Annotated in this window: 56 protein-coding genes and 2 pseudogenes (1 of these 58 only partly in view); 20 read left to right on the top strand and 38 right to left on the bottom strand. The window is 67.2% G+C overall.

What is annotated here, in order from left to right; genetic code table 11:
- The 3 genes from dacB to efp form a co-directional block, all read right to left on the bottom strand.
- Window positions 1–204, bottom strand: partial view of a D-alanyl-D-alanine carboxypeptidase/D-alanyl-D-alanine-endopeptidase gene (dacB, locus tag F627_RS0111595; protein ID WP_018879930.1) — the beginning only. Its footprint begins 1,206 nt before the window's first position; only the first 204 of its 1,410 coding nucleotides appear in the window; the start codon lies at window positions 202–204; its stop codon lies beyond the left edge, outside the window.
- A 156-nt stretch (window positions 205–360) separates the two neighbouring features.
- The gene (epmA, locus tag F627_RS0111590) at window positions 361–1,326 is read right to left on the bottom strand and encodes an EF-P lysine aminoacylase EpmA (protein WP_019584108.1); all 966 of its coding nucleotides are present in this window, start codon (window positions 1,324–1,326) and stop codon (window positions 361–363) included.
- 24 nt (window positions 1,327–1,350) lie between these two features.
- Complete coding sequence (gene efp, locus F627_RS0111585; protein ID WP_026279163.1) at window positions 1,351–1,914, bottom strand: elongation factor P; 564 nt, start codon at window positions 1,912–1,914, stop codon at window positions 1,351–1,353.
- A 77-nt stretch (window positions 1,915–1,991) separates the two neighbouring features.
- Here efp and epmB point away from each other — a divergent pair, with 77 nt between their 5' ends.
- The 3 genes from epmB (at window position 1,992) to F627_RS0111570 (ending at window position 7,116) form a co-directional block, all read left to right on the top strand.
- Entirely contained in the window at window positions 1,992–3,020 is a 1,029-nt protein-coding gene (epmB, locus tag F627_RS0111580) for an EF-P beta-lysylation protein EpmB (RefSeq protein ID WP_018865763.1), read from the top strand.
- A 134-nt stretch (window positions 3,021–3,154) separates the two neighbouring features.
- Window positions 3,155–5,047, top strand: coding sequence for a hypothetical protein (locus F627_RS0111575; protein WP_019584107.1), 1,893 nt, complete (start codon window positions 3,155–3,157; stop codon window positions 5,045–5,047).
- A complete protein-coding gene (locus F627_RS0111570) occupies window positions 5,044–7,116 on the top strand; it encodes an EAL domain-containing protein (protein ID WP_019584106.1) in 2,073 nt (690 codons plus the stop codon). The genes F627_RS0111575 and F627_RS0111570 overlap by 4 nt, the downstream gene beginning before the upstream one ends.
- Window positions 7,117–7,608: 492 nt before the next feature.
- Here F627_RS0111570 and dnaJ read toward each other — a convergent pair whose 3' ends face one another.
- The 4 genes from dnaJ to hrcA form a co-directional block, all read right to left on the bottom strand.
- A complete protein-coding gene (dnaJ, locus tag F627_RS0111565) occupies window positions 7,609–8,757 on the bottom strand; it encodes a molecular chaperone DnaJ (RefSeq protein WP_018876097.1) in 1,149 nt (382 codons plus the stop codon).
- A 121-nt stretch (window positions 8,758–8,878) separates the two neighbouring features.
- Window positions 8,879–10,810: a molecular chaperone DnaK gene (gene dnaK / locus F627_RS0111560; protein WP_018865767.1), complete on the bottom strand. Its 1,932-nt coding sequence runs from the start codon at window positions 10,808–10,810 to the stop codon at window positions 8,879–8,881.
- A gap of 137 nt (window positions 10,811–10,947) precedes the next feature.
- Window positions 10,948–11,532: a nucleotide exchange factor GrpE gene (gene grpE, locus F627_RS0111555; RefSeq protein WP_018865768.1), complete on the bottom strand. Its 585-nt coding sequence runs from the start codon at window positions 11,530–11,532 to the stop codon at window positions 10,948–10,950.
- A 120-nt stretch (window positions 11,533–11,652) separates the two neighbouring features.
- Window positions 11,653–12,711, bottom strand: a complete 1,059-nt coding sequence (hrcA, locus tag F627_RS0111550; protein ID WP_019584105.1) for a heat-inducible transcriptional repressor HrcA — start codon at window positions 12,709–12,711, stop codon at window positions 11,653–11,655.
- Window positions 12,712–13,111: 400 nt separating this feature from the next.
- Here hrcA and F627_RS0111545 point away from each other — a divergent pair, with 400 nt between their 5' ends.
- Window positions 13,112–13,990, top strand: a complete 879-nt coding sequence (locus F627_RS0111545) for an NAD(+) kinase (RefSeq protein ID WP_018865770.1) — start codon at window positions 13,112–13,114, stop codon at window positions 13,988–13,990.
- A 7-nt stretch (window positions 13,991–13,997) separates the two neighbouring features.
- Window positions 13,998–15,659, top strand: coding sequence for a DNA repair protein RecN (gene recN, locus F627_RS0111540; protein WP_019584104.1), 1,662 nt, complete (start codon window positions 13,998–14,000; stop codon window positions 15,657–15,659).
- A gap of 98 nt (window positions 15,660–15,757) precedes the next feature.
- On the opposite strand, the gene F627_RS0111535 is transcribed toward recN, so the two are convergent.
- The 4 genes and pseudogenes from F627_RS0111535 to F627_RS16590 all read right to left on the bottom strand — a co-directional run.
- The gene (locus tag F627_RS0111535; RefSeq protein WP_019584103.1) at window positions 15,758–16,240 is read right to left on the bottom strand and encodes a gamma-glutamylcyclotransferase; all 483 of its coding nucleotides are present in this window, start codon (window positions 16,238–16,240) and stop codon (window positions 15,758–15,760) included.
- An 8-nt stretch (window positions 16,241–16,248) separates the two neighbouring features.
- Window positions 16,249–16,761: a YcgN family cysteine cluster protein gene (locus F627_RS0111530; RefSeq protein WP_018865773.1), complete on the bottom strand. Its 513-nt coding sequence runs from the start codon at window positions 16,759–16,761 to the stop codon at window positions 16,249–16,251.
- Window positions 16,754–17,455, bottom strand: coding sequence for a hypothetical protein (locus F627_RS0111525; RefSeq protein ID WP_019584102.1), 702 nt, complete (start codon window positions 17,453–17,455; stop codon window positions 16,754–16,756). Before F627_RS0111525 ends, F627_RS0111530 begins: the two co-directional genes overlap by 8 nt.
- Before the next feature lie 120 nt (window positions 17,456–17,575).
- Window positions 17,576–17,818: pseudogene (locus F627_RS16590) on the bottom strand (DnaJ domain-containing protein); the annotation flags it as partial.
- A 156-nt stretch (window positions 17,819–17,974) separates the two neighbouring features.
- Between F627_RS16590 and F627_RS0111520 the strand changes: the two are divergent.
- The 3 genes from F627_RS0111520 (at window position 17,975) to F627_RS0111510 (ending at window position 19,902) form a co-directional block, all read left to right on the top strand.
- Window positions 17,975–19,105 carry a hypothetical protein gene (locus F627_RS0111520; RefSeq protein WP_019584101.1) on the top strand — a complete coding sequence of 377 codons (1,131 nt, stop codon included), beginning with the start codon at window positions 17,975–17,977 and terminating at the stop codon, window positions 19,103–19,105.
- A gap of 90 nt (window positions 19,106–19,195) precedes the next feature.
- Window positions 19,196–19,411, top strand: a complete 216-nt coding sequence (locus F627_RS0111515) for a hypothetical protein (RefSeq protein ID WP_018865776.1) — start codon at window positions 19,196–19,198, stop codon at window positions 19,409–19,411.
- Between the two features lie 53 nt (window positions 19,412–19,464).
- Window positions 19,465–19,902, top strand: coding sequence for a hypothetical protein (locus F627_RS0111510; RefSeq protein WP_018865777.1), 438 nt, complete (start codon window positions 19,465–19,467; stop codon window positions 19,900–19,902).
- 249 nt (window positions 19,903–20,151) lie between these two features.
- Here F627_RS0111510 and F627_RS0111505 read toward each other — a convergent pair whose 3' ends face one another.
- The gene (locus F627_RS0111505; RefSeq protein ID WP_019584100.1) at window positions 20,152–20,829 is read right to left on the bottom strand and encodes a tetratricopeptide repeat protein; all 678 of its coding nucleotides are present in this window, start codon (window positions 20,827–20,829) and stop codon (window positions 20,152–20,154) included.
- Between the two features lie 206 nt (window positions 20,830–21,035).
- On the opposite strand from F627_RS0111505, the gene F627_RS0111500 reads away from it, so the two are divergent.
- Window positions 21,036–21,290 carry a hypothetical protein gene (locus tag F627_RS0111500; protein ID WP_018881219.1) on the top strand — a complete coding sequence of 85 codons (255 nt, stop codon included), beginning with the start codon at window positions 21,036–21,038 and terminating at the stop codon, window positions 21,288–21,290.
- Between the two features lie 96 nt (window positions 21,291–21,386).
- Here F627_RS0111500 and F627_RS0111495 read toward each other — a convergent pair whose 3' ends face one another.
- The 18 genes from F627_RS0111495 to ffh form a co-directional block, all read right to left on the bottom strand.
- Window positions 21,387–21,575, bottom strand: a complete 189-nt coding sequence (locus tag F627_RS0111495) for a hypothetical protein (protein ID WP_018876089.1) — start codon at window positions 21,573–21,575, stop codon at window positions 21,387–21,389.
- A gap of 229 nt (window positions 21,576–21,804) precedes the next feature.
- Window positions 21,805–23,943 (bottom strand): TonB-dependent receptor domain-containing protein, encoded by a 2,139-nt coding sequence (locus F627_RS0111490; RefSeq protein WP_019584099.1) that lies wholly within the window; start codon window positions 23,941–23,943, stop codon window positions 21,805–21,807.
- A gap of 233 nt (window positions 23,944–24,176) precedes the next feature.
- Window positions 24,177–24,350, bottom strand: a complete 174-nt coding sequence (gene hemP, locus F627_RS16585; protein WP_018865782.1) for a hemin uptake protein HemP — start codon at window positions 24,348–24,350, stop codon at window positions 24,177–24,179.
- Window positions 24,347–24,763 carry a biopolymer transporter ExbD gene (locus F627_RS0111480; protein WP_018865783.1) on the bottom strand — a complete coding sequence of 139 codons (417 nt, stop codon included), beginning with the start codon at window positions 24,761–24,763 and terminating at the stop codon, window positions 24,347–24,349. The genes hemP and F627_RS0111480 overlap by 4 nt, the downstream gene beginning before the upstream one ends.
- Window positions 24,764–24,766: 3 nt before the next feature.
- Entirely contained in the window at window positions 24,767–25,516 is a 750-nt protein-coding gene (locus F627_RS0111475; protein WP_018865784.1) for a MotA/TolQ/ExbB proton channel family protein, read from the bottom strand.
- A 42-nt stretch (window positions 25,517–25,558) separates the two neighbouring features.
- Window positions 25,559–26,491 (bottom strand): energy transducer TonB, encoded by a 933-nt coding sequence (locus F627_RS16580; RefSeq protein WP_231370153.1) that lies wholly within the window; start codon window positions 26,489–26,491, stop codon window positions 25,559–25,561.
- A gap of 272 nt (window positions 26,492–26,763) precedes the next feature.
- Window positions 26,764–27,246 (bottom strand): peptidylprolyl isomerase, encoded by a 483-nt coding sequence (locus F627_RS0111460; protein ID WP_018865786.1) that lies wholly within the window; start codon window positions 27,244–27,246, stop codon window positions 26,764–26,766.
- A 105-nt stretch (window positions 27,247–27,351) separates the two neighbouring features.
- Window positions 27,352–29,262 carry a molecular chaperone HtpG gene (gene htpG / locus F627_RS0111455; RefSeq protein WP_019584096.1) on the bottom strand — a complete coding sequence of 637 codons (1,911 nt, stop codon included), beginning with the start codon at window positions 29,260–29,262 and terminating at the stop codon, window positions 27,352–27,354.
- Window positions 29,259–30,167, bottom strand: a complete 909-nt coding sequence (locus F627_RS0111450) for a 23S rRNA (adenine(2030)-N(6))-methyltransferase RlmJ (RefSeq protein WP_019584095.1) — start codon at window positions 30,165–30,167, stop codon at window positions 29,259–29,261. Before F627_RS0111450 ends, htpG begins: the two co-directional genes overlap by 4 nt.
- Before the next feature lie 90 nt (window positions 30,168–30,257).
- Window positions 30,258–30,944 carry a sulfur oxidation c-type cytochrome SoxX gene (soxX, locus tag F627_RS0111445; protein WP_018876084.1) on the bottom strand — a complete coding sequence of 229 codons (687 nt, stop codon included), beginning with the start codon at window positions 30,942–30,944 and terminating at the stop codon, window positions 30,258–30,260.
- A 231-nt stretch (window positions 30,945–31,175) separates the two neighbouring features.
- Window positions 31,176–31,865 carry a sulfur oxidation c-type cytochrome SoxX gene (soxX, locus tag F627_RS0111440; RefSeq protein WP_018879954.1) on the bottom strand — a complete coding sequence of 230 codons (690 nt, stop codon included), beginning with the start codon at window positions 31,863–31,865 and terminating at the stop codon, window positions 31,176–31,178.
- Between the two features lie 28 nt (window positions 31,866–31,893).
- Complete coding sequence (soxA, locus tag F627_RS0111435) at window positions 31,894–32,703, bottom strand: sulfur oxidation c-type cytochrome SoxA (protein WP_018876082.1); 810 nt, start codon at window positions 32,701–32,703, stop codon at window positions 31,894–31,896.
- A gap of 418 nt (window positions 32,704–33,121) precedes the next feature.
- Window positions 33,122–33,688, bottom strand: a complete 567-nt coding sequence (locus F627_RS0111430) for a methylated-DNA--[protein]-cysteine S-methyltransferase (protein ID WP_019584094.1) — start codon at window positions 33,686–33,688, stop codon at window positions 33,122–33,124.
- A 23-nt stretch (window positions 33,689–33,711) separates the two neighbouring features.
- Window positions 33,712–34,068, bottom strand: coding sequence for a 50S ribosomal protein L19 (rplS, locus tag F627_RS0111425; protein WP_018877312.1), 357 nt, complete (start codon window positions 34,066–34,068; stop codon window positions 33,712–33,714).
- Between the two features lie 9 nt (window positions 34,069–34,077).
- A complete protein-coding gene (gene trmD / locus F627_RS0111420; protein ID WP_018876080.1) occupies window positions 34,078–34,845 on the bottom strand; it encodes a tRNA (guanosine(37)-N1)-methyltransferase TrmD in 768 nt (255 codons plus the stop codon).
- 9 nt (window positions 34,846–34,854) lie between these two features.
- Window positions 34,855–35,364: a ribosome maturation factor RimM gene (gene rimM / locus F627_RS0111415; RefSeq protein WP_018881226.1), complete on the bottom strand. Its 510-nt coding sequence runs from the start codon at window positions 35,362–35,364 to the stop codon at window positions 34,855–34,857.
- 38 nt (window positions 35,365–35,402) lie between these two features.
- Entirely contained in the window at window positions 35,403–35,663 is a 261-nt protein-coding gene (gene rpsP / locus F627_RS0111410) for a 30S ribosomal protein S16 (protein WP_018865796.1), read from the bottom strand.
- A 128-nt stretch (window positions 35,664–35,791) separates the two neighbouring features.
- Window positions 35,792–37,171, bottom strand: a complete 1,380-nt coding sequence (gene ffh / locus F627_RS0111405; RefSeq protein ID WP_019584093.1) for a signal recognition particle protein — start codon at window positions 37,169–37,171, stop codon at window positions 35,792–35,794.
- A gap of 163 nt (window positions 37,172–37,334) precedes the next feature.
- Between ffh and F627_RS0111400 the strand changes: the two genes are divergently transcribed.
- The 4 genes and pseudogenes from F627_RS0111400 to F627_RS17230 all read left to right on the top strand — a co-directional run bounded on the left by F627_RS0111400 (window position 37,335) and on the right by F627_RS17230 (window position 41,483).
- Window positions 37,335–38,135 (top strand): inner membrane protein YpjD, encoded by an 801-nt coding sequence (locus F627_RS0111400; protein ID WP_018881227.1) that lies wholly within the window; start codon window positions 37,335–37,337, stop codon window positions 38,133–38,135.
- Window positions 38,136–38,232: 97 nt separating this feature from the next.
- Window positions 38,233–39,519, top strand: a complete 1,287-nt coding sequence (locus tag F627_RS0111395) for an HlyC/CorC family transporter (RefSeq protein WP_018876078.1) — start codon at window positions 38,233–38,235, stop codon at window positions 39,517–39,519.
- Complete coding sequence (gene radA, locus F627_RS0111390) at window positions 39,519–40,865, top strand: DNA repair protein RadA (RefSeq protein ID WP_019584092.1); 1,347 nt, start codon at window positions 39,519–39,521, stop codon at window positions 40,863–40,865. The genes F627_RS0111395 and radA overlap by 1 nt, the downstream gene beginning before the upstream one ends.
- Before the next feature lie 410 nt (window positions 40,866–41,275).
- A pseudogene (locus F627_RS17230) lies at window positions 41,276–41,483 on the top strand (hypothetical protein).
- A 300-nt stretch (window positions 41,484–41,783) separates the two neighbouring features.
- Here the strand turns inward: F627_RS17230 and F627_RS0111385 are convergent.
- The 4 genes from F627_RS0111385 to F627_RS0111370 form a co-directional block, all read right to left on the bottom strand.
- Window positions 41,784–42,395, bottom strand: coding sequence for a DUF3501 family protein (locus F627_RS0111385; RefSeq protein WP_019584091.1), 612 nt, complete (start codon window positions 42,393–42,395; stop codon window positions 41,784–41,786).
- 47 nt (window positions 42,396–42,442) lie between these two features.
- Complete coding sequence (locus F627_RS0111380; RefSeq protein WP_018142071.1) at window positions 42,443–42,748, bottom strand: encapsulin-associated ferritin-like protein; 306 nt, start codon at window positions 42,746–42,748, stop codon at window positions 42,443–42,445.
- 62 nt (window positions 42,749–42,810) lie between these two features.
- Complete coding sequence (locus tag F627_RS0111375; protein ID WP_019584090.1) at window positions 42,811–44,163, bottom strand: heterodisulfide reductase-related iron-sulfur binding cluster; 1,353 nt, start codon at window positions 44,161–44,163, stop codon at window positions 42,811–42,813.
- Window positions 44,164–44,316: 153 nt separating this feature from the next.
- Complete coding sequence (locus F627_RS0111370; protein WP_017940769.1) at window positions 44,317–44,736, bottom strand: rubrerythrin family protein; 420 nt, start codon at window positions 44,734–44,736, stop codon at window positions 44,317–44,319.
- Between the two features lie 235 nt (window positions 44,737–44,971).
- Here F627_RS0111370 and F627_RS0111365 point away from each other — a divergent pair, with 235 nt between their 5' ends.
- The 4 genes from F627_RS0111365 to queD are packed head-to-tail and all read left to right on the top strand — an operon-like array spanning window position 44,972 to window position 48,522.
- Window positions 44,972–45,277 (top strand): exodeoxyribonuclease VII small subunit, encoded by a 306-nt coding sequence (locus F627_RS0111365; RefSeq protein ID WP_018876075.1) that lies wholly within the window; start codon window positions 44,972–44,974, stop codon window positions 45,275–45,277.
- Between the two features lie 10 nt (window positions 45,278–45,287).
- A complete protein-coding gene (gene ispA, locus F627_RS0111360; protein ID WP_019559054.1) occupies window positions 45,288–46,181 on the top strand; it encodes a (2E,6E)-farnesyl diphosphate synthase in 894 nt (297 codons plus the stop codon).
- A 14-nt stretch (window positions 46,182–46,195) separates the two neighbouring features.
- Window positions 46,196–48,097 (top strand): 1-deoxy-D-xylulose-5-phosphate synthase, encoded by a 1,902-nt coding sequence (gene dxs / locus F627_RS0111355; protein WP_019584089.1) that lies wholly within the window; start codon window positions 46,196–46,198, stop codon window positions 48,095–48,097.
- Window positions 48,098–48,138: 41 nt separating this feature from the next.
- Window positions 48,139–48,522, top strand: coding sequence for a 6-carboxytetrahydropterin synthase QueD (queD, locus tag F627_RS0111350; protein WP_018865805.1), 384 nt, complete (start codon window positions 48,139–48,141; stop codon window positions 48,520–48,522).
- A 322-nt stretch (window positions 48,523–48,844) separates the two neighbouring features.
- Here the strand turns inward: queD and F627_RS0111345 are convergent, their stop codons facing one another.
- Genes F627_RS0111345 through F627_RS0111335 form a run of 3 tightly spaced genes read right to left on the bottom strand, consistent with a single transcriptional unit; the run spans window position 48,845 to window position 51,384 of the window.
- On the bottom strand, window positions 48,845–50,263 hold the full coding sequence (locus F627_RS0111345) for a PhoH family protein (RefSeq protein ID WP_019584088.1): 1,419 nt from the start codon (window positions 50,261–50,263) through the stop codon (window positions 48,845–48,847).
- Window positions 50,264–50,295: 32 nt separating this feature from the next.
- Window positions 50,296–50,772 (bottom strand): peroxiredoxin, encoded by a 477-nt coding sequence (locus tag F627_RS0111340; protein ID WP_018876071.1) that lies wholly within the window; start codon window positions 50,770–50,772, stop codon window positions 50,296–50,298.
- Between the two features lie 57 nt (window positions 50,773–50,829).
- Window positions 50,830–51,384 carry a glycine cleavage system protein R gene (locus F627_RS0111335; RefSeq protein WP_018865808.1) on the bottom strand — a complete coding sequence of 185 codons (555 nt, stop codon included), beginning with the start codon at window positions 51,382–51,384 and terminating at the stop codon, window positions 50,830–50,832.
- A gap of 228 nt (window positions 51,385–51,612) precedes the next feature.
- Between F627_RS0111335 and dapA the strand changes: the two genes are divergently transcribed.
- Genes dapA through F627_RS0111320 form a run of 3 tightly spaced genes read left to right on the top strand, consistent with a single transcriptional unit; the run spans window position 51,613 to window position 54,458 of the window.
- Window positions 51,613–52,491: a 4-hydroxy-tetrahydrodipicolinate synthase gene (gene dapA, locus F627_RS0111330; protein WP_018877304.1), complete on the top strand. Its 879-nt coding sequence runs from the start codon at window positions 51,613–51,615 to the stop codon at window positions 52,489–52,491.
- Between the two features lie 8 nt (window positions 52,492–52,499).
- Window positions 52,500–53,666: an outer membrane protein assembly factor BamC gene (gene bamC, locus F627_RS0111325; RefSeq protein ID WP_019584087.1), complete on the top strand. Its 1,167-nt coding sequence runs from the start codon at window positions 52,500–52,502 to the stop codon at window positions 53,664–53,666.
- 21 nt (window positions 53,667–53,687) lie between these two features.
- Window positions 53,688–54,458, top strand: coding sequence for an MBL fold metallo-hydrolase (locus F627_RS0111320; protein ID WP_019584086.1), 771 nt, complete (start codon window positions 53,688–53,690; stop codon window positions 54,456–54,458).
- 251 nt (window positions 54,459–54,709) lie between these two features.
- Here the strand turns inward: F627_RS0111320 and F627_RS15745 are convergent.
- On the bottom strand, window positions 54,710–54,936 hold a 227-nt coding region (locus F627_RS15745), incomplete at its 5' end, for a transposase (protein WP_026279207.1).

The following is a 54,936-nucleotide window of genomic DNA, read 5'->3' as shown; positions in this document are numbered from 1 at the left end:
GGTGGCCAGTTTCATGGTCGACGCCGGGTTGTACGGCTGATCGGCGTTCAGGCGCGCGAGCACCGCCCCGTCCGACATCCGCTGGACCCAGAGACCGACATTTTCCGGCGGCAGGCGCTGACTTTCGATCGCCCGCTGCAGCGGCTGCGGGAGGTGTTCGAACTGTGCCTGCGCCGTCAGCGGCGCAAGCCAGAGTGACAGCATCAGACAGAGGGCAATGGCCCACCCGGAACGAACCGGAAGGGGGCCCGGGCGGCGCGCAAAAAGACGAGGGGGCATAGGGGTCCGACCATCCTGCAAACGTGCGGGGCAACAGTCCCTATAGTGTGCCGGCACCCCGGCCGGGACAAGCCCTTCGCGTCACGCTCTCGACCAGGGAAAATCGAGTACCTGATCGAGGCTGGAAACCCCCAGCAACCGCATCAGCAGCCGGTCCACGCCTAGGGCCACCCCGGCGCAGTCGGGCAGTCCGGCGTCCAGCGCCGCCTCCAGGTAGTCATCGGGGGGCGGCAGGGGCTGTCCGCGCGCACGCCGGATGGCGATGTCGCGTTCGCGGCGGCGGCGAAACAGCTCGGGATCGGTCAGTTCGTGATAGCCGTTGGCCAGCTCCAGGTCGCCCCAGTACAACTCGAAGCGCGCGGCGTACCCCGGGGATTCCGGACAGGGACGCGCCAGCACGGCCTGGCTCTCCGGATAGTCGACCACGACGGTCAGCCGGTCCGGCGGGAAGCCCGGGGCAATCACCAGGCTGATCAGCGCATCCAGCCAGCCATCCCGGTCAAGCTCGCCCGCCACCGCGAGCCCGCGGGCCGCCGCGGCCCGTTCCAGCTCCTTGGCCTCCGCGGCGGCCGGGTCCAGCCCGAGGGTCGACCGGAACAGCTCGGCATAGGGGATCACCACGCAGCCGCGGGGCGCGTGCCACTCGCGGGATTGCGCGGCCTGATCCGCGATCAGGGCAACCACCTCGCGCACCAGGTCCCGATGGTCCAGCCCGTGGCGATACCACTCCAGCAGGGTAAATTCCGGGTTGTGGCGCGGCCCGGACTCGCCGCCCCGGAAGACCCGGGCGATCTGGTAGATATCCGGGGCCCCATCCGCGAGCAGGCGCTTCATCGGGTACTCCGGAGAGGTCTGCAGGTAGCCCTGCTCGCCGCCGGGCGCGCGTGCCTCCCAGCTTTCCAGCATCGGATCCTGCGGGGCACCCCGGCCCAGGATCGGGGTCTCGACCTCGAGCACCCCGTGATCCGCGAAGAAGGCCCGCAGACCCGCCAGCAGACGGGCCCGCGCCGCGCGGGCCGGCGCCGCGCCCGGCCGCCAGTCACTCACCTCCGAACCCGGGGGCAGATGCGATCAGACGCGGGAGACGTATTCGCCGTTGCGGGTGTCGACCTTCACGGTCTCGCCTTCCTCGACGAACAGCGGGACCTTGACCACCGCACCGGTCTCCAGGGTCGCCGGCTTGGTACCGCCCTGAGCGGTATCGCCGCGCACGCCCGGATCGCACTGGGTAATCTTCAGCTCGGTGAAGGCCGGCGACACCACCGACAGCGGCTCGCCGTTCCACAGGGTCACGGTGCAGATATCCTGCTCCTTCAGCCACTGCCCGGAATCGCCCAGCGCGGCCTCGCTCACGGCATACTGCTCGAAGGTGTCCGGCACCATGAAGTGCCAGAACTCGCCATCGTTGTAGAGATACTGCATCTCGGTGTCCATCACGTCGGCCGCCTCCACCGACTCGCCGGACTTGAAGGTCTTCTCCAGCACCCGGCCCGTACGCAGATTGCGCAGCTTGACCCGGTTGAAGGCCTGGCCCTTGCCCGGCTTGACGAACTCGTTTTCCACGATGGCCTGCGGATCGCCGTCCAGCAGCAGCTTGAGACCGGCCTTGAATTCGTTGGTACTGTAGGTTGCCATTGCGTGCTGTTCCTCGATGATGCGTGGCGCGGGCATACCGCCCCGTCCGGAAACGATTCATGCCCACAAAGCCCGTCATGATAACGCGCGAGCCGCGCGGAACCCAGCCACCCGCGCCGCGTGCCACGCCGGCCTGGCAGCAGGCGCTGGCGCGTGCGGTCGCCGATCCCGAGGCCCTCGCCGCACGCCTCGGGTTGCCGCTCGACGACCTGCCGGGCATGCAGACCGGGCACCGACTGTTTCGCACCCGCATCCCGGAGAGCTACCTGGCGCGCGTGCGCCCGGGGGACCCGCGCGACCCGCTGCTGCTGCAGGCCCTCCCGGATGCCCGCGAGGCCCTGGAGGCCCCGGGCTTCGTCAGCGACCCGGTCGGCGATCACGACGCCCTGGCCGCACCCGGCGTGGTGCACAAGTACCACGGCCGCGTGCTGCTGCTGACCACCGGGGCCTGCGCCATCCACTGCCGGTACTGCTTTCGCCGCGAATTCGACTATTCCGAGCACAATCCGGCCCGGGATGACTGGGCGCCCGCGCTGGAGTACATCGCGGCGCATCCGGACATCCGCGAGGTCATCCTCAGCGGCGGCGATCCGCTGAGCCTCTCCGATACCCGCCTGGCCCGACTGGCCCAGCGGCTGGACGCCATCCCGCATCTGGAACGCCTGCGCATCCACTCGCGCCTGCCGGTCGTCCTGCCGGAGCGGGTCGACGACCGCCTGCTGGATTGGCTCGGTCAGGGGCGGCTGCAGCACATCCTGGTGCTGCACGCGAACCACCCGCGCGAATTCGCCGCCCCGGCCGACGCGGCACTCGTCCGCCTGCGCGCCGCCGGCGTTATGCTGCTCAACCAGGCGGTCCTGCTGGCCGGGATCAACGACGATGCCGAGACCCTGAGCGAACTGCAGGAGGCCGGCTTCCGCCTGGGCGTCCTGCCCTACTACCTGCACCAGCTCGACCGCACCCGCGGCACGGCCCATTTCGAGGTTTCGGATCGCCGCGCACAAGAACTCCACCGGGCCCTCCATGCGCGGCTGCCAGGCTACCTGGTTCCACGCCTGGCGCGCGAGATCCCGGGTGCATCCGGGAAGACCCTGCAAGCCCCGTAGGCCGGGCGTGAGCAAAGGCCGACGCCTCCCACACCAAAAACACGGTTTGCTGCTACAGTAGCGCCAGACCCGGGGCGTGAACGCGTTCTCCGGAGAGTCCCACGCAACCGGCCCAGCGACCACTGGACACGCCCATGCTGCACGCCCTGCCCGAGCTGCCCGCCCAACCGGCCGGCCCTGCCAGCTTCCCGCACCGGACGCCGCAGGCTCTGCGGGCCTGGTGCGCGGAACTGCCCGGCAGCGAGCCCGAGCTCGGCATGCAGCAACTCGGCAAGGCCCTCGAAGGGCTCAACCAGATCGCGCTGCGGCCCGGGGTTCGCGCCAGCCTGGTGCGCATACTGGAAGACCACCTCCTGCCCCTGTTCCCCGTGCTGGAGCGCCTGCTGCGCCAGCGCCCCCTGCCACTGGGGCGCCGCAGCCGCGATCGTGCCGAGGTCCTCGGCAGCGCCCTGCGCGCTCTGCTCAGGGCCGAACTGCTGGTGGTCCGGGAGCGCATCGACGCCGACGACACCCGGCACGCGGAACGCCTGACCGCGCCCCTGCAGGCCGCCGTCGCGCTGCTGGGCGCGCTCGCCGTGCACCACTGGCGGCTGTATCAGAACCTGCCCTCCGGTCACTGGCAGCAACTCTACGACCTGCTGCGCCTGGCACGGGCCCAGCACATCGCCGACCACGGCCCCGCCACCGACCAGCGCTTCGGGCCGCTGCATACGGATCGTATCGAGGCCATGAGCGCGCGCCTCATGGTGCTGGGGAGCACCGATCCGAACGCCCTGAAGATGGGCGAGATGGACCTGCTGGTTCGCTGGATCAACGGGATCGAGCTGACCTGTACCACCGCTCCCGACCCGGACCCGCATCCCGACCTGCCGGTGCTGCGCTGCGAGCTCGAGCGCGACCATGCGCCGGGACTGGTCCTGCGCGACCAGCCCGCCGGCGACCTGGCCTGCTTCGTGGAGCTGGGCCCGGCCCTGGCCGCACTGCGCGACGCCCCGGAAAACCTCGAGCCGGCACAGACCGGCAATGCGCAACCCCTGGCCGAGCACCTGCTGCGCCTGTGGTCGCACCTGCCGACCCGGCGGCACAGTCGCGAGCGCGCAGGCGACCTGCAGCAGGTCTGCGTCATGGGACTGGAACGCATCCATGACTTTCTGCTGGCGGAGATGGAGCGTCGCCGTGACGCCAGCGCCCGGGAACTCGACACGGACGAGAACGGCGAGGCCGGCCTGAAGTCCGTGCAGCAGCGTGATCGCGGCGTCAGCGTCTTCGAGATGTCGCCCGCGGCACTGAGGGGGTCGGATCTCGCGCTGGTCGACAGCCCGCCCGCCGCCGGTCGCGACAGCGATCTCCGGCCGCTCGCGGACGACACCCCCGGCCCCGCCGCGACCGCCTGGGAAGACGTCGGGCGCGGCCTCGAGATCGCCGGCCACGACGAACCGACAGGGCCCATCACCAAGCGCCATCCGCCGGAACACTGGCAGGTGGACGACATCGGCGCCGGGGGCGTCCGCCTGTGCCTGGACGCACCACAGCAGCCCTTGTTGATTGGCGACCTGGTCGGGCTGCGCGCCGTGGACGGCCACCGCTGGACGGTCGGGGTGCTGCGCTGGATTCGATTCGACGATCAGGTCGGCGAACGCATTAGCATCGGCGTGGAGTTTCTTGCCAATCGCTGCCTCCCCATGCAGATCCAGGATTTTCGCAACGGGCTCGCCGCCGGGGTCCCGCAGCCGGGCCTGTTTGCGCCACAACGAACGGATGCCGACGGGGCCGCCCTGTTTCTGCCGGCCCAGGTCTTCGACCACGAAAAACGGGTGGTCTGCTGGCTGAACGACCGCGCCCGCGTTCTGGAACTGGACAGCGAGCGCACGGGGACTACCCTGTTCACCGAGGTGGGCTGCCGCATGACTGCGCTCGAGGTCGGCAGCCCGACCGCGGAATCCCCCGGCACGGAGGCGGACCCCGGCCTCGCGAATGACAACGGACTGTCCCTCACCACCCGCAACCGCGACGACCAGGCCCCATGAACGAGACCATTCGTACCCTCTTCGTTACCAGTAATCCGAACCGGGCGGAAGAGGTCATCAGCAGCATCCGAACCCGCGGCAGTGCGATCCGCCCGGAGCAGGTTTCGACCACCGACGCCCTCTCCGAGGCGCTGGAGAACCGGCGCTTCGACGTGATCGTACTGATCGAACCCGGCCTGAGCCTGGCCCGCGAGCACGTGGACGAGGCCCAGCATGCCTCCGGCCGGCGGATCCCGGTCGTGATCCTGACCGAACGCCCGGAAGCGGAACGCGTGGACGACTACGAGGCCGGTGCGTACGCGGTGGTGGATCACGAACTGCACGAACTGGCCAGCCTCCTCACCATTCGCGCCGCCGAACAGTTCCAGCTGCGCCAGCGACTGGGTCGCATGGACGCGTCGCTGCAGGAATCCGAGCGCCGCTGCCAGCTGCTGCTGGACAACTCGCGCGACGCCATCGCCTACGTCCACGAGGGCATGCACATCTATGCCAACGCCTCCTGGCGCGAACGCTTCGGCATCGGCGACCCGGAGGACGTCGATGGCCTGCCGCTGATGGATCTGGTCGCGCCGGAGAGCCGCGACGAACTGAAGGGGCTGCTGCGACGCTTCCAGAACGGCGAGGAGGGCGACCAGACCCATCAGGCCTTCCAGCTGCAGGCCTTCGACGGCACCCCGTTCGAGGCCAACCTGCGCCTCTCCACCGCCAGCGTCGAGGGCGAGGCCTGCACTCAGGTCCTGCTGGATTCGGCCCAGGAGGATCCGGAACTGGCGGAGAAGATCGATTACCTGTCGCAGCGCGATCTGGTCACCGGCCTCTACAACCGCCAGCACTTCACCGGCATGATCGAGACCGCGCAGGGCCAGGCCGCGCAGTCGGAGAAACCGTTCGCCCTGATCACGCTGGCGGTGGACCGCTTCGCGGAGATCCGCGCCAACGTCGGCATGTCCGCCAGCGACCTGCTGCTGGCCGACATCGGCAAGCTGATCGAGGACCAGTTCCCCGAGCCGGCCATCACCGCGCGCCTGGAGGCCGAGCACTTCGGCATCCTGGTGCCGGATACCCGCCGCAACGAGGTGGAGAGCCGCGTCCACGGTCTGATGAAGGCGGTCACCGGGCGCGTGTTCGAGCTCGGCAACGCCTCCACCAACTGCACCCTGTCCGCCGGCATCGTGATCGCCGACGAGACTGCGGTGGATACCGAGGAGCTACTGTCGCAGGCCGACCGCGCACTGCAGGAAGCGGTGGAAGCCGGCGGCGGGACCCACTGCTTCTTCCGCCCGGCCGAGGGCGAGATGACCCAGGCACAGGCCGACCAGCAATGGCGGCTACGCATCCAGGACGCCCTCGATCACGACCGTCTGGAGCTGCTGTACCAACCGATCGTGAACCTGCACGGGGCCGACCGGGCGCGCTATTCGGTGTTCGTGCGGCTGCGCGATGCCGAGGGTCATATCCACGAACCGGAGGCCTTCCTGCCCAGCGCCGAGCGCACGGAGATGGCCCAGCCCATCGACCGCTGGATCCTGAAGACCGCCCTGGGCGTCCTCGCGGAACAGCTGAAGAAGGACCCCGGTACCCAGTTCTTCCTCAAGCTGACCAATGGCTCGCTCGGCGATCCCTCGGTTGTCAGCTGGCTGCACGACGACCTGCACGCCCTGCGCATCCCCGCCGACAACGTGGTGGTGGAGCTGAAGGAACCCACCGTGGTAACCCACCTGAAGCCGGCGATCCACGTGGCCCGGGGCCTGCAGGAGATGCACGGCCACCTGTGCATCGACGACTTCGGCAACGGCCTGAACCCGTTCCAGCTGCTGCAGCACCTGGAGGCGGACCACATCAAGCTGGACCCGTCCTACGTGAAGAACCTGGCCGAGAGCGAGGAAAACCAGCAGCTGATCCGCGAGCATACCGAGGCCGCGCACGCCAAGGGCAAGCAGGTGATCGTGCCGTATGTCGAGGACGCCAGTGTGCTCGCCGTGCTCTACAGCCTGAACGTCAACCTCGTGCAGGGCTACTTCCTGCAGGCGCCGATGCCGGCCCCCACCTTCGACTTCGCCTCAACCTGAGCCCCGCGCGCCCGCACCCCATTTTTCACCACAGAGCGCACAGAGAACACGGAGAACGGCAAAGGACTGTTCACCACGAAGCACACGAAGGCACGAAGAACATCCTGTGCGGGTTCTTGAACATAGGGCGAGTCGTGGCGGTCAACGGTCCCGTATCCGACACGACACTGACCACGAGCACTCACCCACAATCCCTGCCTTTCTCCGTGAACCCTGTGGCCTGCGTGGTGACCCCGCCCTCAGTCTTTCCTTCGTGTCTTCGTGCGCTTCGTGGTCAGCCAACCGCCCTTGACCTGACACACCGGAACCGCCTGTCCCTGATGCACCCCCAACGCTCAGAAGGCCGCGTTGCCACGAGCACAGGTGCGGGAATCACCACGCGGCAAGAGGGAGCCCGTGAGTGAGCGGTCGGGGCTGGCCGTCGTTCTAACGCAACAGGCCCCGGTTTACACCGGGGCCTGTGCGGAACCGCGAACGCGTTTCGGGAAGGGGCTATTTCGACCAGAAGTTCAGGTCCTCGAAGAAGCCCTTCACCCCGTCCACCCAGGACTGCGCCTGCGGACTGTGCTTGGTCCCACCGGCCTGGGTGGATTCCTCGAACTGGCGCAGGAGCTGCTTCTGCTCCTTGGTCAGGTTGATCGGCGTCTCCACCACCACGCGGCAGATCAGGTCGCCGACGGCACCGCCGTGCACCGACTTCACGCCCTTGCCGCTGACCCGGAACTGCTTGCCGGTCTGCGTCTCCGCGGGGACCTTCAGCTTGACCCGGCCGTCCAGCGACGGGACCTCCAGCTCGCCGCCAAGGGCGGCGGTCGCGAACGACACCGGCACCTCGCAGTGCAGGTCCGAGCCCTCGCGCCGGAACAGCTTGTGCGGCTTGACCCGCACCTGCACGTAGAGATCACCCGGCGGGCCACCATTCATGCCGGCCTCGCCCTGGCCGGCCAGACGGATGCGGTCGCCCGAGTCCACACCGGCCGGGATCTTCACGTCCAGGGTGTTCTGCTCCTGCACCCGACCCTTGCCGTGGCAGGACTTGCAGGGGCTGGAGACGATCTTGCCGGAGCCCTCGCAGCGCGGGCAGGTCTGCTGCACCGAGAAGAAGCCCTGCTGGATGCGTACCTGCCCGACCCCGTTGCAGGTCGGGCAGGTCTCCGGCGAGGTCCCCGGTTCGGCGCCGGAGCCGTCGCAGGCCTCGCAGGACACCGTGGTCGGGATGCGAATCTTGACCTCGGTGCCGAACACGGCTTCCTCGAGCGTCAGGTCCAGGTTGTACTGCAGGTCGGAGCCCCGGTAGGCGCGCTGACCGCGGCCGCCTCCACCACCCCCGAAGATATCGCCAAAGATATCCTCGAAGATGTCGCTGAAGTTGGAGGCCCCGGCCCCGCCGCCGAAGCCGCCGGCCGAACCGTCCACGCCGGCATGGCCATAGCGGTCGTAGGCCGCACGCTTCTGATCGTCGCTGAGGACGTCGTAGGCGGCGCGCGCCTCCTTGAACTTGGCCTCGGCCTCCTCGTCCCCCGGGTTGCGGTCGGGGTGGTACTTCATTGCCAGGCGGCGAAAGGCCTTCTTGATATCGGCGGCCGAGGCGTCCTTGGCGACGCCCAGCACCTCGTAATAGTCGCGTTGTGACATGGTCATTTCCAGGTAGATCGTTCGCGCGAACGCGGAGTGCCTTCACGCAAACGCCCGGAGGTACCGTGTACCCCGGGCGTGGCGTGTGGTCGAAGTCCGGCGGCGCCAAGGCGCCGCCGGACGGGCATCAGCCCTGCTTCTTCTGGTCGTCGTCGACTTCCTCGAACTCGGCGTCCACGACATCGTCGCCCTGCTGGCCGCTGTCGGCCTGCTCGGCACCGGCCTCGCCCGCGGCGTCCGCGTTCTGGGCATAGGCCTTCTCGGCCAGCTTGCCGGAGGCCTCGGCCAGCTTCTGCGTGGCCTGTTCGATGGCGTCGGCGTCCTCGCCTTCCATCGCGGTCTTGACCTCGGCCACGGCCGACTCGATCGCGGAGCGCTCGTCGTCGGAGACCTGGTCGCCCAGATCCTTCAGCGACTTCTCGGCGGAGTGCACCAGGGCATCGGCCTGGTTGCGTGCCTGGACCAGCTGCTGGAACTTCTTGTCTTCCTCGGCATGCGCCTCGGCGTCCTTGACCATCTGTTCGACTTCCTCGTCGGACAGGCCGGAGGAGGCCTTGATCACGATCTTGTTCTCCTTGCCGGTCGCCTTGTCCTTGGCCGAGACGTTCAGGATGCCGTTGGAGTCGATGTCGAAGGTGACCTCGATCTGCGGCACACCGCGCGGCGCGGCCGGGATGTCCTGCAGGTCGAAGCGACCCAGCGACTTGTTGGCGCTGGCCATGTCGCGCTCGCCCTGCAGCACGTGCACGGTCACCGCGGTCTGGTTGTCCTCGGCGGTGGAGAACACCTGGTTGGCCCGGGTCGGGATGGTGGTGTTCTTCTCGATCAGCTTGGTCATCACGCCGCCCATCGTCTCGATGCCGAGCGACAGCGGGGTCACGTCCAGCAGCAGCACGTCCTTGACGTCGCCGCCCAGCACGCCGGCCTGCACGGCGGCGCCGACCGCAACGGCCTCGTCCGGGTTCACGTCCTTGCGCGGCTCCTTGCCGAAGAACTCCTGCACCGCTTCCTGCACCTTGGGCATGCGGGTCTGGCCGCCGACCAGGATCACGTCGTCCACCTCGGAGGCGGACAGGCCGGCGTCCTTCAGCGCAACCTTGCACGGCTCGATGGAGCGCTTGACCAGGTCCTCGACCAGGCTCTCCAGCTTGGCGCGGGTGATCTTCAGCGCCAGGTGCTTCGGCCCGGTGTTGTCGGCCGTGATGTACGGCAGGTTGACCTCGGTCTGCTGGCTGGAGGACAGCTCGATCTTGGCCTTCTCGGCGGCCTCCTTCACGCGCTGCATCGCCAGCGGATCGCCCTTGATGTCGATGCCCTGGTCCTTCTTGAACTCGTCGACCAGGTAGTCGATCAGGCGATTGTCGAAGTCCTCGCCACCCAGGAAGGTGTCGCCGTTGGTCGCCAGCACCTCGAACTGGTGCTCGCCGTCCACCTCGGCGATCTCGATGATCGAGACGTCGAAGGTACCGCCACCCAGATCATACACGGCGATCTTGCGATCCCCGCGCTGCTTGTCCATGCCGTAGGCCAGCGCGGCCGCGGTCGGCTCGTTGATGATGCGCTTGACCTCGAGCCCGGCGATCTTGCCGGCGTCCTTGGTCGCCTGACGCTGGGAGTCGTTGAAGTAGGCCGGGACGGTGATCACCGCTTCGGTGACCTCCTCCCCGAGGTAGTCCTCGGCGGTCTTCTTCATCTTCTGCAGCACGCGCGCGGAGATCTCCGGCGGGGCCATCTTCTTGCCCTGCACCTCGATCCACGCGTCGCCGTTGTCGGCCTTCACGATGCTGTAGGAGACCAGCTTGATGTCCTTCTGGACCTCGCCTTCGTCAAACTTGCGGCCGATCAGTCGCTTGGCCGCGAACACAGTGTTCTGCGGATTCGTGACCGCCTGGCGCTTGGCGGACTGGCCGACCAGCACCTCGCCGTCGTCACTGAACGCGACGATGGACGGGGTGGTGCGGGTGCCTTCCGCGTTCTCGATGACCTTGGCCTGGTCGCCTTCCATCACGGCGACGCAGGAGTTGGTGGTCCCGAGGTCGATACCGATGATCTTGCCCATGATTGAAATCTCCTGATGCGAAAAAGTGGCGCTGCAGAGCGTCGTTCTCTGCCAACTTGTACGGGAATCTGGGGGCCCGGGCCGGGTTTTCAAGGGGCGATATCCGAGCCGCCCCCTGATCCGCCCGGGTAGCCGGGTCAGGCGCTTTCGTCGATGTTCGGCGAGGTCGGTGCCTTGGAGACCACCACCATGGCCGGGCGCAGTACGCGGTCCTGCAGCATGTAGCCCTTCTGCATGGTCGCCACCACCGTGTTCGGCGGGTGCTCCGGGTCTTCCTGCATGGACATCGCCTGATGGCGCTCCGGGTCGAAGCGCTGGCCGGTCGGGTCCTCGGCCTGGATGCCGAACTTGTCGAAGACCTTGGTCAGGTTCTTCAGGGTCAGCTCGGCCCCCTCGATGATGCGCTCGACATCCTGGGTCTCGCGGGCCGCCTTCAGCCCCATCTCCAGCGAGTCGCCGACCTCCAGCATCTCGGAGGCGAACTTTTCCATCGCGTATTTGTGCGCGTTCTCCAGCTCGCGCTCGAAGCGCCGGCGCTGGTTCTCCAGTTCCGCCTGCGCGCGCAGGGCCTGGTCACGCCGTTCCTCGGCCAGGGCCTCGAGCTCCTGCAGCCGTGCCTCGGTATCGCCCTCGCCGGGGTGGTCGCCATCGGCCTCGGGGGCCGCCTCGTTCCCGGTCTCGAGCTCTTCCGGTTGTTCCTGGGGTTCCCGCTGTTCCGACATGCTGGCCTCGCGAATCAATGAAAAGTGAAACCGCCCGCCGGGTCGCCAGCCGGCAGGCGGGGTATTCGGGTTGACTACGGGGACTGTGGGGGCATCCGTCCGGGTTTCAAGGGCGGCCCGCTACTTCGGGTCGCCCGGCGGCTGATCGCCCAGGGCCGAGCCGAGCAGACGCGCGGTCACGTCCACGATCGGGATTACCCGGTCGTAGGACATGCGCGTGGGTCCGATGACCCCCAACACGCCGACCACCTCGCCATCCACACTGTAGGGCGCAGTCACCACCGAGCAGTTCTCGAACCAGTCCAGCCCGGACTCGCGGCCGATGAAGATCTGCACGCGGTCGCTGCGAATGCACTGGTCGAGAATCCCGAGGATCTCCTGCTTTTCGTTGAAGGCCTCGAGCAGCTGGCGCAGGCGCTCCATGTCCGCCAGCTCCTCGTAGCCGAGAAGGTGAGTCTGGCCGGCCACGACCACGTCGTCCGGGTCCTCGTCACCGACCGCCTTCTCGCCCAGGTCGATCGCGGCCAGCATCATCGCGTCCAGGTCGTCGCGCACGTCGCGCATCTCGCGCAGCAGCTCGGCCCGCACCGCGTGCAGGCTCTTGCCCGCCAGATGGGCGTTCAGATAGTTCGCCATGCGCTGCAGCTCGTCCTGGCCGAAGTCGCGCTCCAGCTCCAGCACGCGGTTCTGCACTTCCTTGCCGTCGATGACCAGGATCGCGAGGATGCGTCCCTCGCCCAGGCGCAGAAACTCGATCTGGCTCAGCGCGACGTTGCGATGCCGCGGCAGGCGCACCATCCCGGCCATGCGCGTGACCCGCGACAGCAGGTTGCTGGTGGTGTCCATCAGATCCTGGGTACTGGCATTCGGGTCGAAACCGGACTGGATCGCGCGCACCTCCTCCGGGGAGGGGTTGCGCACCTCCAGCAGGCTGTCCACGAACAGCCGGTAGCCGGCCGGCGTCGGGATGCGCCCGGCCGAGGTGTGCGGCGCATGGATCAGGCCCATGTCCTCGAGGTCCGCCATCACATTGCGCACGGTGGCCGCGCTCACGCTGAGCCCGGAGGTGCGGGCCAGGGTACGCGAGCCGACGGGCTGGCCGTCCCGGATGTAGCTCTCGATCAGGGTCCGCAACAGGGTACGGGCCCTGGCGTCCAGATTGATGAAAGCGTTTTCCATGGGTCGTCAGCGCTCCACTCGGTCGAGTGCCAGAAGGTACCAGTCTTGGATGGTGCCGGAATCGGGTCAAGGGAAACACTGATGAATGTATGCGTTCGCGCTCGAGTCGCTTTTGCGTGCGAACAAGGCGCGGCGACCGCCGTGCAGTCATTCTGCACAAGGGAGCCGCAACGCCGTGCGCGCTCAAAAGCGGCCGAGCCCCTTCAGGGTTGGCGCCTCATGTTCCCCGATCCTGCGTTGCGGCCCGAATCAGTCAACAACGGGCCGGTAGAACCACTACCGGCTGCGCACCGCGCCTGATCTCGGAAAACATGAGGCACCAACGCGAACGCATACATTCATCAGTGTTTCCCTGGAAACCCCGGGTGCAGTCGCGGTCCCTTTTCCGGATAATGCCGGCATGATGCCAGACTTCAACAAGGTCGGGCTGGTCGGCAAGACCAGCGATTCGCGCACCGCCCCGCTGGTCGCCACGCTGGTCGGTCTGCTCCAGGAGCGCGGCCGCCAGGTCTTCATGGAACAGGAGATCGACGGCTTCGAGCGTCCGGAGCGGGTCGGGCTCCTGCCGCTGGAGGAGCTGGCCAGCGCGGTCGATCTGCTGATCGTCATCGGCGGCGACGGAACCCTGCTGGCCACCGCCCGCAAGGTCGCCGATGCCGACACGCCGCTGCTGGGGATCAACCTGGGTCGCCTGGGATTTCTCGTGGATGTCTCCCCGGACACCGCCCCGGAGGAACTGGGCGAGGTCCTGGACGGGGCCTTCGAGCGGGAGCCGCGGGCGATGCTGGAGGCCGAGCTGATCCGCGACGGGGTCACCATCCACCACGGGATCGCGCTGAACGACGTCGTGGTCCATGTACTGAGCGTGGTGCGCATCATCGAGTTCGACACCGCGATCGACGGCATGGACGTCGGCCGGCTGCGCGCCGATGGCCTGGTGGTAGCCACGCCCACGGGTTCTACCGCCTACGCCCTGTCCGCCGGCGGGCCGATCCTGACCCCGCAGCTGGACGCGATGGTCATGGTCCCGGTCTGCCCGCACAGCCTGAACCACCGCCCGCTGGTGGTCAGCGGCCGCTCCACGGTGGAGATCCGCCTTTCCAGTGGCAGCCGTTCCCCGGCCCAGGTCGCGCTGGACGGACAGGAGAACGTGGACTTCGCCCCGGGCGACCTGCTGCGCATCCACCGTCGCGAACAGGCCCTGACCCTGATCCATCCCCGCGAACACCACTTCCTGCGCGTGCTGCGAACCAAGCTGCGCTGGGGCGAGCAGCCCTGATCCCGCCATGCTGCGACTGATCAGCATCCGCGACTTCGCGATCATCGACCAGCTGGAACTGGAGCTGGACACGGGCCTGAGCGCCCTGACCGGCGAGACCGGGGCCGGCAAGTCCATCCTGATCGACGTAATCGGCCAACTGCTGGGCGACCGCGCCGACGCCGGCATGGTGCGGGAGGGGGCCGAGCAGGCCGACCTGTCCGCGGAGTTTGCCCTGCCCGGGCAGGGCCCGGCCGGCACATGGCTGGCCGAGCAGGATCTTGCGGACCCCGACGACGACGCGGTGCTGCTGCGCCGGGTCCTGACCCGCCAGGGCAAGAGCCGCGCCTGGATCAACGGCCGCCCGGTCGCGGTCGGCCAGCTGCGCACATTGGGCGAGTGGCTGGTGGACATCCACGGCCAGCACGCCCATCAGCAGCTATTGCAGCGCGACACCCAGCGCCTCTGGCTGGACGGCTTCCTCGAAGGCGACCGGGTCTCCCACGTGCGCGAGGCCCACACGGCCTGGCGCGAGGCCGCCCGCGCGCTGGAGCAGGCCCGCGAGAGCCAGGCCGACACCTCCGACCGCCTCGACCTGCTGCGTTTCCAGACCACCGAGCTGGCCGAACTGGCCCCGGTCCAGGACGAATACCCGCAACTGCTGGCCGAGCAGAACCAGCTCGCCCACGGCACCGAGGTGCTGAGCGCGCTGCAGACCGCCAGCCAGCAGATCGAGGACGACGCCGGCGTCGATGCCCAGATCGGCCATGTGCTGCACGCGCTGCAGGACGCCGCGCAGCACGACGAACGGGTGAACCCGACGCTGGAGCTGCTGGAGTCCGCGCGCATCCAGATCACTGAGGCCGGCGACACCCTGCGTCGGCTGGCCGACGGCATCGAACTGGACCCGGAACGCCTGGCCGAGCTGGACCAGCGCGTCGGCGAGTACCTGCGCCTGGCGCGCAAGCACCGGGTCGATCCCGAGGCCCTCCCGGGCCTGCACGACGAACTGCAGACCGAGCGGGACGCCCTGGAGAACGGCGACCAGACCCTCGAGGCCCTGGAGGCGCGCGAACAGGAGACCCGTACCGCCTTCGACTCGGCTGCCAAGGCGCTGAGCAAGGCCCGCCAGCAGACCGCCAAACGCATCGGCCAGGCGGTCACCGACACCATGCAGGAGCTGGGCATGGCCGGCGGCCACTTCGAGATCGCGATCGAGCCCGCCGACAAACCGCAGGCGCACGGCGTGGATCACATCGAGTTCCGCGTCGCCGCGAACCCCGGCTCCGCCCCGCAGCCGATGGCGAAGGTTGCCTCCGGCGGCGAGCTCTCGCGTATCGGGCTCGCGCTACAGGTGCTGGCCAGCCAGCAGCAGACCGTACCCACGCTGATCTTCGACGAGGTCGACAGCGGCATCAGCGGCGCGGTCGCCGAGGTCGTCGGGCGCAAGCTTCGCACCCTGGGCGAGCGCCATCAGGTCCTGTGCGTGACCCATCTGGCCCAGGTCGCCGCCCAGGCCCACCAGCAGCTGGAGGTGCAGAAATCGCACGGCAAGGACGGCACCCGCACTGCCATCCAGCCGCTGGACGACGAGCGCCGCGTCGAGGCCCTGGCCCGCCTGATCGGCGGCACCCAGCTCACCGAGACCACCCGCACCCACGCCCGCGAACTCCTGTCCTCCGCCGGTTAGTCCAGCACGAGGGCCACAAAGGACAACACGCAGGATGCGATGAGCGCAGCGGATCGTGGAGCGGGCGCTACAGGATCACCACCGCTGAACCATGCGGTTCAGGACCGCGCCGGCCAGATGCCGTCCGCCAGATGGCGCGCACCGGGTGGCAGACGCGGCATCCAGTAGACCCAGAGGGCCGAGGGACCATCCTCGGTCCAGGCGGGCACCAGGGCCCGGCGATACTCCCCGCGGCCGTCCGGGCGCACACCCTCCAGGGCGTCGACGCGCGGCAGGGCCCGCGGCGGATCGGGCAGGCGAATCCACTCGCCGTGCACAAGCTCCTGCGCCGCATCCGGGGCTGATGGCGCGAGCCCCCGGAAGCGGCGCTGGCGCCCCGCGTCACGGGCCGGGTCCTGCCCGGCTTTCAGCAGAATGCTGTCGGCGGCAATCTGCACGGCGGGGTAGCCCACGGGTAAGTCATATAGCGACCCGACAATGGTCGCGGTGCGAATCCGGAGGGCGCTGGAGCAGAACGCCCGGTGGTTGGCGAAGCCCCGCTTCAGCGTCCCGTACACGAACAGGTCGACGAATCCCGCCATACCGATGGCTACTCCTGCGGGAAACGCACTACCGGGCGCCACAGGCGCGCGGACTCCGGCACCTGGCCGGGCCAGTCGACCACGTAGTCGATCAGGGGGAGGTCGGGGGCATCACACTCGCGGATGACCCGGCCGGCCACCGAGACGCGGGCGCGCTTGACCGTCTCCGGATCGCCCGTCAGCAGAGGGTGCCAGGTCGGCAGCGGGTGGCCCTCGAAACGCAGGCGATAGGCACAGGTGGGCGGCAACCAGTGATAGTGGGGCAGGTCCTTTCGGGTCAGCTGGATGCAGTCCGGCACGAAGTCCCGGCGGTTGGCGTAGTCCGAGCAGAAACCGGTCTCGCAGTCGAGCAGGTCGCAGGCCAGCCAGGTAAAGGCCAGCTCGCCCGAGTCTTCGTCTTCCAGCTTGTGCAGGCAGCAGCGCCCGCAGCCGTCGCACAGGGCCTCCCACTCTTCGTGGCTCAGGGTCTCGAGCGGGCGCTCCCAGAACGGGCGGGCATCCGGCGCGGCCGATTCACTCATGATCCCCGTAGTCCTCGCCCAGGCGGCGGCGCCCTTCGTCGCGCAGGCGTTCCACGGTCTGTCCCCAGCGCTCCTGGGTCACGTAGTGCATCAGCACACGCCCGCGGCGCGGGACCAGGATGGCCAGCCCGTCCTCGGGGTAGAGCCAGTAGCTGTGATCGGAGTCCATGCGCAGGCGCTCGCGCGGCTCGCCAAAACGCTGGGTAATCAGGTCCTCGGTCCAGTGGGCGCGCGGGATGTAGCTCATCTCGACGATCGCGACGTTGCCCAGCGATGTCAGGGCGTCGTCGCTCAGTCCGTAGCGCCGGGCCCCGCTGGGCATCGGCCGCTCGGACGTTGTCTCGGCCTCGATCCGGTCCAGCGCCGCCTCATCCAGATCCGGGCGCAGGATCAGGTTGGCCTCGAACGGCGGAATGCGCGCGTTCACGTAGTAGGCCTCCACCGAACGCGAACCGTCGGCATCCACGAACAGGCGGATATCCGGCACCGGCAGGCGGCCCATCAGGTCGGCCATGGTGGTCTCGCCCAGCACGATGCCCAGCACCCGCGTGCGCTGGCGATCCCCTACCTCGATCTGCCACGGAAGGTCGGAGAACTGCTGACTGCGCATGCCACCCGGGTTGGAGTAGACCCACATGGCCAGCGCCAGGATGACCCCCATCGCCACCAGCCCGATGATCCAGCGTATGCGCATTCCGCGCCCAGGATCATCACTCTTCGAATCAGCCATCTGCCCGAAGGAATCGTCTTTCGCATTCTCCCGATTTTCGGTGGATAAACCTTTCTCCGAGCGATCTATATTTGAGACTTGCCTGCCTGAAGGCCGATCCACATCAGTCTCCCCTGAAAGCATGTAATCGTACGCTGCGCGCTTCTCTGCATCCACGAGTGTCTCGTAAGCCGCTTGAGCTTCTTTGAACTTGGATTCAGCAGTTTCACTACCAGGGTTCCGGTCCGGGTGATACTTCATCGCGATAGATCTAAACGCCGCCTTTATCTCGTGCGTTAATGCGTCAGAGTGGACACCCAACACTTGGTAGTAGTTGCTCTTCCCCATGTCTTGTTCCTTCTGAGCGCAGCTACGCATTCAGCTAACTGAGGGCGCTGAGATTAACGGGCATGTGAATCAACGGTCATAAACATCAGCGTGGCGGGCACTGTGCGGCGCCTCGTATAATGCGACGCTTGCCCGACCACCGGATACCAGCCCGCCATGTTCGCACGTTTGTCTGCCTGGATCACCGCCCGCTCCGTCCCCGGCGAAAGCATCGGACGCATCCTGATCCTGGCCCCGCGGGCCACCCTCGTGACCGCCGCCGACTGGCTGCAGGAACTCGCCGCGGGCGGCGGCCCCATCGCGCTGGGCGTAACCGACTGCCGCCAGGACCGCGAGGCCGAGGGCCTGATCGAGGGCGTGCCGGCGCTGGCCATGCATCCCGAGCTGGCCACGACCCGCCTGGGCCGTCTGCAACCGCGGGCCGTCGTGGTCATCGGCCCGCTACAGGCCGGGGATCATGACTTGGGGCCGGCCCTCGATACGCTCACGGCGCCCCGCATCTGGGTCAACGCCGCGGGCGATGGCGCAACCCGCACACAGTGGGATGCCGTGTTCGCCGTGCGCGAGGGCGCCCGGGACGGCGCCGAGGTGATCGGCGATCCGATCGCCGGCGCGGTGGAACTGCCAGCCCCACCGGAAGGCGACGCCGGATTCTGCGAACGTTTTCGCGAGTACCACGAGAAGGGTCATCCGATCCTGCTGGCGCCCAATACCGGCCCCGGCGAGGAGGCCTTCGCCTTCGCCGTATTGTTCGCAGTACTTCGCAAGAGCGCGGCCATCCTGCTGCTGGCACCCGCCGACCCGGCGCGCCACGAGCCGGTCTATCGCGACGCGATCAAGTACTCGCTGCCGATCATCCGCCACAACCGCTTCATGACCTCCTTCGTGCCGCGCAAGAACCGCGTCTACTACATCGAGGACCCGGAGACCCTGCACGCCGCCTACACCTGCGCCGACATAACCCTGCCGGGTGGCACCCTGGCCGCCAGCGAGACCCCTCCGGACCTGGGTCTGCCACTGGCCTGTGGCAGCGCGGTCATCTGCGGCCCGGCGGAGCATGAACGCCACCCGGATGCCGCCACGCGACTGCGTATCGCCGCCGAGCACACCGGCCTCGTCGCTCGCGGCGAGGACCCCGAGCAGGTGGCCGACGAGGTGCTCGCGCGCCTCGCGGAGGGGATCGACCCGGCGGCACGGCGCGCACGCCTCGCTGAATGGCAGTCCCGCCAGTCCGGCGCACGCGCCGCGGTGCACGCCCGCCTGCAGGCCCTGCTCGGGCCCGCCTGACCCGGCGCGGAGCCGCCGGGCGGTGAAATGCAACTAACTGATCTATAATCGGGTCAACGAGTTACAGGATTGCCGGACAGGTTCACGCACATGATCGACGCCAGCCACTCCCTCGCGGGCATCCAGAAGGGCATGACCAGCATGCGCCAGCAGGCCCACACGGTGGCCACCGAGAACGCGGGCAGTCGCGAGAGTATGGGTGCCCAGGTGGGCATGATCGCCAGCCAGAATCAGGTCGAGGCCTCGGTGAAGACCCTGCAGGCCGAGGACCGGATGATTGGCTCGTTGCTGGACGTACGCGCCTGAATCCGGGCAACGCCTGAGAACACGACCTACCAGGAGGCTCGCCGAGTTACGCGATGGAAGTCCCGGTCACCAACCCGTCTGCTGCGGTACCGGTCGGCACACGCCCGACCGGCAGCGACCGGCTGGGCCTGGGGCAGCTCTCCACCCCGGCCGATTTCGATCGCCCGCTGAACGACCCCGAGGCCGGCGAGGCCCGCCGCCCGATCGAGGATCGCGCGGAACAGGACGAGAACCGCCGCGGCGATGCCGAACAGGACCAGGGCCTGGCCTTCCCCCCGCGCTCGGAACAGGAGATGGCCTCGCGGGCCCGGGTCGCGGCCCAGATCGAGGCCTTCCGCAGCAGCGGCAATGACGCCGAAGGGGCCGCGGCGCCGGATGGTGGCGTGCTGGGCGGCGTCGGTGTCGAGGCCCTGCGCCGCCGCGTGGAACTCGCGGTCAGCCTGGCCGGGCCGGCCGAGGAGCCACGCCGCGAACTGAACGTGGTGGTCTAGCCCTCCGCGGAGCGCACGAAGAAGGTCCACAGCGCTTCACAGGAAGGCCCGGAAGATCGGAAGAAGCGCGTTGGGGTCATGACGCAGTGCCCTCAGTCCCTGCGTGACACGCCACCCCCACGCTCTCGTCATCCCGAACACCAACAGCACCGATCAGCCGTAATCGCGAGGCGCGCAGCGCCGTGGCGATCGGCTCGCGAGCTCCCGGCGCTTCCTTCAGGTTGCATCCCTGACAGGCGGCCGTGCCGGCTACTGCAGGCGCGGCGCTGCCTTGGCCTGTGCCTGGTTCTGCAGCCACTCCTGGGCGCGTTCGCCCGCGTGCAGGCGCTCGTCGGGGCTCAGCTCGCGCGCCACGCGCTCGCGGTAACGCGCCGCGCTCGCAATCCCCATCTCCGCCGCGATCGCATACCACTTGAACGCCGACACATCGGAGCGTTCCACGCCCTCGCCCATCGCGAACAGCCGCGCGAGATTGGCTGCACCGCGCCCCTCGCCGGCCTCGGCCGCCAGCAGATACCACTGGGCCGCCTGTTCCGCATCCTGCGGCAGGCCCCGGCCCTCGTCGAACTTGAGCCCCAGGTTGAACATCGCCTGGGCATTCCCGCGCTCCGCGGCAATATGGAACCAGCGGGCCGCCTCGTTGGGGTTCGCCTCCAGGCCGTCCCCCTGCTCGAACAGGACGGCCAGGTTGAAGGCGGCATCCGGGAACCCGGCCTCGGCCGAACGCTGATACCACTGCGCGGCCTCGAGGGGATCCCGCGGCAGGTGCTGTCCCTCGTCCAGCAGGACCCCCAGGTTGAAGGCGCACTGCGGGTCCCCGGCCTCGGCCCCCTGCCGCCAGAGGGTCATCGCGGCAGCGTGTTCGCCGCGGGCCCAGGCATTGCGAGCCTGCTCCAGGAGAGATTCTTGCGAAGAGGATTGCGCCATCACTGCCGTCCGGAATTGCCTTTGTCTCACTCTAGCGACCCCGCGAAGGGCCGTCGACAAACCGCACGAGGATGCGTGACAGAAACCACGCCCCGGGCGAAACGCAAAGCTGTGATGAATTTCCCGAAACACCGGAGGGGGCTCAAGGGTCGAGAGGTGTGAACGCAGTTGCGCGTTTACATCCACCTCAATGGACAGGAGTTTCCATGAAGCATTCCACCAGGATCCTGGCCGCCGCGGCCATCGCACCCTTTGTACTTCTGATGGGCTGCTCCGACGGCGACATGGGCATGGACGAGTTCGAGGAACAGCAGATGCAGGAACAGCCCGAGGGGGGTGAAGGCGGCATGCAGAGCGCCCCGCCACCCGAAGGGAGCATGCAGGAGCCGCCGCAGGACGGCGAGATGCAGCAGCCCCCGTCCGATGGCGGCATGGAACCGGAGGGTGACAACAACTTCTGACCCTCGGGCGCCCCGCCGGGGCGCCCCCTCCGAATCAACCAAAAAAGCCCCGGCACGCGCGGCGTGCCGGGGCTTTTTGTTTCGGGTCAGCCGGGATCAGTTGCTGAAGGTATCCTCCATCTCGTCCCCGGCATCCTCCATCGCGTCGCCAGCATCGTCCATGGCGTCGTCGATGTTCTCGCCGGCCTCTTCCGCCGGGCCCTGATTGTCACAGCCCGCGAGGGTCGCGCTGCCCAGCGCCATCATCAGGGCAAGCATCAGAATCGTCAGTCGTGATTTCCACATGGTGTTCTCCTTTACCGTTGCAGTCCGTTCCGGATCATTCCCTACGCACGGGCGGATCACCCGCCGTCGGGACACTCGGCTCTAAGGCCCGGTTGAGCGCCGTTGGTTCGATTCGTTCGGCCCCTGCGCCTGCAAACTGTGATGCACACCCGCGGAAACCGATCCATAAAAAAGGCCGCGGACAACGCCGCGGCCAATCGGAGGCACATGCAAACCCCGTTCGGGGGTCTCAGAAGCGGTGCTTCAGGCCCACCGAGAAGGTGCGCGGCTCATTGGGCCGGGCCCCGTCCGGATACCGCGAGATGATGCTCTGCTCGTCCAGCACATTGGTGGCGCGCACGAACAAGTCGGTATCCTTGCCCAGCGGATATCGGCTTACCAGGTCCAGCGTGGTCAGCGACTCGGTGCGATTGAAGCCGCCCGACGCACGATTACAGCCGTCACTGCTGCAGGTCTCGTCGATGTACTTCAGGATGGCGTAGTTGTTCCAGCCACTGCCATGCTCGAGCCCCGCGCGCAGACTGAACTGGTGACGCGGGATCGCCTGCAGGCGGTCTCCCTTCTGCACACCGGAAACCGCGTTGTCCGCGCTGTATTCGGCGCTGGTGTAGGTATAGCTAGCCTCCAGCGGCGCCCGGAAACGGCCGAGATCCATGCTCGTGGACGTACGCAATTCCAGACCGGAAATCACCGCCTCTCCGGTAGTGAACGTCCCGGAGGTGGATCCGTCCGAGCAGGGCGTGGCGATCGAGCAGTTCTGCACGAAGTCGGAGAAATCGCTGTAGAAGCCGATGGCCTCGACGAAGGCGTTATCACCCTGATAACGGGCACCCAGTTCCCAGTTGGTGCTGGTTTCCGGATCCTGTTCCTCGGTCGCACCGCCGCCCAGGGGGGCAAATCCCCGGTGTACGCCGGCAAGGACCTGCCAGCGATCCGTCACGTCATAGGTAAGCGAGGCCCCGGGCAACCAGATGCTGCTCGAATTGGAACGCCGGGAGTCCACAACCGTGCGCTGCGCGTCGCCGTATTGAGTACGCGAGGTCTCGACGTCCTCGTAGCGCAGCAGGAGGTTGGCGGTCAGCCGATCGTTCACGTACCACTCGTCGGCCACCCAGAAACTCCAGGCCTTGGCATCCTCGAACCGGTTGTTGCTGCCCGTCGGCTGGATCGTATCCTGGTAGACCAGCGAGCCGTTCACCTGGTCATAGATATCATCCGGCTGGAACCGATCCATCTCGTCCTGATGATAGCGGGCACCCGCGCGCAGCCAGTGGTCCCCGAAGTCCATGCTCAACTCGGTCTGGACACCCTCGGAGACATACTCGCGGTTGTTGTTGCGATACGTCAGGTCCGCAACATCCTCCTCGCCCCGGAGGATCCGCTGCGCGGTGGCATCCCCCTGGTTGGCGTCGTCGATAAACGCACTGCCGCCACCAAGTTTGAACCAGTTACGCGCGAACTCGTTGCGGTACAGGGTGGTGGTCATGCGTACGCGATCCGACCAGTCGATGTCGTGCGTCAGGCTCAGCCCGAGGTGATCGTTATTCATCTGGTCGATCTCGGAAAGGCCGTATCGCCGGTTGGGGTCCCGCGCGAAATCCTCGTCGGTCAGACCGAGGTAGGTCTCGTTCGAGGTCTCCTCCGAATACTGGATCTTGGTCTCGATGCTCTGGCGCTCACCCTCCCAGCGCAGTTTTCCGACATAGTCCTGGATGTCGTACCCGGTATCCCGGTTGCTGCGATCGATGTCCTTGAAACCGGCCCCGTCCCGCTGGACCGTCTCGATCATGTAGCTCCAGTCGCCGGAACGGTCGCCAAACATGGCATGCACATCGGTGCCGCCGCGATCGTTCACCACCGCCTCGATGGACCCTTCACGTTCGCGGGGGAGTGGCGTGGACACCAGGTTGATCACCCCCCCGGTCGTCTGGGGGCCATGGCGCAGCAATGGCGCTCCCTTCAGTACCTCGATCTCGTGGATCCGCTTGGCGGTCGGGAAATAGTAGGCCGCCGGGTTGGAATACGGGGCCGGGGCGATCAATACGTTGTCCTCCATCAGCGTCACCTTGCTGCTGCGCCCCGGCGGCGCCGCCCGGATACCGATATTCGGCCGCAGGCCCGCGCCATCCTCCTCTCGGACATAGACGCCGGGCACCGTCTTGAGCGCCTGATGGATATCGGTGGTCCCTTCAGTTTCCAGTTGGTCACGCCCGACAACGGCCGCTGAACCGGGCAGCCGCTGCGTCGCGGTCACATCCCCGAGAATCTGGACCGGTGCAAGCCGGGCCTCGGGTTCGGGGACTGTCCCTGGGTCGGCTTCCTGGGCATGGAGCGCGGGAATGCCCGCGACCCCGGCGATCGCGAGCACGATCGCCCGCCGTTTCCAGGCGCCGTGGATGGGCGAACGCGTTGATCGCGGTTCGGTTCGGTGGGTCGGCTGGTGGTTTCGAGCCATGGTGGTCTCCCTTGAATAGCCAGTATCAATACCGCCCGGACGTCGAGACGCCGCGGATCGGTGACGGATTGGAGGCTGGCTGAGGGAGGGGCTCCCCTGGCTGGCAGGTGTCACGGTACGGACCGTGACGGGTGTTTCGTGTGGTTCTACTTGGTCAGGATCAGCTTGTCGTTCGCGGTGCGGCGCAAGGTGTACCACTCGCCACGGTGGCAGATGCGGATCTGCCGCGCGGGTCCCAGCAACTGTTCGCTGGCGATCTCGCGCGGGCCCGTCTGCTCGCGGGCGGCGGGCTTGACCGATTCAGAAGAGCCGGAATTCATCGTTCCCCCTCCGGTTCGGAGACGAAGGCCATGCGGCCCACCCCGGACTGGCGCACCTCGGCCATCACCCGGGCCAGCCGCTCGTAGCGGGTGTCGCGGTCCGCGCGCAGGTAGATCGCGACGTCCGGTTGTGTCTCGAGCACATCGCGCAGGCGCGTCGGGAGCTGCTCCAGCGCAATCGGCTCGTTGTTCCAGTAGAGATCGCCACCCCCGTCCAGCGCCAGGGTGACGCTTTCGGGCAGTTCGTCCACCGGCTCGCTGGTGGCCTGGGGAAGATCCAGATCCACCGAGTGTGTGATCACCGGCGCGGTGATGATGAAGATCACCAGCAGCACCAGCATCACATCCACCAGCGGGATCACGTTCATGTCCGACATCGGCTCGTTGGAATCACCCATGCGTCCGAAGGCCATCGCTCATACCCCCTGATGCAGGCCGTCGTCCGGCAGCGCATGCGGATCGGTACGGCGGTCGCGGGCCTGGCGTGCATTGCCCGGCATCAGGTCGGAGTGCATCAGCAGGGCATGCACATCATGCGCGAAGGCCTCGAAATCCTGGTGCAGCAGACGCTGGGAACGATTGAAGATATTGAAGAATGCGACCGCCGGAATGGCCGCGGCCAGACCGGCGGCCGTCGCCACCAGGGCCTCACCGAGCGGCCCGGCGACCAGGTCCATGGATACCGACGACTCCTGCGAGATGTCGATCAGCGCGCCGTGGATCCCCCAGACCGTACCCAGAAGCCCGACGAACGGTGCCAGCGCCCCGACCGAGGCGAACACGATGTTGCCGGCCTGCATGCGCAACAGCTGGCGGTCCATCGCCTGGCGGATTCGGCGCACCACGTGGTCGTCCAGACGCTGCTCGGCCTTGTCCGAGCCATCCCGCACACCGCGATAGTCGTCGAACGCCGCGAACGCCTCCTGGCCGATCGCCGCCAGCGGACCGCGCTGATCACGGATCGCATCGTGAAAGGCCGGCGCCGTCTGGCTCGCATCGAAGGCCTCCAGCGTCGCGCGGTTGTCGCGGCGCACACCGAACAGCGTGAACAGCTTGCTCGCGGCAATCGCCCAGGTCGCCACCGACATCACCAGCAGGACCAGGAAGACCGCGATCAGCACCGGGTCGCCATGGCGAAACACGTAGAAAACATCGAACTCGTTCATGCAGTCATCCTCGACGGCGCCCCTGCGGCGGGGCTCACGCGTTTATCGAATCGAAAATTCCATTGGCACCAGGACCACGCCCTCCACCGCGCGGCCGCCACGGCGCGCCGGCTCGAACTCCCAGTGCTCGATCGCTGCCTGAGCGGCCTCGTCCAGACGCCGGTGGCCACTGCTCTCCTCCACCGACCAGTCCAGCGGCTGCCCCTGCGCGGAAACCCGGACCCGCAGGAGCACGGTCCCCTCCTCGCCACGACGCAGCGAGATCCGCGGATAGTCGGGCGGCGGATTGCTCAGGTAATCCGCCCCGAAACCCGGCTCCTCGAAGGGCTCGTCCTCCTGCCCCGCCGGCCCACTGGCGGTCGCGCCCGTCTCCGCCTCCTCGACCCGCTCCGGGGTGAATCCGGCCGGCTCTGGTTCCGGCTCTGGTTCCGGCTCTGGTTCCGGCTCTGGTTCCGGCTCTGGTTCCGGCTCTGGTTCCGGCTCTGGTTCCGGCTCTGGTTCCGGTTCTGGCTCCGGCTCCGGCTCCGGCTCCGGCTCCGGCTCCGGCTCTGGCTCTGGCTCTGGCTCTGGCTCTGGCTCTGGCTCTGGCTCTGGCTCTGGCTCTGGCTCTGGCTCTGGCTCTGGCTCTGGCTCTGGCTCTGGCTCTGGCTCCGGCTCTGGCTCCGGCTCCGGCTCTGGCTCTGGTTCCGGTTCCGGTTCCGGTTCCGGTTCCGGTTCCGGTTCCGGTTCCGGTTCGTCCAGTGTCTCCACAACGGCCTCGGGTTCAATCGCCGGCTCGCCCGGCAGGACGCTATCCAGATCGACCCAGTGGGCCTCCATGCCACCGCCCCGGGTGCCTATGGATTCCGGCTCGGCATCGCGCATGACCCAAAGCGAACCCAGCACTCCGGCATGCAGCGCGAAGCTGGCGGCCACCCCCAGCGCCAGCGTTCGCCGGCGTCCGGGGGGAGTTGTGTTCGTACGTTTGGCCATCATCGAGCACGCTCGCTGCAAGGACTGGACACCTTCAGCCGGGTCCGGTGATCGTGGCGGGCGCGGAGGATGATCCGGTCGCCGTTGCCATCAACGGAGGGCACCCTATACGGAATGAGAATGGTTTGCAATATCACTATCGGAAATGAAGCCCCGAGCACGGCACATCGGGCGGGCCCGGAACGAAAAAACCCGCCCCGGCGGCACCGGAGCGGGTCGGACTGGCGAGCCTTCACGCCTCGTGGTCAGGCCAGCGTGGCGCCGGCCCGGCACGCTCAGTGCTGGTGACCGCCCTCGCCATGGGCGTGGCCGTGCTCCAGCTCTTCGGCGGAGGCCTCGCGGACCTCGACGATCTCGACGTCGAAGTTCAGGGTCTCGCCGGCCAGCGGGTGGTTCCCGTCGACCGTGGCGGTATCGCCCTCGACCTTGGTCACGGTGACGGTCAGCGGGCCGTTTTCGGTCTGCGCCTGGAATTGCATGCCCGGCTCGACGGATTCGACGCCCTGGAACGCATCCATCGGGATCTCCTGGACCATGGCATCGATCTTCTCGCCATAGCCTTCTGCCGGGGAGACCTTGGCCTGGACCTTGTCACCGGCGGCCTTGCCTTCCAGCTCCTTCTCCAGGCCCGGGACGATCTGGCCGTTCCCGTGCAGGTAGGCCAGCGGCTCGCGGCCTTCGGAGCTGTCGATCTTCTCGCCAGCGTCGTTGGTCAGGGTGTAGTGGATGGCCACCACGGCGTTCTGCGCGACTTGCATGGGCTTTGCCCTCTTAATACATGAACTTGTAAGGGTAACGCGGAACACGGCCGCGCGTCAGGTCCACCCGCCGGCGATACGGTTTCCGGCGGGTGGCCAATCGGGTCAGGCGGCCTTCTGCAACAGGAGGCGATTGAGCCGCGCGACGAACCCGGTCGGGTCCTCCAGTTGCCCGCCTTCGGCCAGCAGGGACTGCTCGAACAGCAGCGAGGCGAGGTCGTTGAAGTCGTCTCCTTCGGCGGCCTTCAGACGCTCGACCAGGGGGTGCCCCGGGTTGACCTCCAGTACCGGCTTGCCGGAGAAGGTCTCCTGGCCGGCCTGCTTGAGCAGTTCCTGCAGGTACAGCGCCATCTCGTGCTCGCCGAGCACGATGCAGGCCGGAGACTCCACCAGCCGCCGCGAGGCGCGCACACTGTCGACCCGATCGCCCAGCGCCTGCTGCAGGCGTTCGGGCAGATCGCCCAGATCGTCGTCGCCCGCCGGCTCGTCGCTACCACTCTTCGGGTCTGCCTCCTCGCCGATGATCTTGTCGAGGTCCAGGTCGCCCTTGGCAACATTCTTGATCGCCTTGCCATCGAACTCGCGCAGGTGCGACAGCAGCCATTCGTCGACCCGGTCGGACAGCAGCAGCACCTCGATCCCGTGCTTGCGGAACACCTCCAGATGCGGGCTGTTGCGCGCGGCGGAGGCATTATCGGCGGTGATCACGTAGATCGCCTCCTGACCGTCCTTCATGCGCTCGATGTAGTCCGCCAGCGCCACGTTCTGGGTGTCGTCACTGTTTTGGGTGCTGGCAAAGCGCAGCAGCTTCGCGATGGTCTCCTCATTGGCGAAGTCCTCGCCGGGGCCTTCCTTCAACACCCGCCCGAAGTTCTTCCAGATCTCGGCGTATTTCTCGGGTTCGTTGTCGGCGATGGACTGCAGAAGCCCGAGGATCTTCTTCACCGAGCCGGAGCGGATCGAGTCGACCAGGCGGTTGTCCTGCAGGATCTCGCGCGAGACATTCAGCGGCAGGTCAGCCGAGTCCACCACACCGCGCACGAAGCGCAGGTAGTTGGGCAGCAGCTTTTCCGCGTCGTCCATGATGAACACGCGCTTCACGTAGAGCTTGACCCCGTGACGGGCATCGCGGTCCCACAGGTCAAACGGGGCCCGCTTCGGGATGTAGAACAGCGTCGTGTACTCCTGGCGCCCCTCGACGTGGTTATGCGTCCAGGCAATCGGATCCTCGAAGTCGTGCGCGACGTGCTTGTAGAACTCGCGGTACTCCTCGTCGCTGATCTCGCTCTTCGAACGGGTCCACAGCGCGCTGGCGCGGTTGACCGTCTCCCATTCGTCGGTCGGGTTGCCCTCGTCATCCGACTTGCGCATGCGGATCGGGAATGCCACATGATCCGAATACCGCCCGATGATGTGGCGCAGGCGCATGGGCTCGAGGAATTCGTCGGCGTCTTCCTTCAGCGTCAACGTAATCTCGGTGCCAGCCTCGGTGCGCTCGCAGGCGGTGATGGTGTATTCGCCGTCGCCCCGTGACTCCCAGCGGGTACCCGCATCCGGCTCACTGCCGGCGCGGCGGGTCTCCAGGCGCACCTCATCGGCCACGATGAACGAGGAATAGAAGCCCACCCCGAACTGGCCGATCAACTGCGAATCCTTTTTCTGGTCCCCGGTCAGCTTCTCGAGAAACGCCTTGGTGCCGGAACGGGCGATGGTCCCGATATGTTCGACCACCTCCTCGCGGGACATGCCGATGCCGTTGTCGCGCACCGTCACCGTGCGCGCCTCCGGATCCACCTCGACGTCGATCGCCAGCTCCGCCGGCTGCGGAATCGCCTCCGGCTGGGCCAGGGCCTCGAAGCGCAGCTTGTCACAGGCATCGGCGCCATTGGAGATCAGCTCGCGCAGGAAGATCTCGCGATTGGAGTACAGCGAGTGGATCATCAGCTGCAGGAGCTGACTGACCTCGGTCTCGAAGCGGCGGGTCTCGGGTTGCGGTGCGGTCTGGGTTTCGCTCATGGCCTGCTGGTCCCTTGATTGATCTCGACACGTCGCAAGGTAGGGTCGCCCGCGCCGTTTTCAAGGACAGCAGCCTGGTAAAGCCCACCGGCACCCTCCGGATCCAGGACCTGCCACACCGGCGCCAGCAGCTCGGGGAGATGCGTCTCCAGCTGCCACGGGGGCCGCAGCACCAGCATCCCGGAACCCGCCAGCCCCATGTGGCGTTCGGGGTCGGGTGCGATGCGCAGCTCGCTGGCCAGCCACGGATCCTCCAGTTCGGCTCTCAAGTGCTCGCGCATCGCGTGATCCGGCCGGCCCGCGAGGATCGGATACCAGATCAGGATGATCCCCGTGTTCCAGCGACGGCGGATCGTGGTCACCATCTCGGCCACTTCGCGATACTCGGCCCCGCGCTCGTAGGAGGGGTCCAGCAAGGCCAGGCCACGGCGCGGCTCCGGGGGAAACAAGGCCCGCGCGGCCTCGCGCGCGTCGCGTTTGTGCACGTGACAGCGCGGATCCCCCGCCAACCGCGCCCGCAGACGTCCGTATGCCTCGGGATGCAGCTCGCAGGCGATCAGTTGATCGCGTTCGCGCAGCCGCGCCTGGATCAGCAAAGGGGATCCCGGGTACTCCGTCAGACGCGGGAGCCGGGGCTGCATAGACCGCAGCGTGCCGAGAAACTCCCGCACGCCGGAGGGCAAGGGCTTTTCCGTCGCCCACAGGCGGGCGATACCGGCCGCGGCCTCGTCGGTCTTGCGCGCCCGCGCACCGGTCAGGTCGTACCCGCCGGCACCCCCGTGCAGGTCCAGTGCCACGAAGGGCTTGTCGCGACCGCGCAGGGATTCCAGAACCTGCCAGAGGACCAGGTGCTTGTGCACATCGGCGAAATTGCCGGCGTGATAGTCGTGTTGGTAGCTGAGCATGCGTCCCTCAAACAAAAAGCCACCGCGAGCGTACCCGCGGTGGCTCAAGAAGGGCAGCCGATAGCGACCGCCCTCGACCGTGTGACCGGTTTACTGGTTGACCGGAGACTCCGGGTCCAGCAGATACGCCATCACGTGCGCGATCTGCTCTTCGGTCAGGAAGTTGTTGTGGCCAAAGCGCGGCATCTTGGTGCACGGGAAGTACTGGTGGGGGTTGGACACCACCTGATGCACGTAATTCACGACCGAGCTGTCGGTTCCACGGGTGGCCCCGTAACCCGCCAGGCTTGGGCCCAGCGTGCCGTAGAGCTCCTCGGCTGGATCCATCTGGTGGCAGGCATAGCAGTTGCCGCCCGGCTCGCGGGTACCGTGGTCGTCATTGCGATGACCGATCCGATAGCCGTAACCGGAACGCGCCAGCTCGGCACCCCGACGCCAGTTCCCCAGGCGCGGGCCGCCCGGCGGCTCTTCGTAGCTCTCGCGCGCCATCGCGATGACCTCGCCGGCCGTATCGGCATCCGGCTCGCCTTCGAGCGAACAGGCCGCCTGGATGCCATCCTGGACCATACGGTCCCGGGCTGATCCACCCTCCTGTGCCTCCTGCTCGAAGCTGTAGCTGTCCGTCTCCAGCACGAGGTATTCCGCATACTCTTCGGCGGTCATCGCCGTAATATCGACTTCGCCGCCTCGCTCGCCCATCCAGCCGTCGCAGCCTGCAATCAGCGCCGTCGACGCCACGATGGCCAAGCTCGCCCCCACTGTCTTGTTACTGAGCATCCCTGATATCTCCTCTTGCGTCGGCTGTTGCCGCTTCTTGCCCGCGGTGAGACCAGCGCCTCAAGGCATTCAGCCCGGCTGCCCTGATGGCTGGAGCGTCTCGTTCCCGTCCGGGACCCGCGCGCGGACGGGAGGCCGAGCGCGATGGGACCCTTTTCTGAATCCCCGCAACCCTGCGCGGGGACTCAAAAAAGGGCAGTCCTTGCGGACTGCCCCGATCCAGCAAATGGCTTACTGGTTGTTGACCGGCGACTCCGGATCGAGCAGGTAGGCCATGATATGGCTGATCTGCTCGTCGCTCAGGAGCTGGTGACGGTCGGAGTTGAAGCGCGGCATCTGCGTGCACGGGAAGTACTGGTGAGGATTGGAAATCACCTCGTGCACGTAGCGCAGGACGGCTTCGCTGGTGCCACGGTTGGCACCGTAGTTCTGCAGGCTCGGGCCGATCGTGCCCTGCTCGGACACGCGCGGATCGAACACGTGGCAGTTGTAGCAGTTGCCACCCGCCTCGCGCTGGCTGTGGTCATCCGTACGGTGACCCTGGCGGTAGCCGTAGCCGGAGTCGGCCAGTTCGGCACCCTTGCGCCAGTCGCCCAGCTCGATGCTTTCCGGTGCCTCGTAGGACGCACGCGCCATCGCGACCACACGGCCGGCGGTCTCGCCGTCCGGGTCACCTTCCATGGAGCAGGCCTTCTGCAGTTCATCCTGGGTCATGCGATCACGCCAGGTACCGCCTTCCTGCATCTCCTGATCACGGAAGCTGTCCGTCTCGAAGATGAGGTGTTCGGCGAGTTCCTCGGCGCTCATCGCGGTGATGTCGACATCCGAACCCTTGCTCCCGTCGGCGACAGCGCAACCTGCGGTCAGGGCGACGGATGCGAACGCGGCCATGCCGGCCGCAACAGCATTCTTCTTAAACATACTTGGTGTCTCCTATTGCGTCCGTAGGTTACCGCTTCAGGTCGGGCAGGACGGCCGGTTCGCCGCGCGCCGCATCGTTCCAGAACGAGATCAGAGCGGTGTTGACCGGGGTGTCCGCCTTGATACCGGCGTGACGCATCTGCCACACGCAACCGCGGATACGGTGGTTCTGGCTACGCACGTTGTCGTGGCCAGCGCGGTGGGCGGGCCAGGAGACAGCCTTGGTCCATTCTTGGCCATTGCGCATTTCGGGCAGCACGGAGGCGCGGATCTGCTTGCCGGAATCGCCGTGGCAGGAGGCGCAGTTGAAGTCCATCGCACCACCGCGGCGGAAGAAGAGCACCTCACCGGCGTCGCGCATGGCCTGCTCTTCCGGGTGATCCAGCGGCGGGTTCCACGCCATCCCGGAGGACTGGTGGGCGATATAGGTGGTCAGCTGCATGATGTCGGAGCCGTTGCCGTGACGGCGGGCCACCGCGGGATCATCGCTGGTGAAGCCCTGCAGTTCCTTCATGCAGTGCACCAGGCGCATCTCGAAGTCCATCACCTTGCCGGTGTCTTCGAAGTAGCGCGGCAGCTCGACGTAAGCACCCTCAAGCTCGCCCGGGCCCTTGCCGAAGTCGCAGCCTTCCAGGGAGACGTTGTTCGGGCCACGCTCGGCGTAGAACAGTTCTTCGCCTTCGTCGATCAGCCACAGGGCGGGGTTGTCCGGCATCATCATGATATTCATTTCACTCTGATGCAGGTAGGCGGAATCGGGATTGTTCTGCAGCAGGTTCTGCAGGACATCATTGGGGTCCTGCCACTCGCCGGCCTGAGCTGCAGCCCCAACAGCCATTGCTACGGGCAACGCAAGCAATGCTTTCTTGAACATGGAAACCTCCATCACACGGGTTTTTTTCGATGAAGCCCGGGACTGATCTGGCCCGGACCTGTGTAGCAGAGTGCTGAACCCGAGTCCGTGCTGTCAACACAAAAGACTATATTAGCGTTTCCTAAAAGTCTGTTTTTGAAAGGTTCTTGGGCATCAACACCGAGGGGCAGACGGGGGACCACTCCAATCTATTCCCGGTTTTGGGGAATTTTTTTCAGGCGCCGTTCAGCACGGCCCGGGCGCGCAAGAAACTGAAAAAAGAGATGAAGATTCCCCGCAGGGGGAACAAAGCACGCAGACCAGCCGCCGCGGAGGCGGGAAGAATCATCGGGGGGGGGGGACGGAAGGAAGGGAGAAAAACCGGCACGCGACGGGCGCCGGATCATTCGTGGTTCAGAACCCCCTCGTGCGCCAGCAACAGGCGCTTGACCTGGGCCAGCTCGCCCACCTGATCGCCTGCGTAGCCGCCCACATCATGGGTACGACGAAAGCGGGAGGACACGACCCGATGGCAGGGGATGAACAGCGGCCAGGGGTTGGCGCGACAGGCCTGCCCCACGGCGCGGGGCGCCGAGCCCACGCGGGCCGCAATCTCGGAATAGGTGCGGACCTCGCCGACCGGGATCTCCGACAGGGCCGCCCAGACGCGGCGCGCATGGGCACTGCCCGGCGGGACCGCGGGGGTCGGCTGCCAGGCGGACGCATCCCGGCCATAGGCGTCCGGGGCAAACGGTGGCGGGCGACGATCGGCCCCCGGGATGTCGGCCAGCGGGACCAACTCCCGGGGATCATCCGGGTCCTGCCAGTCGCAGGCGAGGAGCTCACCGTTCGCGGATTCCAGCCACGCAAAAGCCAGCGCGACTCCGGGGAGGAGACAGCGCTGGCTGCGGGTCGTCGATCCAGCCAACATCGAATAGCGAAAAGCCAGGGGTGACGGGGTCACGGCCATTTGCCGCACCCCGCCGGCCGGCGTTACTTCGCCGCCTTGACGTCTTCCTTGATGCGGGCGGCCTTGCCGGTGCGGTCGCGCAGGTAGTACAGCTTGGAGCGACGCACCTTGCCGCGGCGCTTCACCTTGATCTCGGCGATCTGCGGGCTGTGGGTCTGGAACGTGCGCTCCACACCGTTACCGTAGGAGACCTTGCGCAGGGTGAACGCGGAGTTGAGGCCGCGGTTGCGCACGGCAATCACCGCGCCCTCGAAGGCCTGCAGGCGCTCGCGGTCGCCTTCGCGCACCTTCACCTGCACCACCACGGTATCGCCGGGCCCGAAGGCGGGCACATCCGACTTCATCTGCTCGGCTTCCAGTTCCTGAATGACGTTATTCATTACTCGACCTCAATCATCGCTTTCGGTGCGCGAGCCGCCTGTCCGGCCACTCACACGGTATTCGTCCAACAGGGCCGCATCCTCGGCCCCGAGTTCCAGCCGGGCCAGCAGGTCCGGCCGCCGGCTCCAGGTCCTGCCCAGCGCCTCACGGCGGCGCCAGCGGCGGATGGCGCCATGGTCGCCACCCAGCAGTACCGGCGGTACTGCCCGCCCGGCCACGGTCTCCGGCCGGGTGTAGTGCGGGCAATCCAGCAGCCCGGCACTGAAGGAATCCTGTTCGGCGGAGTCCGCATGCCCCAGGACCCCCGGGAGCAGACGGGCGCAGCCATCGACGACCGCCATGGCCGCGAGCTCCCCGCCCGAGAGCACGAAGTCGCCGAGCGACCATTCCTCATCGACCCGCGCCTCGATGAAGCGCTCGTCGATGCCCTCGTAGCGCCCGCAGACCAGGGCCACCCGGGGGCGCGCCGCCAGCTCGCGCAGCATCGCCTGCCGGATCGGCCGCCCCTGCGGGGTCAGCGCGATCACGTACGGGACCGCGTCCGCGTCCGCCACCGCCGCATCCAGCGCGGACGCCAGGGGCGCGTACTGCATCACCATGCCTGGCCCGCCGCCATAGGGACGGTCGTCCACGGCCTGGTGGAAGCCGGCGCCCCAGGCGCGCGGATTCCAGTATTTCAGGTCCAGCCGGCCGCGCTCGACGGCCCGCCCGGTCACGCCGGCTTCGCCAACCGCCGCGACCAGTTCCGGAAACAGCGTGATGACGTCGAAACGCACCGGCGCCGCTTAAAAATCCGGATCCCAGTCGACCCGCACGCAGCGAGCCTCCAGGTCCACATCCAGCACGTACTGCTCGCGCACCCAGGGGATCAGGCGCTCCCGGTCACCCCGGACCACCAGCACGTCGTTGGCACCGGTCTCGATAAAGCCCGAGATGGTGCCCAGTGCCGTGCCGTCGCGATTCTCGACCGCCATGCCCAGCAGGTCGGCCCAGTAGTAGGCGCCCTCTTCGGCCGGGGGCAGCCAGTCGCGTTCGATCGCGAGTTCGGCGCCGATCAACCCGTAGGCGGCATCGCGATCCGCCGCCTCGCGGAACTTCATCACGACGCCCGCGCCATGCGCGCGGCCGCCTTCGATCTCGACCAGGCGCCAGTCGTTCCCGTAGTGCATCCACAACTGCGGGAACTCGGTAATCGCGGCGCGCGGCTCGGTCTCGGAAAACACCCGGACCCAGCCCTTGACGCCATAGACCCCGGAGACACGCCCGACGCGGATGCGCTCACCCGCCTCGTTCATGACCGCAGCCAAGCGTCAGTACAGCGGACCGGACGACCTCAGGCCGCCGCAGACTGCTGCTTGCGGTAGCCCTTGACCAGGTGGTTCACGCGCTCGGACATGCCGGCGCCGTGACCCAGCCAGTAGTCCACGCGCTCGAGATCGATGCGCAGCGGCTCTTCCTGACCGCGGGCCACCGGATTGAAGAACCCGATCTGCTCCTTGTAGCCGCTATCGCGACGAGCGCGGGAATCGGTAACCACGATCGAATAAAACGGGCGCTTCTTGGCGCCGCGGCGTAGCAGGCGAATCGTAACCATGTAGTGTTGAACCCCGTGAGTCCGTTTTCTCGAGAAAACGCGCGATTATAACGAATCCGGCCAGTAACACAAGGGAAGCCCCGAGGCTTCCACCTGTAGCCGGCAGTCGTTCGCACGCGCCCTGATCATCAGCGGAACGGCATCCCGCCGCCGGGGCCACCCATACCCCCCATCTTGCCCCCCAGGGCGCGCATCATCTTCGACGCGCCGCCCTTGGAGAACTTCTTCATCGCCTTGCTCATCTGGGTGTGCTGCTTGAGCAGGCGGTTCACGTCCTGGATCTGGGTGCCGGACCCGGCCGCGATGCGCCGCTTGCGCGAGCCCTTGATCACGTCCGGATGGCGGCGTTCGTGCTCGGTCATGGACGAGATCACCGCCATCATGCGACCGATCTCCTTGTCGCTGGCCTGGTTCTTGACGGCGTCCGGCAGCTTGCCGCCACCGGGGAGCTTCTCGAGCATTGAGCTCATGCCCCCCATCTTCTGCATCTGGCCCAGCTGGTCGCGCAGGTCGTTCAGATCGAAGCCTCGCCCCTTCTTCAGCTTGCGGGTCAGCTTCGCGGCCTGGTCCTGGTCGACCTGACGGCTGGCCTCCTCGACCAGCGACAGGACATCGCCCTTGCCCAGGATGCGCGAGGCGATACGCTCGGGATGGAACGGCTCCAGCGCATCCGGGCGCTCGCCCATGCCGATGAACTTGATCGGCACCCCGGTGATCTGGCGCACCGACAGCGCCGCACCGCCGCGGGCGTCGCCGTCCGCCTTGGTCAGAACCACGCCGGTCAACGGCAGGGCCTCGCCAAAGGCGCGCGCGGTATTCGCGGCGTCCTGGCCGGTCATGGAATCGACCACGAACAGGGTCTCGATCGGGTCGATCACCTGATGCAGCGCCCGGACCTCGGCCATCATGTCCTCGTCGACATGCAGCCGGCCGGCGGTGTCTACCAGCAGGACCTCGACCCCCTCGCGGCGGGCGCGGGCCACCGCGTCATCAGCGATCGCCTCGGGCTTCTGGCTGGTGTCGCTGGGATAGAACGTGACACCCACCTGCCCCGCCAGCGTCTCGAGCTGCTGGATCGCCGCCGGGCGGTAGACGTCGCAGCTCACGACCGCGACCTTTTTCTTCTCGCGCTCGCGCAACAGGCGCGCGAGCTTGCCAATGCTGGTGGTCTTGCCCGCGCCCTGAAGACCGGCCACCAGCACCACCGCGGGCGGCTGATGGGCGAGGTTCAGGGAGGCATTCTCGCCCCCCATGGTCGCGATCAGTTCGTCATGGACGACCTTGATCAGGGCCTGGCCCGGCGTCAGGCTGCCGATGACCTCCTTGCCCAGCGCCTTTTCCTTGACGTCCTTGATGAACTCGCGCACCACGGGCAGGGCCACGTCGGCCTCCAGCAGTGCCATGCGCACCTCGCGCAGGGCGTCCTGGATGTTGTCCTCGGTGAGCCGCGCCTGACCTTTCAGGCGCTTCATGGTCTCTTGCAGGCGGCTGGAAAGGCCGTCGAACATCGCGTGTCCTCTTCTGATCCGTGCGCGGGCGGCGGGCTTGGGCCGACCGCGGGACCGGACAGTATACCGGTCTCGCGGCCTTGCATGCAGGCCCGCCGCGGGGCGACCCGCAACCGCCGCCGGTATGTGCAATCCACCGGCATTGCAGCGATAATCCGGCGTCATGATCATTGCCACCGGACTCCTCGCCGTCGCGCTGTATCTCGCCACCGCGGGCTACCTGGCCATCACCGCCCGACGCCAGCCGCTGACACCCGGCCAGCCGCGAGCGGCCCTGGCCCTGTGGGGGCTGGCCCTGCTGGCCCACCTGGGCGCGCTGCTGCCGATGGTGCTCACCGAGGCCGGGCTCAACCTGTGCCTCGGCAACGCCCTGTCGGCGTCGCTGTGGCTGGTGGCCGCGCTGCTGTGGCTGACGAGCTGGCGCCACCCGCTGGCCATCCTCGGCGTGGTGATCCTGCCGTTGACGGCGCTCGCCGCCGTGACCGCGCTGCTGTGCGACGGCGATACCCGCTACGCCACCTCCGCGGGGATCGATCTGCACATCCTGTTCTCCGCGCTGGGCTGGGCCTTCCTCGCGCTGTCGACCGCCCAGGCCGCGGTGATGGCCGCCCAGCATCGCGCGCTGCACAACCACCATGCCTCGGGTTTCGTGCGCGCCCTGCCGCCCCTTTTCTCGATGGAGGTGTGGCTGTTCCGGATGATCTTCATCGGCTGGCTGTTCCTCGGGCTCAGCCTGCTGTCCGGCCTGGTGTTCGTGGACAACCTGTTTGCCCAGCATCTGGTGCACAAGACCACGCTGTCGATCCTGGCCTGGCTGATCTTCTCCACCCTGCTGCTGGGGCGCTGGCGCCTGGGCTGGCGCGGCACCCGCGCGCTGGCCTGGACCACCGGCGGGTTTGTCGTGCTGGTGCTGGCCTATTTCGGCTCCAAGCTGGTGCTGGAGGTCATCCTCGGGCGGATCTGAATGCCCCCGAGGCGGCTTGACACCCCGGCGCCCCTTGCCTGAAATGACCCCGACGACGCCACCGCGTCCGCCCCAACCCTGACCGCAGGCCGCGCCCTTGCAAGAGATCCCGCTGTCCGTCCTGTTCGGCGCCCTGGTGGTGCTGTTCCTGCTGTCCGCGTTTTTCTCCGGCTCGGAGACGGCGCTGATGGCGCTGAACCGCTACCGGATGCGCCACCGCGCGCAGACCGGCCACCGCGGCGCGCAACTGGCCGCACGGCTGCTGGACAAACCGGACCGGCTGATCGGCCTGATCCTGCTGGGCAACAACTTCGTCAACATCCTGATCGCGCAGATCGCCACCTTCATCGGCTGGCGCCTGTTCGGGGATACCGGGGTCGCCATCGCCACGGGCGTGCTGACCCTGACCCTCCTGATCTTCGCCGAGACCGCCCCGAAGACCCTCGCGGCCCTGCACAGCGAGCGCATCGCCTACCCCGCCGCATGGGTCTACTCCGGCCTGATCAAGGTGATGTGGCCGGTAGTGTGGCTGATCAACCTGATGGCCAACGGGGTGCTGCGCCTGTTCGGCGTGCACATGAACGCCGGCCAGCGCGCCGCGCTGAATACCGATGAACTGCGCAGCGTGGTATCGGAGGCCGGCGCACTGATCCCGGCCAATCACCAGCGCATGCTGCTGAACCTGCTGGACCTCGAGCGCACCACGGTCGAGGACATCATGATCCCGCGCAACGAGATCGTGGTGATCGACCTGAACGAGCCATGGAACGAAGTCGAAGACCAGCTGATCCACGGGAGCTTCACGCGCCTGCCCGTGGTGGAAGGCGAGCTGGACCGTATCGTCGGATTCATCCACCGCCGTGACGTGCTGCCCCTGGTCGAGCGCGACGAATTCGGCCCCGACGACCTGCGCCAGGTGGTGACGCCCCCGTATTTCATCCCCGAGGGCACGGCACTCAACCGCCAGCTGATCAACTTCCAGCAACAGAAGAAACGGATTGGCCTGGTCGTGGACGAGTACGGCGATATCGAGGGGCTGATCACCCTGGAAGACCTGCTGGAGGAGATCGTCGGGGAGTTCACCACCGACTCCCCGGCGATGAGCGACGACGTCCTGCGCCAGGAAGACGGCTCCGCCATGGTCGACGGCGGCATCCACCTGCGCGAACTCAACCGCGCCCTCGGTCTGGACCTGCCGCAGGACGGCCCCAAGACCCTGAGCGGCCTGATCGTCGAACACCTGGAGAGCATCCCCGAGGCACCGGTGAGCGTGAAGATCAACGGCGTGGTGATGGATATCGCCCAGATCAAGAACAACACCATCCGCACCGTGCGCGTGGTCGCACCGGACCTGCCCGCCACGCCCGACAACAAGGAAGCCTGATGGCGAAGGCAAAGACCCAGTACGTCTGCCGGGATTGCGGCGCGGTCAGCCCCAAATGGGCCGGCCAGTGCGGCGACTGCGGCGCCTGGAACACCCTCGAGGAGGCCACCCCGGCCGCCAGCGCCGGCCCGCGCGGCGGCTACGCCGGCGAGGCCGCCGGCATCACCCGGCTGGGCGAGGTCGAGCTGGCCGAGGTCCCGCGCACCGGCACCGGGCTGTCGGAGCTGGACCGCGCGCTGGGTGGCGGGCTGGTCCACGGCTCGGTGGTGCTCCTGGGGGGCGACCCGGGGATCGGCAAGTCCACCCTGCTGCTGCAGACCCTGGCGATGCTGCCGGTCGGCGACACGCTCTACGTGACCGGCGAGGAGTCGGCCCAGCAGATTGGCATGCGGGCCCGGCGCCTTGGTCTGGAGGTCGACGGGCTGCGCCTGCTCACCGAGACCCAGGTGGAGAACGTGATCGCCACCTGCGAGCGCGAACGCCCTCAAGTGCTGGTGATCGACTCCATCCAGACGCTCTACACCGCCGCGCTGCAATCCGCGCCCGGCTCGGTCGGCCAGGTGCGCGAGAGTGCCGCCGCCCTGGTGCGGCTGGCCAAGCAGCGCGGCATCACCGTGATTCTGGTGGGTCATGTGACCAAGGACGGCCAGCTCGCGGGGCCGCGCGTGCTGGAGCACATGGTCGACACCGTGCTGTATTTCGAGGGCGACCCGGACGGGCGCTACCGCATGCTGCGCGCGGTAAAGAACCGTTTCGGCGCCGTCAACGAACTGGGTGTGTTCGCGATGCTGGAGAACGGCCTGAAGGCCGTCTCCAACCCTTCCGCAATCTTCCTCTCCCGCCACCAGGGCCCGGTGCCCGGCAGCGTCGTGATGGTCACTCGCGAGGGCACGCGGCCGCTGCTGGTCGAGGTTCAGGCCCTGGTCGCCGAGAGCCATGCCTCGCAACCGCGGCGCATCACCGTGGGGCTGGAGCAGAACCGCCTGACCATGCTGCTGGCCGTGCTTCACCGGCACGGGGGCGTCGCCCTGTTCGACCAGGATGTCTTCATCAATGTGGTCGGCGGCGTGCGCGTGACCGAGACGGCCGCCGACCTGCCGATGCTCGCGGCCGCCCTATCCAGCTTTCGCGACCGGCCACTGCCGCAGGAGATGCTGGCCTTTGGCGAGGTCGGGCTGGCCGGCGAGATCCGGCCGGTGCCTAATGGGGAGGAGCGCCTGCGCGAGGCGGCCAAGCATGGCTATACACGCGCCATCGCCCCGGCGGCCAACGCGCCGCGCAAGCCCATCAAGGGCATGGAAGTCGTCGCGGTCTCGCGCCTCTCCGAAGTCCTCGACGCCCTTTAGAACCCAGCCCCACCGCCCTTTCTGGCCGCCCCTGTTCAGCATCCAGTGTTTGCTGGCGCCTTCGTCTGGCCGCCTGCCTCGTGGTGGCTGGCCCCGGTTCGGCATCGGGTGTTTACGGTGGTTCCGGTCCACATACTGCCCGGCGCTGACTCGCCAGCGCGCCCCGAGTGACTTCTTTGCTCGTGCAAAGAAGTCACCAAGAAACACGCCCGACTGCCGCGACCCCGGCCCGCTGTGCGGGCCGGGGTTTCCCTCGCTCCGAGGATTTTCGCGGGCGGCGCTGAACTCGCTACGCCTGCGGCTCCGCTCAGACATCCAGCGCCTTTTCTCCCGCGAAAACCCTCTCCACTCGGCGCGACGACAACGGGGGCAGGTCAAAACAACGGCCGTTCCAACGTTCGCGCGAGCGGTTGGAGGCTAGGCTTTCCGACATCTTGGGCACGCTCGGCCTGCGGCCATTGCGTGCCGCGCCCGCTAGCGGGCGCCGGGGGAGCTTTCAGGCGGCAATGGATAAGGTCAGACAGGAATGTTGGACTACCTCCTGTTTTGACCTTCCTCCCCCGTATGGAGCCCCTCGCGGAGGGCGTGATGGGCCGGGAGAAGGCGCTGGATGTCTGAGCGGAGCCGAAGGCGCAGCGAGTTCAGCGCCGCCGGCCCAGCGCGTCCGGAGCGAGGTTCCCGGGCGAAATCCGGGTGCCCTTCTTTGGGTCCTTTCTTGGGCAAGCAAGAAAGGACCTCGCGGCGCGCTGGCGAGTCAGCGCCGGGCAGTATGTGGACCGGAACCACCGTAAACACCAAGCGACGATCCAGGGCCAGCCACCACGAGGCAGGCGGCCAGACGAAGCCACAGTCCGGCATGCGCCGGAAACGAAAAAGGCGCCCGGAGGCGCCTTTCGTGAAGCGGGCATAGGGACCGCGTCAGTTGACGGCATCGAGGTCGGCCGCGAGCGACTCGCGCGTGCCCTCGGCGACGGCGTCCAGCCGGTGGCTGTAGTTCTCGTGCTCCACCCCCACGGCAATGGCCGCACCGGACTTCGCTGCGGAGACCATCTCTGGGGTCAGCTCGAAGCGCAGGAAGTGCACCGAGGAGGTCTTGTCGTCGGTCTCGCGATCCAGGTCCTCGTTCGCGATCGGGTAGACCTTGTCGTGGCCTTCGACCTGCACGTAGGTCTTGCGCTCGATCCCGATCAGCTTGGACAGCTGTACCTTGCGCTCGTCCACGTCCGGATACTCGACCATCATGGTCGCCTTCCAGTTGGAGCCATCCGGGATCAGCGGATTGTAGGCGTCGAGCTCGTCCTGGATGCCCTCGGCATCGAAGATCTTCTCGACCCGCAGCATCTCCTGGATCTGGTACTGCATGGTCTTGCGATCCTCGAAATGCAGGGTCACCGCCGGACCCACCTGCACCACACGATGCCGCTTGTGCTGCATCACCTCGCTGCGGAACTGGGGGCGTACCTCGTGGTACTTCTCCAGCGAATACAGGTCTTCACGACTCAGCTTGTCCACACTTGCCTCCATCTGCATCTCGATACCTCCGTCTCATCGGACTGGCCCGCCAGGACCGGCACCCCTCAGTGATCGTGGTGGTGCCCCGTCTTCGTGTAGTCCTTGTCGGACCAGAGGTTGTCTTTCAGTTCGTGGTCGAATACCGGGTTATGGCGCCGGATCCACTCCAGCACCATCGCCGCGTGTTCGATCTCCTCATCCCGGTTGTGCGCGAGGATCGCCTTGAGCTCCTCGTCCTTGCAGCCGTCGATGCGCTGCTGGTACCAGTCCACCGCTTCGAGTTCCTCCATCAGCGAGACGATCGCACGGTGCATTTCGCGCGACTCGTCGCTCAGTTCCTCGACGGGTTCGTGGTAGCTGTCACTGGCCATGTCTTTTCTCCATTCCCGGGCGCGTTTTCCGCCCGTGTCGCGTCCTGTGGGTCGAGCGGCGGCTACAGGCCGTAGGCCTGGCGCAGCAGGGTCAGCGGGTGCTCGGGCGCCTTGTCCTCGCCCTTGCCCTGCAACCCGTTTTCGATCATGTGGCCGGCCATCGGGCAGTCGCTCGAGTAATGATCCGACTCGGCCTTCTGCACGCGGCTGACCACCGGGCGGCAGATCTTGCTGGCCGTTTCATAGAATTCGCTCTTCACGCCATAGGTACCGTCGTGCCCGGAGCAGCGTTCGATGACGTCGATCTCGGTATCCGGCACCAGCTTCAGCAGGTCACGGGTCTTGAGCCCCATGTTCTGCACCCGCAGGTGGCAGGCGGCGTGGTAGGCAATCTTGCCGAGCTTTTCGGGGAAGTCGGTGTTGAGCTTGCCGTCCTTGTGCCGCTCCATCAGGTACTCGAACGGGTCGAAGATGCGGTCGCGCACCGCGATCACGTCGGCGTCGTCCGGAAACATCAGCGGCAGTTCCTGCTTGAACATCAGCACGCAGGACGGCACCGGGGCGACGATGTCGTAGCCCTGGTCGATCATGCGCTTCATCGCCGGGATGTTGGCGTCCTTGGAGGCCTCCACCGACTTCAGGTCGCCCAGCTCCAGCTTGGGCATGCCGCAGCACTGTTCCTTGTCGACCAGGGTGACTTCGATGCCGTTGTGCTCGAAGACCTTGACCAGGTCCTCGACCAGGTGCGGCTCGTTGTAGTTGCCGTAGCAGGTCGCATAGAGGGCGACCTTGCCCTGGGTGGCGCCGGCTGGCTCGGGGTTGCTGACCCCCTTCGCGGCCTTCGCGAGGCGCGAACGCCCCTTTTTCGAGTGGTATTCGGGGACCGGGGCGTCCGGGTGCACGCCCATGGTCTTGTCGAGCATCTTGCGCACGGCACCGTTCTTGTTCGCGGCGTTGACCGCGCCGGCGACCACCGGAATGCCCGCCAGCTTGCCGACGGTGTCGGTGCTGGACATCAGCTTGTGCGCGGTCTTCGCGCCCTCGTTCTGGAAACGGAAGGCCTTGGCCCGAAGCATCAGGTGCGGGAAGTCCACATTCCATTCGTGCGGGGGCACGTAGGGGCACTTGGTCAGGTAGCACAGATCACACAGATAGCAGTGATCGACGACCTGCCAGTAATCCTTCTTGTCGACCCCGTCGACCTCCAGGGTCTCGGATTCGTCGACCAGGTCGAACAGGGTGGGAAAGGAGTTGCACAGGCTTACGCAGCGACGGCAGCCGTGACAGATATCAAAGACCCGCTCGAGTTCGCTGAACAGCGCTTCCTCGTTGTAGAACTCGGGGTTCTTCCAGTCCAGCGGATGACGGGTCGGGGCTTCGAGACTTCCTTCACGTTGGTGCGTCGGCGCAGACATGCATCCCTCCGGTGTCCGTATCAGTACGATGCTTCGGGGGAAACACGGAACAACATGCGGGCCCGGCCTTCAGGCACCGTCCACAGGCTGTTCCGTGTCTCCCGGAAAACGGGGCCGGTAACCGGCCCCGCATACTTCCCAGGCAGGGGACGATCAGTCGTCCAGCTGGTCCAGCGCCTTCTGGAAGCGGTTGGCGTGGGAACGCTCCGCCTTGGCCAGGGTTTCGAACCAGTCGGCGACTTCGTCGAAGCCTTCGTCGCGCGCGGTCTTGGCCATGCCCGGGTACATGTCGGTGTACTCGTGGGTCTCGCCAGCCACGGCGGTCTTCAGGTTCGCGGAGGTGGAACCGAATTCCAGGCCGGTGGCCGGGTCGCCGCAGCTCTCGAGGTATTCGAGGTGGCCGTGGGCGTGGCCGGTTTCGCCTTCCGCGGTGGAACGGAACACGGTGGCCACGTCGTTGTAGCCTTCGACGTCCGCCTTGGAAGCGAAGTACAGGTAACGGCGATTGGCCATCGATTCGCCGGCAAAGGCCTCTTTCAGGGCTTCTTCGGTCTTGCTGCCTTTCAGATCCATGGTGCTCTCCTTCTCTCTATGGGTTCTACACAACCACAGGAATGCCTGTGCAGACGGCGGTTTAGACTGGGTCTAAACTGTACGAAAACTCTAGTCCGCGCCCGGTTCAGTGTCAACCGGAAGCCCTCCGCATCATGGGGGCGTCTGTCCCATAATCAAGGGCGGACCGGCGGTACGTCTTTCCTCGCCGCAGCGGATCGGATACTTTCTCACCTTTTCGACCCGGTGATCCATCATGACCGACCCTTCCAGCGCCGACAGCCCGGCGGAATTCGAAGCCAGCCTGGAAGCCCTGGAGGCCCTGGTTGCCCGGATGGAGTCCGGCGAGCTGGGCCTGGAGCAGTCGCTGGGCGAATTCCAGCGCGGCACGGAACTCGTCAACCGCTGTCAGCGCGCCCTCGACGATGCTCAGCGCCGCATCGAGGCCCTGGCGCAAGAGACACCGGCGGACGCCTCTGCCCAGAATGACCACGGCGGGAACACGAACGTTCCCCGGACAGCGGAGCCGAACGACAGCACGGATCCCGATGTCCCGTTCTAGCGAAACGCCGTTGACCGCCATCGATGCCGAACAGGCCCTGTCCCACTACCAGCAGCGCATCGAGGCCGTTCTCGACCGCCACCTGGCCGTAGACGGCGCCCCGGACCCGCGCCTGATCGAGGCCATGCGCTACGCCACGCTGTCCGGTGGCAAACGCCTGCGCCCGGTACTGGTCTACGCGGCCGGACGGACCACCGCCGCCCCGGACGTAGTCCTGGACGCAATGGCCGCGGCCGTGGAGATGATCCACGTCTACTCCCTGATCCACGACGACCTGCCGGCGATGGACGACGACGACCTGCGCCGTGGCCGCCCCACCTGCCACAAGGCCTTCGACGAGGCCACGGCCATTCTGGCCGGGGACGCCCTGCAGGCGCTGGCCTTCGACGTGCTGACCGGCGGCGTGGCGGACCTGCCCGGGGCGACGGGGCTGCACGCCGTGCGCGAACTGGCGGGGGCGGCCGGCCTGCACGGCATGGCCGGCGGTCAGGCGATCGACCTCGGCGCCTGCGGCCAGCCCATCGACCTGCCGGAGCTGGAGCGCATGCACCGGCTCAAGACGGGTGCCCTGATCCGCGCCTCGGTCCGGCTGGGCGCCCTGGCGGGCACACCGGACCCCGAGGCGCTGGGGCGACTGACGCGCTATGCCGAATGCATCGGCCTGGCGTTCCAGATCCGCGACGACGTACTCGACGTCGAGGGCGACCCCGAGGTCCTGGGCAAGGCCTGCGGCGCGGACGCCCGGCTGCACAAGCCCACCTTCCCCTCGCTGCAGGGCCTGGAGGCCTCGCGCGAACGCGCGGTGGCCCTGGTCGACGAGGCCCTCGCCGAGCTGCAACCCTTCGGCCAGGAGGCGGACTTGCTTCGCTTCCTCGCGCGCTACATCGTCGACCGCATGAACTGAACCGGCCCGCACCGATGACCCCAACCCCCTTGCTGGATGCAATCCAATGGCCCGCCGACCTGCGGGAGCGCCCGGCCTCGGAACTCGCCGGGGTCGCCGGCGAGCTGCGCCAGTTCCTGATCGAGAGCGTCTCGCGCACCGGTGGGCACCTGGCCGCCAACCTGGGGACCGTGGAGCTCGCGATCGCGCTGCACTACGCCTTCGACACCCCCGACGACCGCATCGTCTGGGACGTGGGGCATCAGGCCTACGCCCACAAGATCCTGACCGGGCGCCGGGAAGGGATGGCCGGTCTGCGCCAGTATGGCGGCCTGGCCGGCTTCCCCAAGCGCTCGGAGAGTGAATACGACGCCTTCGGGGCCGGCCACTCCAGCACCTCCATCAGTGCCGCAGCCGGCATGGCCCTGGCCGCGAAGCACGCCGGATTGGACCGCCGCCACGTGGCGGTGATCGGCGACGGCGCGATGACCGCCGGGATGGCCTTCGAGGCGCTCAACCACATCGGCGACCTCGACTGCAATCTGCTGGTCATCCTGAACGACAACGACATGTCGATCTCGCCCAACGTCGGCGCGCTCAATCAGTACTTCACGCGGTTGCTGTCGGGCCCGCTGTACAGCTCGGTACGCGAGGGTTCCAAACGCATGCTGGAATTCGTCCCGCCGATGAAGGCCTTCGCCCAGCGCGCCGAGGAACACATGAAGGGCATGTTCGTGCCCGGCACCCTGTTCGAGGAGCTGGGTTTTCGCTACTTCGGCCCGGTGGACGGACACGACGTCAACGGTCTGGTCTCGATCCTGAAGAACCTGCGCACCACCCAGGGCCCGCAACTGCTGCATGTGGTCACCCGCAAGGGCCAGGGCTACGCACCGGCCGAGGAAGACCCCTGCCGCTACCACGGCGTGTCCAAGTTCGAGCCGGCCAATGGCCTGGCCCCCGCGGCCCCGAAGGCGCCCACCTACACCGACATCTTCAGCCAGTGGCTGTGCGATCAGGCGGCGGCCGACGAGCGCCTGCTGGGTATTACGCCGGCGATGCGCGAGGGCTCCGGCCTGGTCGCCTTCTCCGAGCAGTTTCCGCAACGCTATTTCGATGTCGGCATCGCCGAACAGCACGCGGTGACCCTGGCCGCCGGCATGGCCTGCGAGGGCCAGAAGCCCGTGGTCGCGATCTATTCGACGTTCCTGCAGCGGGCCATGGACCAGGTGATCCATGATGTCGCCCTGCAGAATCTCCCGGTGCTGTTCGCGGTGGACCGTGCCGGGATCGTGGGCGCCGACGGCCCGACCCATGCCGGCACCTTCGACACCGCACTGCTGCGCACGGTCCCCAACATGCTGCTGATGGCTCCCGCGAACGAACGGGAGTGCCGCCAGATGCTGTCCACCGGCTACGCCCACGAGGGTCCGGCGGCGGTGCGCTACCCGCGCGGCGGCGGGCCCGGCGAGCTGCCGGACGGTGGCCCCGAAGACCTGGAGACCCTGCCGGTCGGCCGTGCCGAGGTCGTGCGCGAAGGCCGGAGCCTGGCGATCCTCAACTTCGGCACCCTGCTGGACACCGCCCTGGCCGCCGGCGAGGCGCTGGATGCGACCGTCGTGAACATGCGTTTCATCAAGCCGCTGGATACCGACGTGCTCGCGCGGCTGGCCGCCAGCCATGACGGCTTCGTGACCCTCGAGGACCACGCCCGTGCCGGCGGCGCCGGCAGCGCGGTACTGGAATGGCTGTCCGCCGAGGGACTGACCCTGCCCTGCCAGGTCCTGGGCATCCCGGACGTCTTCACCGAACACGGCTCACGCGAGCAGATCCTGGCCGACTGCGGTCTCGACACCGCCGGCGTGCTGGCCGCGATTCGCCACGCATCCGGGCAGGAGAATTGCGCGGAAGACGGCGGCCGGCTAGGCTTCGCGGGCTGACACAACCCCGGCCGGCGACGGCCGCTCGCCCGGAAAAGATCATGAGTGCCCGCTACACCCTCCGCGTCCTGACCGACTTTGCCTCCGCGCATACCCTGCGCGATTACCCGGGGCAGTGCGCGAACATGCACGGGCACAACTGGAAGGTGGAGGCCGAGGTCCAGGCCGAGACCCTGGACGACGCCGGCATGGCGGTGGACTTCAAGGTGGTCAAGACCGCAGCGCGCGAGATCGCCGGGCAGCTGGATCATCGCTATCTGAACGATGTCCCGCCGTTCGACACGGTCAACCCGACCGCCGAGAACATCGCGCAGTGGTTCTTCCGCCAGATGGCGGAACGCCTGAACCGCCCGGGCCTGCGCATGCACGCCCTGACCCTGTGGGAGACCGACCGCGCCTGCGTACGCTACAGCGAGGACGGCTGAGCCGACCCATCGGCGCCAGCACAGGCACCGTCATTGCGAGGAGCCGAAGGCGACGCGGCAACCTCCGTCCGAAACCAGCAGATCCCGTCACCGCGCCAGCCACCAGAGAGTGCCGCAGCGCCTGTCACGGCCTCGCAACGACACGGACTCTTATCGTCATCGCGGGGAGGGAAGCGACGTGGCGAACTCCGTCCGGAACCATCTGCTGCCATAGCTGGCTCACCACCAGCTTCCGGAGGTTGCCGCGGCCCCTGCGGGGCGTCGCAATGACGGTGCCCGTTTCCCGCTCCGTTGCCGCCCCCGGGCGTGCCTTACCCACCGTCTACAGATGATTCGAGGCGTAGTCCGCCAGCCGCGAGCGCTCGCCGCGGGTCAGTGTGATATGCCCGCTGTGGGTCCAGTTGCGGAAGCGGTCCACCACGTAGGTCAGGCCCGACGAGGTCTCGGTCAGGTACGGGGTGTCGATCTGCGCGATGTTGCCCAGCGCCACCACCTTGGTCCCCGGTCCGGCGCGGGTGATCAGGGTCTTCATCTGCTTCGAGGTCAGGTTCTGCGCCTCGTCCAGGATGATGTAGCGATTGAGGAAGGTGCGTCCGCGCATGAAATTCAGCGAGCGGATCTTGATGCGGCTGGTCAGCACGTCGTTGGTGGCCGCACGGCCCCATTCCCCGGCGCCCTCGGACTTGGACAACACCTCCAGGTTGTCCATCAGCGCCCCCATCCAGGGTGTCATCTTCTCTTCCTCGGTCCCGGGCAGGAATCCGATGTCCTCTCCCACCGGAACCGTGACCCGGGTCATGATGATCTCCTTGTAGGTATTGTCCTCCAGCGTCTGCGCGAGGCCGGCGGCCAGGGTCAGCAGGGTCTTGCCGGTACCGGCGGCGCCCAGCAGGGAGACGAAATCCACCTCGGGATCCATCAGCAGGTTGAGTGCGTAGTTCTGTTCGCGATTGCGGGCATTGATGCCCCAGACGCTGTGACGCGGGGTCATGTAGTCGTCGACCAGCTCGATCACCGCGGACTCGTTCGGCTGGTCGATCTCCAGCACGATCGCGGATAGCGGGTTCTCCCCCTCGCGGTAGACGAACTGGTTGGGCTGCCACTGGCTGACCAGCGGCCCGGTCACGCGATAGTAGGTACGCCCGGATTCCTGCCAGGAGTCCATCCTGGTGCCGTGCGTCTCCCAGAAATCCGCCGGCAGCTCGGTCATGCCCGAGAACAGCAGGCTGACATCGTCCAGCACCTGGTCGTTGTAATAGTCCTCCGCGTGCAGGCCGATCACCGCGGCCTTGATGCGCAGGTTGATGTCCTTGGATACCAGCGTGACCGGGGTATCGGGGTATTCCGACTTCAGCGCCTGGGCGGTGGCGAGGATGTCGTTGTCGGCCGAGGACCCCGGCAGGGAGGCCGGCAGGCTGGCGTTGAGATTGCGGGTCTGGAAGAACAGGCGGCCGCTGGGTGCGAACGTCGATTCGCTGAGGGAGTCGGCCTGCAGGGGCAGCCCGGCGGCGATCTGTTCGTGCTGCGCGCCGGTGGTGAGTTCGTCGATGAAGCGCGAGACCTGGCGCACGTTGCGCGCGACCTCGGAAACCCCCTTCTTGCCGCGATCCAGCTCCTCGAGTACGACCATGGGCAGGAAGATGTCGTGTTCCTTGAACCGGAACAGCGCCGTGGGGTCGTGCATCAGGACGTTGGTGTCCAGGACAAACAGGCGTTTCGGATCCTGGTCGGTCGCGTTCATGGCACCTCCGGAACGGGGGTAGGGTAAGGGGGTCAGCTCCCCGCGAGTTCGCGCACCGCCGCGAGGACCTCGTCCACGTGGCCCGGCACTTTCACCTTGCGCCACTCCTTGCGCAGCACGCCGTCGGCATCGATCAGGAAGGTGGAGCGCTCGATGCCGCGCACCTGCTTGCCATACATGTTTTTCATCTTGATGACATCGAAGGCATTGCACAGCGTCTCGTCGCCATCGCTCAACAAGTCGAACGGCAGTTCCTGCTTGGTGCGGAAGTTCTCGTGGCTCTTCACGCTGTCGCGCGACACACCCAGGATCACGGCGCCGGCCTCCTGGAAGGCATCCAGGCTGGCGGCAAAGTCGCGGCTCTCGTTGGTGCAGCCCGGCGTGTTGTCCTTGGGGTAGAAGTAGAGGACCACGATCCGGCCCTGGAAGTCGGCCGGGCCCAGGGTCTGGTCGCCGGTCGCCGGGACGCGCAGGTCAGCGGGGACGGGTTGGTTGATTGCGATGCTCATCAGGCGTTGCTCCTTGATTCGTGGGTCTCGAAGCGGAAGGCCGCGTGCCCGGCGGCTTCAGGCCTTGATCGGGTCCAGCACGCCATCCACGTTCAGTTCGTCACAGAAATCCATGAATTCGCCGCGGAGACTGGCGAGGTGCTGCCCGGCGGGGATATCCACCACCATGTTGGCCGCGAACATGCGCGCCCCGGTCTGCTGGGCAATGTAGACCCGGGTCTGAACGTCGCGCAGATTGACCCCGCGGCTGGTGAAGAAATCGGCGAGGGCATTCAGCAGGCCCGGCGCATCCAGGGCTACCGCATCCACGGCATACGGCATGGCGGCCTCGGCGCGCTCCTCCAGTGGCCCGCGGCGTGCCACCACCACCAGCCCCATCTCGGCTTCGAGCCGTTCCAGACGCGATTCCAGCGTGCCGAGGGTCTTCCAGTTGCCGCTGGCACTGAGCGCCATGCAGCAGTACCCGCCCACGACCGTGATCCGGCTCGATTCGAGATTGCAGCCGGTATCCACGATCACGCGGGTCACGCTGGAGACCAGACCCGGCTGGTCGGGCCCGATCAGGTTAAGGATCAGGTGGGTATGGGCACCCGTGCCGACCACTTCAGCCATGCGGCACCCGCCGGCGGCGTGCGGGAACGGGGGCGCGCCATTCCCGGGAGGGACTCGGCATGAAAGCGACAACAGGCATGATGGCTCGCAACATACCACCTTGCCCGGGCGGCGCCAACGGCGTCGCGCCGCGCGAAACCGGGCATCGGTGGCATGCCGGCCGCGGGAATCTTGAATGCCTTGTCACCCGCCCGTTAGACTGCACCATTCCCGATGTTGGAGGAGTCGATGTTTCAAGGCAGCATGGTCGCACTGGCGACCCCGATGCACGCGGACGGCAGCCTGGACTGGCCGGCGCTGGATCGGCTCCTGGAATTCCACATCGAGGCCGGCACCGATGCCATTGTCGCGGTCGGCACCACCGGCGAATCCGCGACCCTCGATTTCGACGAACACTGCGAGGCGATTGCCCACACGGTGAAGACCGTGGCCGGGCGCCTCCCGGTGATCGCGGGCACCGGCGCGAACTCCACGCGCGAGGCCATCGCGCTGACCCGTTGCGCGAAGGAAGGTGGCGCGGACGCCTGCCTGCTGGTGTCCCCGTATTACAACAAGCCGACTCAGGAAGGCCTCTACCTGCATCACAAGGCCATCGCCGAGGCCGTCGACATCCCGCAGATCCTGTACAACGTCCCCGGCCGGACCGCGGTGGATCTGCTGCCCGAAACCGTGGAACGCCTGGCCGACATCCCGAACATCATCGGGATCAAGGAGGCCACGGCGAGTAACGAGCGGACCGCCGAACTGGTCGCGCGGGTCGGCAACCGCATGGACCTGTACAGCGGCGATGACGGCAACGGACTCGCCTTCCTGCTGGCGGGTGGCCACGGGATCATCTCGGTCACCGCGAATGTCGCCCCCCGTCTGATGGCGGCCATGTGCCGCGCCGTCCGCGAAGGCCGACCGGACGAGGCGCGCGCGATCAACCGCCAGCTGGACGGCCTGCATTCCGCGCTGTTCCTCGAGGCCAACCCGATTCCGGTCAAGTGGGCACTGCATCGCATGGGACTCATGGAGGACGGTATCCGTCTCCCCCTGACTCCGCTGTCCGAACCCTTCCATGCGCCGGTCCTGGACGCCATGCGCCAGGCCGGCATAGAGGTCTGAACCCCGACATGAAACACTCCGCCCCGCTCCGCCGCCGCGCGACGCGCACCGCCCTTGCCCTGGCCACGAGCCTCGCCATCGCCGGGTGTTCCACCTCGGGCGACCGCCAGAGCGGTCCCCAGTACGAAATGAGCCGGCAGATGGACAATCTCGAAGTCCCGCCGGACCTCATCGCCCCCGACAGCGAGCGCGCCTACCGCATCCCGGATGCGCCGGGCGAGCGCGTCAGCGCCCGCGAGATGCAGCAGGACTCCCAGGCCCGTCAGCAGCAGCGCCAGCCGGCCGACACCACCGCACCGGTGCAGACCGACGCCCGCGTCCTCCCCGAGTCCGCCGAGGTCCAGCTGATGCGCGAAGGCAGCGTCCGCTGGCTCAGCGTCGAGGCGCCCCCGGAGGAACTGTGGGATCGCCTTGCCGCCTTCTGGGACAGCCAGAATCTGCGCCTGGAACGCAACGAACCCCAGGTCGGCATCATGGAGACGGAATGGGCCGAGGACCGTGCCGGCATCCCGCTCCGGGGCAGCCAGAACATCTTCGCGCGGGCCCTTGGGAACGTATACGACGCCAACACCCGGGACAAGTACCGGCTTCGCGTCGAACGCGACAACGGGCACTCCGCGATCTACATATCCCACCGGGGCGCGTCCGAGGAGCCCGAGGGCGAAACCTGGCGCTGGGCCATGCGGCCCTCTGACCCGGAACTGGAAGCCGAGATGCTCAATCGCCTCCGCGTCTTCCTTGCCACCGGCGAAATGCCGGAAGGCAGCGCCCGGGTCGCCGAGACCATCGGGGACCGCCCGACCGAACTGCACCAGACGGAACACGAAGGCCAGCCCGTGCTGGTCATCGGCAGCGCCTTCGACCGGATGTGGACGCAAATGGGGACGCTCCTGGATCGCGCCGGGCTGCTGGTGGACGAGCAGGATCGTGACACCGGGACCTTCGAGGTGACCTATCGCCCCGACGTGGTGGGCGAAGGCGAAAGCGGCGGGTTCTTCAGTCGCATCTTCGGTCGCAGCGGAGACCGTCGCGAGAACGAACGCTACCAGGTCCGCCTGACCGACGTGGGCGACGGCGACCTCCGTATCGAGGCCCGTGATATCGACGGGGAACCCCTCCGGCGTCGCGATGCGGAATTCGTGCTGGAGCGCATCGAACAGCAGATTCTCCGTTAATCCCTCCGGGGTGCCGACGCGATGATCCGCTTCTGTTCCCTCGGCAGCGGCAGCGCCGGAAATGCCCTGGTCGTGGAGATCGGCGCGACCCGTCTCCTTGTCGACTGCGGCTTCTCGGTCCAGGAACTCGAACGTCGCCTGGCCCGGGTCGATCTTGCACCCCGCGACCTGACCGCCGTCCTGATCACCCACGAGCATGCGGACCACATCGGCGCCGCCGGCCCGCTGTCCCGGCGGTACGACCTCACCGTATTCACCAGCCCGGGCACCCGCCTGGCGGCTCGCGACGATGGCTTCGCACACGTCCAGGAGATCCAGGCCGACGCCCCGCTGGACATCGACGACGCCTGGGTCTGCCCCTTCACCGTGCCCCACGACTCGCGCGAGCCCACTCAGTTCGCCCTCTCCGATGGAGACCACCGACTGGTCCTGATGACCGATGCCGGGCATATCTCGCCCCATATGGTCGCGATGGCGAGTGGCGCGGATGCCCTCTTGCTGGAGTGCAACCACGACCCAGCCATGCTCGCCGCCGGGCGTTATCCCGCATCCCTGAAGCGGCGCATTGGCGGGGGCTACGGGCACCTACCCAATCATGCCGCCACCGAGCTGCTGCGCAACATCGACCAGTCCCGCCTCCGGCACGTCATCGGGATGCATCTCTCAACCGACAACAACGATGAGGCGCTTGCCCGAGCGGCCCTCGCAGACGGGCTCGGCTGCACCCCCTCCGACGTCGACATCGCAACCCAGGACCAGGGCTTCTGCTGGCGCACCACCGCACCCGCCTGACACGCGACCTGGCCTGACGCACCCGGGCTGGGCTGGCCGAACATCCCTCCCGCGGCATCACGCCCGCATTCGCCTGACCGCAGGGCCACTTCCGCATCGACTGAGGACACAGCGCGCTCTTACCCCGCGCCAGGCCAAATCGGCTACACCGTCCGCATCCGCCGCGCTCAGTCGGCAACCTCTGACCAGACCGGTTGTGTGCGTCAAGTTGTGCAGAAATGAGTCGGCCATGTTCGGTTGGTCCGTATGGCTCAGGCGGCCTCGGCCTGCCGGAGCAAGATCTTCTTGTGTTCTTTGAGCAGATCCATGTTCAGGTAGCGGTTGTCCTCCAGCCAGCCTTCGTGGATTTCGACGGCCAGGGCCCGCACCAGACGTAGACAGCTGTGGGTGTTGGGGAAGATCCGGACCACCCGGGTCCGGCGCCGGATCTCCTCGTTCAGCCGCTCGAGCATGTTGGTGCTCTTCATGTGCTTGTGGT

Source organism: Thioalkalivibrio sp. ALE16 (assembly GCF_000381305.1).
GTDB lineage: Bacteria > Pseudomonadota > Gammaproteobacteria > Ectothiorhodospirales > Ectothiorhodospiraceae > Thioalkalivibrio.
This window is presented reverse-complemented; position numbering and strand designations above follow the sequence as displayed.

Excerpts from the sequence above, each read along its gene's own strand:
- F627_RS0111370 (WP_017940769.1), bottom strand. The coding sequence starts at position 44,736 with ATGGATCTGAAAGGCAGCAAGACCGAAGAAGCCCTGAAAGAGGCCTTT.
- F627_RS0111380 (WP_018142071.1), bottom strand. The coding sequence starts at position 42,748 with ATGGCCAGTGACAGCTACCACGAACCCGTCGAGGAACTGAGCGACGAG.
- hemP (WP_018865782.1), bottom strand. The coding sequence starts at position 24,350 with ATGAATTCCGGCTCTTCTGAATCGGTCAAGCCCGCCGCCCGCGAGCAG.
- F627_RS0111385 (WP_019584091.1), bottom strand. The coding sequence starts at position 42,395 with ATGCAGATGGAGGCAAGTGTGGACAAGCTGAGTCGTGAAGACCTGTAT.
- F627_RS0111500 (WP_018881219.1), top strand. The coding sequence starts at position 21,036 with ATGAAGCATTCCACCAGGATCCTGGCCGCCGCGGCCATCGCACCCTTT.
- F627_RS0111545 (WP_018865770.1), top strand. The coding sequence starts at position 13,112 with ATGATGCCAGACTTCAACAAGGTCGGGCTGGTCGGCAAGACCAGCGAT.
- F627_RS0111525 (WP_019584102.1), bottom strand. The coding sequence starts at position 17,455 with ATGCGCATACGCTGGATCATCGGGCTGGTGGCGATGGGGGTCATCCTG.
- soxA (WP_018876082.1), bottom strand. The coding sequence starts at position 32,703 with ATGGCTGTTGGGGCTGCAGCTCAGGCCGGCGAGTGGCAGGACCCCAAT.
- F627_RS0111340 (WP_018876071.1), bottom strand. The coding sequence starts at position 50,772 with ATGAGCATCGCAATCAACCAACCCGTCCCCGCTGACCTGCGCGTCCCG.
- hrcA (WP_019584105.1), bottom strand. The coding sequence starts at position 12,711 with ATGGAAAACGCTTTCATCAATCTGGACGCCAGGGCCCGTACCCTGTTG.
- F627_RS0111475 (WP_018865784.1), bottom strand. The coding sequence starts at position 25,516 with ATGAACGAGTTCGATGTTTTCTACGTGTTTCGCCATGGCGACCCGGTG.
- F627_RS0111320 (WP_019584086.1), top strand. The coding sequence starts at position 53,688 with ATGATCCGCTTCTGTTCCCTCGGCAGCGGCAGCGCCGGAAATGCCCTG.
- queD (WP_018865805.1), top strand. The coding sequence starts at position 48,139 with ATGAGTGCCCGCTACACCCTCCGCGTCCTGACCGACTTTGCCTCCGCG.
- grpE (WP_018865768.1), bottom strand. The coding sequence starts at position 11,532 with ATGTCGGAACAGCGGGAACCCCAGGAACAACCGGAAGAGCTCGAGACC.
- F627_RS0111400 (WP_018881227.1), top strand. The coding sequence starts at position 37,335 with ATGATCATTGCCACCGGACTCCTCGCCGTCGCGCTGTATCTCGCCACC.
- F627_RS0111535 (WP_019584103.1), bottom strand. The coding sequence starts at position 16,240 with ATGGCGGGATTCGTCGACCTGTTCGTGTACGGGACGCTGAAGCGGGGC.
- F627_RS0111495 (WP_018876089.1), bottom strand. The coding sequence starts at position 21,575 with ATGTGGAAATCACGACTGACGATTCTGATGCTTGCCCTGATGATGGCG.
- recN (WP_019584104.1), top strand. The coding sequence starts at position 13,998 with ATGCTGCGACTGATCAGCATCCGCGACTTCGCGATCATCGACCAGCTG.
- F627_RS0111460 (WP_018865786.1), bottom strand. The coding sequence starts at position 27,246 with ATGCAAGTCGCGCAGAACGCCGTGGTGGCCATCCACTACACCCTGACC.
- F627_RS0111570 (WP_019584106.1), top strand. The coding sequence starts at position 5,044 with ATGAACGAGACCATTCGTACCCTCTTCGTTACCAGTAATCCGAACCGG.
- F627_RS0111510 (WP_018865777.1), top strand. The coding sequence starts at position 19,465 with ATGGAAGTCCCGGTCACCAACCCGTCTGCTGCGGTACCGGTCGGCACA.
- rimM (WP_018881226.1), bottom strand. The coding sequence starts at position 35,364 with ATGAACGAGGCGGGTGAGCGCATCCGCGTCGGGCGTGTCTCCGGGGTC.
- rpsP (WP_018865796.1), bottom strand. The coding sequence starts at position 35,663 with ATGGTTACGATTCGCCTGCTACGCCGCGGCGCCAAGAAGCGCCCGTTT.
- F627_RS0111450 (WP_019584095.1), bottom strand. The coding sequence starts at position 30,167 with ATGCTCAGCTACCAACACGACTATCACGCCGGCAATTTCGCCGATGTG.
- F627_RS0111520 (WP_019584101.1), top strand. The coding sequence starts at position 17,975 with ATGTTCGCACGTTTGTCTGCCTGGATCACCGCCCGCTCCGTCCCCGGC.
- F627_RS0111365 (WP_018876075.1), top strand. The coding sequence starts at position 44,972 with ATGACCGACCCTTCCAGCGCCGACAGCCCGGCGGAATTCGAAGCCAGC.
- F627_RS16580 (WP_231370153.1), bottom strand. The coding sequence starts at position 26,491 with ATGATGGCCAAACGTACGAACACAACTCCCCCCGGACGCCGGCGAACG.
- F627_RS0111430 (WP_019584094.1), bottom strand. The coding sequence starts at position 33,688 with ATGGCCGTGACCCCGTCACCCCTGGCTTTTCGCTATTCGATGTTGGCT.
- dnaJ (WP_018876097.1), bottom strand. The coding sequence starts at position 8,757 with ATGACCATGTCACAACGCGACTATTACGAGGTGCTGGGCGTCGCCAAG.
- dnaK (WP_018865767.1), bottom strand. The coding sequence starts at position 10,810 with ATGGGCAAGATCATCGGTATCGACCTCGGGACCACCAACTCCTGCGTC.
- epmB (WP_018865763.1), top strand. The coding sequence starts at position 1,992 with ATGATAACGCGCGAGCCGCGCGGAACCCAGCCACCCGCGCCGCGTGCC.
- dapA (WP_018877304.1), top strand. The coding sequence starts at position 51,613 with ATGTTTCAAGGCAGCATGGTCGCACTGGCGACCCCGATGCACGCGGAC.
- htpG (WP_019584096.1), bottom strand. The coding sequence starts at position 29,262 with ATGAGCGAAACCCAGACCGCACCGCAACCCGAGACCCGCCGCTTCGAG.
- F627_RS0111530 (WP_018865773.1), bottom strand. The coding sequence starts at position 16,761 with ATGAGTGAATCGGCCGCGCCGGATGCCCGCCCGTTCTGGGAGCGCCCG.
- bamC (WP_019584087.1), top strand. The coding sequence starts at position 52,500 with ATGAAACACTCCGCCCCGCTCCGCCGCCGCGCGACGCGCACCGCCCTT.
- radA (WP_019584092.1), top strand. The coding sequence starts at position 39,519 with ATGGCGAAGGCAAAGACCCAGTACGTCTGCCGGGATTGCGGCGCGGTC.
- F627_RS0111345 (WP_019584088.1), bottom strand. The coding sequence starts at position 50,263 with ATGAACGCGACCGACCAGGATCCGAAACGCCTGTTTGTCCTGGACACC.
- soxX (WP_018876084.1), bottom strand. The coding sequence starts at position 30,944 with ATGCTCAGTAACAAGACAGTGGGGGCGAGCTTGGCCATCGTGGCGTCG.
- F627_RS0111480 (WP_018865783.1), bottom strand. The coding sequence starts at position 24,763 with ATGGCCTTCGGACGCATGGGTGATTCCAACGAGCCGATGTCGGACATG.
- efp (WP_026279163.1), bottom strand. The coding sequence starts at position 1,914 with ATGGCAACCTACAGTACCAACGAATTCAAGGCCGGTCTCAAGCTGCTG.
- F627_RS0111335 (WP_018865808.1), bottom strand. The coding sequence starts at position 51,384 with ATGGCTGAAGTGGTCGGCACGGGTGCCCATACCCACCTGATCCTTAAC.
- F627_RS0111515 (WP_018865776.1), top strand. The coding sequence starts at position 19,196 with ATGATCGACGCCAGCCACTCCCTCGCGGGCATCCAGAAGGGCATGACC.
- F627_RS0111505 (WP_019584100.1), bottom strand. The coding sequence starts at position 20,829 with ATGGCGCAATCCTCTTCGCAAGAATCTCTCCTGGAGCAGGCTCGCAAT.
- ffh (WP_019584093.1), bottom strand. The coding sequence starts at position 37,171 with ATGTTCGACGGCCTTTCCAGCCGCCTGCAAGAGACCATGAAGCGCCTG.
- F627_RS0111375 (WP_019584090.1), bottom strand. The coding sequence starts at position 44,163 with ATGTCTGCGCCGACGCACCAACGTGAAGGAAGTCTCGAAGCCCCGACC.
- rplS (WP_018877312.1), bottom strand. The coding sequence starts at position 34,068 with ATGAATAACGTCATTCAGGAACTGGAAGCCGAGCAGATGAAGTCGGAT.
- soxX (WP_018879954.1), bottom strand. The coding sequence starts at position 31,865 with ATGTTTAAGAAGAATGCTGTTGCGGCCGGCATGGCCGCGTTCGCATCC.
- dxs (WP_019584089.1), top strand. The coding sequence starts at position 46,196 with ATGACCCCAACCCCCTTGCTGGATGCAATCCAATGGCCCGCCGACCTG.
- F627_RS0111575 (WP_019584107.1), top strand. The coding sequence starts at position 3,155 with ATGCTGCACGCCCTGCCCGAGCTGCCCGCCCAACCGGCCGGCCCTGCC.